The sequence below is a fragment of the Microbacterium sp. Soil_C_42 genome, from assembly GCF_057656735.1.
The window spans coordinates 1-57,671 of sequence record NZ_JBDGJU010000017.1; the positions used below are offsets into that span (position 1 = coordinate 1).

Consider the following 57,671-nt stretch of genomic DNA (forward strand, 5'->3'; position numbering starts at 1 on the left):
GGCGGCGGCTGCCGCGCCGACCGCGGCGGGGTCGACGCCGCGCACGGTGACGCCTGAGCGCAGCACCTCGAAGGGCACGTCGGCGGCCTTCAGCGCGGCGCCGAGCGCCGCCCGGTCGGGTGAGTCGACGACGGTGGCGTACTCGCGCGGGTCCGTCAGCTCGTCGACGCCGCCCTGGAAGACCAGGCGCCCGCGCGAGATGATCAGCAGCGCATCGACGGTCTGCTGCACCTCGGCGAGCAGGTGCGACGAGACGAGCACGGTCCGGCCCTCGCTCGCGAGCTGCCGGAGGAACCCGCGCATCCAGCGGATGCCCTCGGGGTCCAGTCCGTTCGCCGGCTCGTCGAGCACCAGAACGCCCGGGTCGCCGAGCAGCGCGTACGCGAGGCCGAGGCGCTGGCGCATGCCGAGCGAGTATCCGCCGACCTTGCGGTTCGCGGCATCCGTCAGTCCCACCAGGTCCAGCACCTCGCCGACACGCGACGTCGCGATGCCGGCGGCCTGCGCGTAGATCGTGAGGTGCGCGGTGGCGGTGCGGCCGGGATGGAAGCTGGATGCTTCGAGGACCGCGCCGACGCTCTGCAGCGGCTTGTCGAGCTCGGTGTAGCGCTTGCCGCCGATCGTGGCGTGGCCGTCCGTCGCCGTGACGAGCCCGAGGAGGATCCGCAGCGTGGTGGTCTTGCCTGCGCCGTTCGGGCCGAGGAATCCGGTGACCAGTCCGGGTTCGACCCGAGCTGTGAGGCCTGCGACCGCTGTGACGGCGCCGAAGCGCTTCGTGACACCTGAGAACTCCAGCGACTGGCCTTCGGGCATGCCGAACCCTCTCGTTGGTCGTGGGCGACACTCCGCGGGGCAAGGTACGGGGCCGCTCCATTGCGGACTCACAGCAGAACTCCGTCCCATCCTGGCGGAAATCCGGTCTCAGCGTGGGAGAAGTTCGCCGTGCCGGTAACGTTGCGCTCGTGACCGACCTCGCCGAAGCCGCCGCGGAGCCCACCGTCCTCGTGAGCACGAGCGGAGGGCTCGGGCGCCTCACCCTCAACCGGCCCCGCGCGATCAACGCGCTCGACCTGGGTATGGTCGAGCAGCTGCACGCGGCGCTCGACGCATGGGAGCACGACACCGAGGTCGACGTGGTGCTGCTCGACGGCGCCGGCGCGCGCGGGCTGTGCGCCGGCGGCGACGTGCGTGGTCTCGCCGAGCAGGTCACGAGCGGCCGCGCCGACGACGCGGCGGTGTTCTTCCGCGCCGAGTACGCGATCAACGCGCGCATCGCCGAGTACCCGAAGCCGTTCGTCGCCTTCGCCGACGGCATCACGATGGGAGGCGGCATCGGCGTCGCCGGTCACGCAGCGATCCGCATCGTGACCGAACGCTCGCAGCTGGCGATGCCCGAGACCCGCATCGGCTTCACCCCCGACGTCGGCGGTACGTGGCTGCTCGCCCACGCGCCGGGCCGCCTGGGCGAGTACCTCGGGCTGACGGGCGCGGTGATGGATGCCTCGGACGCCATCTACGCCGGATTCGCCGACCACTACGTGCCCCACGAGAACCTCGACGCGGTCCGCGACGCGCTGGAGACGCGGGCCGATCCCTCCAGCCCGACGGAGCTCGTCCTGCTGTTCGACGAGACCCCCGCGCCCTCGAAGCTCATCGCCGCGCGGGAGTGGATCGACGACGCGTTCGCGGCCGACACCGTCGCCGAGATCGTCGAGAGGCTGCGGGCGCGCCCCGAGCCCGAGGCATCCGCCACCGCCGACCTGCTCGGTGAACTGTCGCCGACCGGTCTCGCTGTGACGCTCGCCGCGGTCCGCCGCGCGCGGGAGCTGCCGGGGCTCAGGGACGCGCTCGACCAGGAGTACGGGCTGGTGATGTGGTTCGCGACGACCCAGCCCGACCTGCCGGAGGGCATCAGGGCGCAGGTGATCGACAAGGACCGCACGCCGAAGTGGCAGCCGGCGACCCTCGCCGACCTGCCCGACGATGTCGCCCAGACCGCCCTCGGCCACCGACCCGGCGTTCCGCTCTGGGACTGACGCGGGCGTCGGCGGCGAGGAGGGATCGTGAGCACCCGGCGGCGGAGGAGCTACTCGATCGGCGTCGCGATCGACTGGTTCTTCTTCGTCTTCGCGGGGCTCGCGGCCCTCTGGCTCGCGTATCTCAGCCTCACCGAGACGTTCCACGTCGGGTGGTGGGGCATCCCGTTCTTCCTCGCGTTCTGGGTGCTGCTCGCGTATCTGGTGCTGCCGCGGCTGCACCGCATCCTCACCACGATCTACGTGCCGGACTACTTCATCGGCCGCACCCGGACCAGTGACGGACTGCTCGGCGACCCCGTGAACCTCGCGTTCCACGGCACCGGTGACCAGATCCGCGCATCGCTCGAGGCCGCCGGCTGGACCGAGGCCGACCCGGTGACCCTCGGCTCGTCGTGGCGCATCATCACGTCGACGCTCACGCGCCGCAGCTACGACGAGGCGCCGGTGAGCCCGCTCTTCCTGTTCGGACGCCAGCAGGACTTCGCCTACCAGCAGGAGGTCGACGGCAATCCCGCCCAGCGCCACCATGTGCGGTTCTGGCGGTGCCCCGACGACTGGCTGCTGCCCGGCGGGCGCCGCGTCGACTGGCTCGCCGCCGGCACCTTCGACACCAGTGTCGGGCTGTCGCTGTTCACGCTGCAGGTCACGCACCGCATCGACGCCGACACCGACGTCGAGCGCGACCACATCGTGCAGACGGTGACGGATGCCGACTCCCGCGTCGCCGTGGACGTCATCCCCGACTTCGCCACCGGCTATCACGCCCGCAACGGCGGCGGCGACAGCATCCGCACCGACGGGGACCTCCCGATCGTGGACGTGCGCGCGGTCGAGCCGATCGTCGAGAGCGCGGGGGAGGTGCCGGCGTGAGCGCGGGGGAGGAGCCGGTCGCTGAGGGAGGAGCCGGCGCGGCGGGCGCACCGATGCCGGCGCCCCAGAAGCGCCCGGCCTACGAGCCGGCGAAGCGCCTGCTGAAGCCGCCGCGCTACGACCCTGGGATGAAACGGCCGATCTCGACGATCGCCGGAACCGGTCTCATCCTCCTTCGCGTGCTTGCGGGGGTGGTGGTGCTGGCGGGCATCGCCACCGGCTGGGACGCGCTCCTGTCCGACCCTGACTCGGTTCTCGAGGGCTTCGACCCTTCTCCCGCCGGCGCTCAGGCCGCGCTGTGGTTCGTGCTGGCGGCGGGCGCCGCGGTGCTCCTCATCGACCTCCTGTTCGCCGTGTTCGTCTACCGCGGCCACAACTGGGCGCGCGTGATCGTCATGATCATCGCGGTCGGCTCCATCAGCACCTCGTTCGTGGCCTGGTGGGCGCAGGGGCAGGAGATCACGCTCGACACGACCTACGTGTCGCTGAGTCTCGACATCCTCGTCCTGCTCGCGCTGTCCAGTCGCAGCGCCGCCGCCTACGCGCGCCGCAACGAGCACCGCTGACTCCGCTCCTCACTGCTCGCCTGTCACCAGGCGTCGCGAGGTCCGGCGCTTCGTGACGGGGGAGCGGTCGGGTCGAGGACGACTCCAGGTGACGTAACCTGAATCCCGCCGCAGGCAGCGGCGCGCAGCATCCGTCATCGCAGTCCCGGGGGAGGGCACGTGTTCGACAGTCCGCTCTCGGCGTCGGCGTACGAGGTGCTCGCGGTCGCCCCCGAGGTCGACGAGGAGACCCTCCGCAAGGCCTACCGACTGCGCCTGCGGCAGACGCACCCCGACACCGGCGGCGACGCGGCGGTGTTCATCCAGGTGCAGCGGGCATGGGAGCTCGTCGGCACGCCGGAGGCCCGTGCGGCGTACGACCGCGGGCACGGCTTCGGCGAGGCGGCGGCTCCGGAGTGGTCGGGCTGGCGCCCGCCCGCAGCGCGCACCGACACGCGTCCGCGCGCCCGCTCCTACGGGCATCCGGGCGGCTGGCGCCGCGAGCGCTACCTCACCCTGATCCGCGAGTGGGCCGGCCGCGGCGTCACGCTCGAGGACCCGTACGACCCGGCGCTCGTGCGCTCGGCCCCGGTGGCGCTGCGCCGCCTCTTGGCCGACGCGCTCGCCGAGGAGGCGACGGCCCGCATCGTCGCCGACCTCGGCATGGGGTACACGGTGTGGCACGACGTGGCGGCCGCGGGGCGCGACGCCGACCCCGACGCGAAGATCGACCACATCGTGCTCGGCCCGAGCGGCCTGTACGGCGTGCTGTCGGAGGACTTCGGGGGCCCGGCGCGCATCCGCCGCGGCGAGTTCGTCGGCGACGGCGTTCCCGGCGCCCCGCTCGCCGAGCTGCTCTCGCGCATGCGCGGGATCGCACGCGCCGCCGGGGTGCGCTTCAGCGGCGCGATCGTCGTGCTGCCCGACGAGGACGTGCTCACCCCGCTCGACGAGATCGGGCGCGTCCGCGGCGTGCGAATCGCGGTCGTCTCGCGCAGCGCCCTGGCCACGGTGCTGCGCCGCGGCATCTCGGGCGCCCGCGACATCGGCGGCAACGAGGTTTTCGACTACCGCACGCGCCTGCAGCAGACCGTGCGCTTCGCGTAGCCCGCCGGCGTGAAGCCGCGGCGGCGTCGCGGGTGTGCGCATCGTGTGCTCTCACCGAGTGCACGCGTTGTGCGCGTGCACAGCGTGTGCACTCGGTGAGATCGTGTGCAGTGGACGGATGCTGCGCCGGGGCGTCGCCGGACGGGCTCAGGCGTCGCGGGCCTGGCGCAGCCAGCGCTCGATGCCCGAGATGTGCACCTGGGCCACCGAAGTGGCGAGCTCGACATCGTGGTCGGCGATCGCGTCGAGGATCGCGCGATGCTCGGCGAGCGTCCGCTCGACCGCGCCCGCCTGGGTGAGCCCGCGCCACACGCGGGCCCGGACCGTCTGGCTGGTGAGGCTCTCGAGCAGGCTCGCCAGGTAGTCGTTGCCCGCGAGCCGTGCGATCGCGCTGTGGAAGCGCACGTCGTGCTCGACCAGGGTCTGGATGTCGGTGTCGGTCGCGACGCCGCGGATCTCGGCATCCAGTCCCGCCACGTCGTCATCGTCGGCACGCTGCGCCGCGAGCCCCGTCGCGTGGGACTCGAGGACGCGACGAACCGCGAAGATCTCGAGCAGCGAGTCGTCGTCGTGCAGGTCGACGACGAACGAGATCGCCTCGAGCAGCAGCTTCGGCTCGAGGCTCGTGACGTACGTGCCGTCGCCGCGCCGCACGTCGAGCACCCGGATGACCTCCAGTGCCTTGACGGCCTCGCGCATCGAGTTGCGCGAGAGGCCCAGGCGCTCGGCGAGGTCCTTCTCGGGAGGCAGGCGCGACCCCGGCACCAGCTCGCCGCGGACGATCATGTCCTTGATCTTCTCGATCGCTTCGTCGGTGACGGCCACCGGCCCATTTTAGACATCGGATGTCAGGGAACACGGGCCCCGCTCGCCCTCGCTCTCCGGGGGCGGGGGCCCCGCTGTGCCCACCGCGCGTCGGCGGCATGATGGTGGCATGCGAGTCGTGGACGGACACCTCCATCTCTGGGACCCCGAGGTCCTGACCTACGAGTGGCTGGAAGGGCCTCTGCTCCGATCTTTCGGACCCGACGAGCTCGATCTCGCCCTGCAGGACGCCCCCGACGCCGACTGCGGCTTCGTGTTCGTGCAGGCCGAGTGCGCACCGGAGCAGGCGGTCGCCGAGGTCGACTGGGTCGCCTCGCTGACCGACCGCGTGCCGGTGCGGGGGATCGTGGCGCGCGCGCCGCTGGAGGACCCCGCCGCCACCGAGCAGCACCTCGCGGCGTTCGCGGAGCGGCCGCTCGTCGTCGGGGCGCGACGGCTGCTGCAGTCCGAGCCCGAGGGCTTCTGCCTGCGGCCGGGCTTCCTGCGCGGGGCGGAGGCGATGGCCGCCGCCGGACTCTCGTTCGACGCCTGCGTGCGGTGGGAGCAGCTGCCGGACGTGGTCGCGCTCGCGGACGCGCTGCCCGACCTCGCCATCGTGCTCGACCACCTCGGCAAGCCCGAGGTGGGCTCGGCCGGCGACGCCGAACCCGCCGACGGCACGCCGTGGGCGCAGTCTCTGCGCGACCTGGCCCGGCGCCCGAACGTGGTGTGCAAGCTCTCGGGCCTGCCGGCGGAGTCTCCCGGCGAATGGACCGACGCCCAGATGCGGCCGTTCCTCGACGTGGCGCTCGACGCCTTCGGCCCCCGCCGGCTGCTGTTCGGCAGCGACTGGCCCGTCTCGGGTCCGTACGGGCGGTGGCTCGACACGGTGACGTCGTGGCTGGACGACCGCGTCGACGAGCGCCACCGGAAGGCGGTGCTCGCCGAGAACGCGGAGCGCTTCTACCGGCTCGGGTAGCGGCATCCGTCCCCGCCGGAAGCGTGGGGCCCCACGCGCGCCCGCGCCCGTCCGCCCGCCCGCGTGCGCGTTCGACCGCGTGCGCGTTCGACAGGTCAACCAGGGTCTTACAGGAGACCCGGCGGGCAATCGTCCTGTAGAACCTCGGTTGACCTGTGGGACGGATGCCGCGGCCGGGAGCGCGATCTACCGCCTGGCGCGATGAGTCAGGAGCCGGCAGGGCGGAGGCGGAGCGGCGACATCCCGCCGTCCACCTCGATGTAGGTGCCCGTCGTCGAACCCGACGACGGGCTCACCAGGTACAGCACCGCGCCGGCGACCTCGGCGGCCGACACCAGGCGGCCGTGGGGCTGGCGCGCCTCCAGCGCGGCGCGCTCGGCGACGGGGTCGGGGGCGCTTGCGAGCAGGCGGCCGATCCACGGGGTGTCGGCGGTGCCGGGATTGACGGCATTGACGCGGATGCCCTCCCGCAGGTGATCGGCGGCCATCGCGCGGGTGAGCGAGAGCACGGCGCCCTTCGAGGCGCTGTACAGCGCGCGCTGGGGCAGGCCGGCGGTCGCCGCGATCGACGACGTGTTGCAGATCGCCGCGGACGGCGAGTCCCGCAGCCACGGCAGTGCCGCCGCCGTGACGCGGGCGATGCCGGTGACGTTGATGGAGAGCACGCGCGCCCATTCGGCGTCGTCGTTCGCCGCGATGTCGCCCTGCGCGCCGATCCCCGCGTTGTTCACGAGGATGTCGATGCGCCCGAACCGCTCACCGACCGCGGCGATCGCCCGGTCGACCGCGGCGCGGTCCGACACGTCCGCGGCGAACGCGGCGAACCGCGGGTCGGCGCCGGACGGATCGAGGTCGAGCACCGCGACCTCGGCGCCCTCGTCCGCGAGTGCGGTCGCGATCGCGGCGCCGATTCCCGACGCGCCGCCGGTGACGACGGCGACGAGGCCGTCCAGCTGCCGGCCGCTCATCGCGAGGCCTCCCATGCCACGAACTCCTGGCGCTGCGCACCGAGACCGTCGATCTCGATGTCGACGATGTCGCCGGCCTTCAGGTACGGGAACCTGCCGCCGAACGCCACGCCCTGCGGCGTGCCGGTGAGGATCAGGTCGCCGGGCTCGAGGGTGACGAACTGCGAGAGGTGGTGCACGATGGCGCGCACGTCGAAGATCATGTCGCTGGTGTTCGAGTCCTGGCGGGGTTCGCCGTTGACGAAGCTCCTCAGGCCGAGGTTCTGGGCGTCGACCTCGTCGGCCGTGACCAGCCATGGGCCCGTCGGGTTGAAGCCGTGGGCGATCTTGCCCTTGGACCACTGCCCGCCCGAGATCTCCATCTGGAACGTGCGCTCCGAGACGTCGTTGGCTACGACGTAGCCGGCGATGTGCGCGCCGGCCTCGTCGGGGCTGTCGAGGTAGGCGGCGCGACGGCCGATCACGACGCCGAGCTCGACCTCCCAGTCGGTCTTCTCGCTGCCCCGGGGGATCGTCACCGCGTCGTTCGGCCCGACGACGGTGTTCGGCGTCTTGAGGAAGATGATCGGCACGGTCGGCGGCTCCGCACCGGACTCGCGCGCGTGCGCGGCATAGTTCTGGCCGATGCAGATGACGGCGCTCGGACGCGCGATCGGGGCGCCGATGCGCAGGTCGGCGGCTCCCTCGAGCTCCGGGAGGAGTCCCTCGGCGATCGCGGCAGAGGTGCGGCCGGTCGGGTCATCGGCGAGGAATCGGCCGTCGACATCGGATGTGAGGGGACGGAGATCCAGGTGACGGCTGCCGTCGATGACGACGGGGATCTCGCTGCCGGACTCGCCGAGGCGGGCGAACTTCATGGTTCTCCTGGTTTCTCGATGTGGGGCGGCGTCGGTGCCGTCGCCTCCTTCGGGCATGATTGACAGTATAGACATCGGATGTTTACACTTCGAGCGGTTCGACACCCCGAACCGCGAACCGCTGGAGAACGCCCCGTGAGCCGCATCGTCGCCTTCGAGACGACAGACATCCGATTCCCCACGTCACTGAGCCTCGACGGCTCCGACGCGATGAATCCCGACCCGGACTACTCCGCCGCCTATCTCCGCATCGTGACGGATGCCTCGGACCGAGTCTCGGGACACGCCTTCGTGTTCACGATCGGGCGCGGCAACGATGTGCAGGTCGCCGCGCTCGACGCGCTCGCCGCCCACCTCGTGGGTCGGGAGCTCGAGCCGCTCCTCGACGACATGGGCGCGACCAACCGCGAGCTCATCGGCGACTCGCAGCTGCGCTGGCTCGGTCCCGAGAAGGGCGTCATGCACATGGCCATCGGCGCCGTCGTCAACGCGCTGTGGGACATCAAGGCCAAGCGCGCCGGACTCCCGCTGTGGCAGCTGCTGTCGCGCATGAGCCCCGAGGAGCTCGTCGCGCTCGTCGACTTCCGCTACCTCACGAACGCCCTCACCCCCGAGGACGCGCTGCAGATCCTCCGCGACGCCGAGCCCGGTCGGGCCGAGCGCGAGCAGGAGCTCCTCGCCACCGGCTACCCCGCGTACACGACGAGCCCCGGCTGGCTGGGCTACTCCGACGAGAAGCTCGCGCGCCTGTGCCGGGAGGCGATCGCCGACGGCTTCGGCCAGATCAAGCTCAAGGTCGGCGCCGACCTCGATGACGACATCCGTCGCCTTCGCGTGGCGCGCGAGGTCTGCGGCGAAGGCTTCCCGATCGCGATCGACGCCAACCAGCGCTGGGAGGTGTCCGAGGCGATCGCGTGGGTGAACGCGCTCGCCGAGTTCGACCCCGCGTGGATCGAAGAGCCCACGAGCCCCGACGACGTGCTCGGTCACGCCGAGATCGCGCGTGGCGTCGCGCCGGTGCGGGTCGCGACGGGGGAGCACGCGCAGAACCGCGTCATCTTCAAGCAGCTGCTGCAGGCCGGGGCGATCTCGGTCATGCAGATCGACGCGGCGCGCGTCGGCGGCGTCAACGAGAACATCGCGAACCTGCTGCTGGCGGCCAAGTTCGGCATTCCGGTGTGCCCGCACGCGGGCGGCGTCGGTCTCTGCGAGGCCGTGCAGCACCTCTCGATGTTCGACTTCGTGGCCGTCACCGGCACCCGCGAAGGTCGCATGATCGAGTACGTCGACCACCTGCACGAGCACTTCGTCGTGCCGACCGAGGTCCGCGGAGGCGTGTACGTGGCACCGACGGCGCCCGGCACCGGCATGGAGATGAAGGCGGCCAGCCGGGCCGAGTACGAATTCGGGACGACGGATGCCGCGGCCTGAACTCCGTGCGCTCACGCGGCTCGGGTACGGCGCGGCGAACATCGGCAACCTCTTCCGCGAACTCAGCGACGACCAGGCCTGGGCCATCCTCGACGCGGCCTGGGAGAGCGGCATCCGCTACTACGACACCGCTCCCCACTACGGCCTGGGGCTGTCGGAGCGGCGCCTGGGCGCGTTCCTGCGGACCAAGCCGCGCGACGAGTTCGTGATCTCGACGAAGGTCGGGCGGCTGCTGCGCCCCAACCCCGATGACGACGGCGGTCTCGATCTCGCCGCCGACTTCCACGTCCCGACCGCGCTGCGCCGCGAGTGGGACTTCTCCGGGGCGGGCATCAGGGCGAGCCTCGAGGAGTCCCTCGAGCGCCTCGGCCTCGACCGCGTCGACGTGCTCTACCTGCACGATCCCGAGCGCCACGACCTCGACCTCGCGCTCCGCGAGGCGTTCCCCGCGCTCGAGCAGCTGCGCGCCGAAGGCGCGGCCCGCGCGATCGGCATCGGCTCCATGGTGAGCGAGGCGCTCGCCGCGGCCGTCGAGAGCGCCGATCTCGACCTCGTCATGATCGCGGGCCGCTACACGCTGCTCGAGCAGCCGGCCGCCGACGCCGTGCTGCCCGCCTGCCATGCGCGCGAGACCGGGGTGGTGGCAGCATCCGTCTTCAACTCCGGCCTGCTCGCCAAGGACGAGCCGGAGAGATCCGGCCGTTACGAGTACGGACGGATGCCGGAACCGCTGTGGGAGCATCTGCAGGCGATCCTCGCCGTATGCCGCGCGCACGACGTGCCGCTGCCCGCCGCGGCGGTGCAGTTCGCGCTGCGAGACACCGCGGTGCGCTCGGTCGTCGTGGGCGGGAGCAGGCCCGAGCACGTGCGCCGGAACTCCGAGCTCATGGCGATCGACATCCCCGCCGCGCTGTGGGACGATCTGGCCGCGGACGGCCTCATCCGCTGACGAAGGGATCCTCATGCTCGAGGGCATCAACCCCCTCCTGACCGGGGAGCTGTTGCTCCACCTGGACCGCATGGGCCACTCCGACGCGGTCGTGATCGCCGACGCGCACTTCCCGGCGTGGGCCATCGGTGCACGCGTCATCGATCTGCCGGGAACGACGACGCCCGAGGTGCTGGCGGCTGTGCGCAGTGTGGTGCCGCTCGACGACGCACCCGCGCTGGATCTCATGGCATCGGCCGACGGCGAGGTGCTCGACGTGCAGCGCGAGCTCGCCGCCGCGGCGGGCGTCGACGATCCGCGCTACGTCGACCGGTTCGAGTACTACGTGCTCGCGAAGACCGCGTACGTCATCGTGCGCACCGGCGAGACGCGCGCCTACGGCAACGCGCTGCTGCGCAAGGGCGTCGTGGGTCACCCGTCCGCCTGAGCGGGTCTCTCCCGCGGCTCAGCCGTTGAGACCGAAGAGGTCCAGCGGGTGCGTGAGGCGCCACCACGGCGACGGATCCGCGATCTCGGCCGCGAGCGTCAGATCGACGGTGGTGGCGTCGAGCGGTCCGGTCACGCTGAGCGAGCCGACGACATCGCCGGCGTCGCGGCTGTCACCGAGGTCGTAGCTGGTGGCGACGGTGCCGCTGCCGCCGTTCCAGAGGATCACCGAGGCGTCTGCGGACGTGACGATGTCGACCTTGTCGCCCCACAGCGTCTCGACCTGGCCGGCCACGGTGCTGGCCGCCACAGAGGGCTGGGGCTGCAGCTCCGCCTCCATCTGCGCGTACAGCGCGCGCGATGCGGCGAGGCGGGCCTCGTCGTTCGGCTGACCCAGCACCGACGCATAGAGGCGCACGGTCTGGTCGCCGATCGTGACGTCTTTCGCCGAGAGCAGGTTCCAGGCGTCCAGCGTGCCGGTCTTGATGCCGACCACGCCCGGATCGGCGAGGAGGCCGTTGGTGTTCTCGACGCGCCCGGCGCCGGGGAGGTCGACGGACTGCTTCGCGACGATCTCGGCGATGACCGGGTGGGCGAGCGCCTTCTGCGCGAGCGTCACGAGTGCCTCGGGGCTCGCGGCGTTGCGCGAGTCCATGCCGGTGGGTTCGCGGACGGTGATCCCGGGAACGCCGTGGGCGGTGAGCCAGGCGTTGGCGGCGGACGCGAAGACGGCGTCGGAGGGCCAGATGTCCTGCGCGAGCCGGTCCGCGTAGTTGTTCGCCGAGCCGATGAGCATGCCCTCGAGCATCTGGTACTGGGTGAGCGAGCCGCCGACGGGGACGTCGAGCGCCGACTCGCCGCCCGCGCGGTACTGCCAGTAGCGCGAGCGGTCGGCCGGTGTGAAGCGGTACTCCGGTCCCTGCTCGCCCACGGCGAGCGGCATCTCCTCGAGCACGACCAGCGCGGTCACGATCTTGGTGATGCTGGCGATCGCGTCGGGATCGGCCGTGGAGGCGAGCGTTCCCGTGATGCCGGCGACCGCTTCGGCCGCGCTGCCCTCAGCGGGCCACGCAGGCGCGGCGGCGGGCGCCGCGATCGGCTGCACCTCCATCGCGGTGACGGTGGGGGCGACAGCGTGCAGCGGCCACAGCAGGGTCGTCGCCGCGTACGCGCCGACGACCGCCGCGATCGCGAGCGTCGGCACCACGACGGCGGCGCGGAACGGGGAGCGGCGCGGGGCGTCGGAGAGGAGGTCCGCCTCGACCGCCACATACGGCGTCGCGGCCGCGGTGAGGTCGGCGGGGGCTGCGCCGTGCGCGACGACGGACTCGTCGACCCAGGCGAGTGCGGTGTGCCCGCCGGTGACCGCGGCGACGGTCGGGGTGCCGACGTCGGTCGGGAGCGCGAAGCCGGACGGCTCGACGGGCTCCGCGGGGTTCCACGTCGCGACCGACGGCGCCTCGGCGACGGGCACGGTGGCGATCGTCGGAGCGGCCGCGGTCACGTCCACCGCAGCGGTGCTCGACGGCGGGTAGACCGTATCGGTCTCACCCGTCTGGATCGTGAGGATGCCGCCGTCGGGCGCGTCTTCGGAACCCGCGACCGGGACGGCCCCGGTCTGCACGCGTCGCGCGCGACGCGTGGGTGCGGGGGTGTCGTCCGAAGTCACCCCCCCAAAATACCTGCTGAACCGGCGGTATACTCGTCGCCAACACCACGGGAGTCCGGTGAGCCGGGCTGAGAGGAAGCGATCCACGCTTCGACCGTCGAACCTGATCCGGATCATGCCGGCGCAGGGAGGAGCTCATATGCACGCGTCCACGTCCGCATCCACCCCCGTTGCGGCCCACTCGAAGGCCCCGCGGAGCCTGCGCTGGCGGGTCGTCGACATCGTCGTCGCCGCGGTTCTCGGCGTCGCGATCGGCCTGGTCTTCTGGGCCTGGAACACCGTCGGCTACGCCTGGTTCACCACGATGGACGCCCTCACGCCGGGCCTGGGCGGCATCGCCGTCGGCATCTGGCTCATCGGCGGCGTCATCGGCGGTCTCGTCATCCGCAAGCCCGGGGCGGCCCTCCTGGTCGAGGTGATCGCCGCGATCGTCTCGATGCTCATCGGCAACATGTGGGGCGTCTCGACCCTGCTGTCGGGACTGGTCCAGGGTCTGGGCGCCGAGCTCGTGTTCGCGATCTTCCTCTACCGCCGCTTCACGCTGCCCGTCGCGATGCTCGCCGGTGTCGGCGCCGCGGTCGGCGCATGGGTGTTCGAGCTGTTCTACGGCAGCTCGCCCAACATCCTGAAGACCCTCGAGTTCAACGTCATCTACCTGGTGTCGCTGGCGGCCTCGGGCGCGCTGCTCGCGGGCCTCGTCGGCTGGTTCGCCGTGCGCGGGCTCGCCGCGACCGGTGCCCTCAACCGCTTCGCCGTCGGACGCGAAGCGCGCCGCGAGGTCTGACGTGACGGCGACCCGCCCCGGCCGCATCACGGCGGCGGGCTGGGGGTGGCGCTACGGCGGACGCCGGGCCGCCGCCGTCCACGACGTCTCGTTCACGATCGAGCCCGGGGAGCGCGTGCTTCTGCTCGGCGCATCCGGCGCGGGCAAGTCGACGCTGCTCGCCGGCATGGCAGGTCTCCTCGGCGGCGCCGACGAGGGTGACGAGACCGGCGCGCTCCTCATCGACGGTGGACGCGCCGAGGCTCACCGCGGTCGCGTCGGGCTCGTGCTGCAGGACCCTGACGCCGGGGTCGTGCTGTCGAAGGTGGGGGACGACGTCGCCTTCGGCTGCGAGAACCTCGGTGTTCCGGCCGCCCGGATCCCGGCTCGGGTCGCAGAGGCGCTCGACGCCGTCGGGCTCGACGTTCCGCTGACCCGGCCCACCAAGGCGCTCTCCGGGGGGCAGAAGCAGCGCCTCGCCCTCGCCGGGGTGCTGGCGATGCGGCCGGGGGTGCTCCTGCTCGACGAGCCCACCGCCAACCTCGATCCGGACGGAGTCCGCGAGGTGCGCGACGCCGTCGAGCGTGCGGTGCGTGAGACGGGCGCGACGCTCGTCGTGATCGAGCACCGCACCGCGGTGTGGGCCGATCTCATGGACCGCGTCATCGTGGTCGGGGCCGACGGCGGCCTCCTCGCCGACGGGACGCCCGCCGAGGTGTTCGCGCGCCACGGCGCCACGCTCGCGGCGGCCGGCGTGTGGGTGCCGGACCACCCGGTCGACCTGCCCGTCCTCGCTTCCGCCCGGGCCGACGCGCCGGCGGCGGTGGCGGCATCCGCTCTCTCGATCTCCCGTGACGGCCGCACGATCGTGCGCGCGGGGCTCGACCTCGCCGTGCCGCGCGGGGCCGCGACCGTGATCACCGGGCCGAACGGCGCCGGCAAGTCCACGCTCGCCCTGACGCTCGCGGGGCTGCTGCCCGAGGCGGCGGGTCGCGTCGAGTCCGCGCCGGAACTCGCGGGCCGCTCCGGCCGGCGCCCGTCGAAGTGGACGTCGCGCGAGCTGCTCACGCGCATCGGCACGGTGTTCCAGGAGCCCGAGCACCAGTTCCTCGCCGCGACCGTGCGCGACGAGCTCGCCATCGGGCCGCGTTCGCGCGGCGTCGACCCGGCCGCCGTCGACCAGATCGTCGACGAACTGCTCGAGCGTCTGCACCTGGCACCGCTCGCCGCCGCGAACCCGTTCACCCTCTCGGGCGGGCAGCAGCGCAGGCTCTCGGTCGCGACCGTGCTGGCCGACGCGCCCCCGGTGATCGTGCTCGACGAACCGACCTTCGGTCAGGACCGCCGCGGCTGGATCGAGCTCGTGCAGCTGCTGCAGTCCGAGATCGCCGCCGGCACGACGGTCGTCGCCGTCACCCACGACGAGGACGTGCTGCGCCATCTCGGCGGCCACCGCATCGAGCTCGGCACTCCCGTTCCGGCGGGGGTGGGATCGTGACCGCCGTCGACGCGCGCACCGCCGAGGTCGACGCCGCGCCCCGCGCCTGGCTCGACGGGGTGAACCCGGTCACGAAGATCGTGCTCGCGCTGCTGCTGTCGGTGCCCCTCTTCGCGTCCATCGACGCCACGAGCGCCCTGGTGGCCATCGTGCTCCAGCTCGCCTGCATCCCGCTGACAGGCCTCGCCGCCCTGACGGTGCTGAAACGGATGCTGCCCATCCTGGTCTTCGCGCCGGTCGCGGGCCTCAGCATGCTGCTGTACGCGGAGCCCGGCGGCACCGTCTACTGGTCGTTCTGGTACGCGACGATCAGCGATGACTCCATCGCCCTGGCGATCGCGGTGTGCCTGCGCGTGCTCGCGCTCGCCCTGCCGACGATCCTGCTGTTCGGCCGCACCGACCCGACCGAGCTCGCCGACGCGCTCGCCCAGGTCGCGAAGCTGCCGTCCCGGTTCGTGCTCGGCGTACTCGCCGGCACCCGCACGCTCGGGCTCTTCCTCGACGACTGGCGCAGCATGGGGCTCGCGCGCCGGGCGCGGGGCGTCGGCGACAGCGGCGCCGTGCGCCGGTTCTTCTCGATGGCCTTCGTGCTGCTCGTGTTCGCGGTGCGCCGCGGCACCAAGCTCGCGATGGCGATGGAGGCGCGCGGCTTCGGCTCGGGCATTCCGCGCACGTGGGCGCGGCCGTCGCGGCTGCACCCGCGCGACGCCGTGGCGCTGCTGGGCGGCACCGTGATCATGGCCCTCGCGATCGGTGCGGCGGTCGCGGCGGGCACGTTCCGGTTCGTCTGGTCCTGAGCGCGGCGCCGGTTCGACGACGTTTCGTCTGCGGGCGCCAGTGCCCTTCGCTCAACGACTGGTGCTTCGACCCCGGTTCAGCCTCCGGCGACCAGCCGCTCGTAGCCGGGCTGCAGCGCGGGGAAGTAGTCGTCCCAGTTCACGGTGCCGACGTCCACGCCCGCCTGGGCCGCGACCAGGCGGTCGAGGTAGTACTCCCACCCCGGTCCGATCGAGCCGACCTCGTCCTCGGGGCCCAGGCGCTGACCGAACGTGAGCACGGTGTCGCCGTGCTCGTCCGGGGCGAGCTCGAACCACAGGTGCCACGCACCCGATCCGGCCGAGGTGTCGCCGGCGAAGCGCCGCGGGCGGTCGCACTCGAGGATCGTGTACTCCTCACCCGAGGCATCCGGATCCTCCGCCGTCATGAAGAACGTGACGTGCCCGGTCGCGGGATCGCCCTCCCAGCGGCCGATCCACCGCTCGAGCCGCGCGGACTCGGTGAGCTCGCGCCACACGTCGTCGGCGGTCGCGCGGAAGCGGCGGAGGATCACGAGGGTCGGCTTGCCGTCGATGTCACATACGTTCCCGGTGATCTCGGTCATGTCGCGTTCCACAGCTCCCGGTAGTACGACAGGCGCTCGCGATCGGGCTCGATCCCGTACGCCTCGATGAGGGCGTCCTCCCATCCCTCGCCATAGTTCCACGCCGTCGACATCGACGCCACGGCGATGTCGGCCCACCGGTCCGCGACGCCCAGCGCGCCGAGGTCGACGTGCCCGCTCCATCGGCCGTCGTCGCCGATCAGCGTGTTCGGGCAGCAGGCGTCGCCGTGGCACACGACCAGCCGGTCGATCGGCGGGGCGTCCCGGAGCTCATCGGGAACACGGATGCCGCGCCCCCGGGCGTTCGCGATGCGCCCGGGCACGCCCCAGTCGAACGGGCAGCCGTCGACCGGCAGCGCGTCGTGGAGCGCGCGCAGACCCTCGCCGACCGCGCGGACGGCGGTGCCGGCATCCCGGATCCATCGCGGGTCCACCGCCGACAGGCCCGGAAGCGCGGCCGTCACCAGCCATTCGTGGGTGTCGTCGCCTCCGGCCTCGAGCACCTGCGGCACGACGGTGTACTGCGCCGCCCACCGCAGCCGTTCCGCCTCGCCCGCGAACGATGTCTCGGCGTTGCGCGGGCCGTACTTGAGGTACCTGCCGTCGTCGGTGCGGAACGTGGTGCCGCCGAGCCCGTTGAGCCAGACGGGGGTGAGCCCGGCGCCGCGCGCGAGCGCGCTCACGCGTTCGGGGACGGCGACGTCGGCGACGGGGATCGACACGAGTTCCATCCTCCCGCGCGCGGGCCCGCCCTGCGAAGTCCGGACTTCGCGGGTTCTGGACTCCGGAGTGATGCGTTTCCTGGACGGTCTCCTCCAGATCCGGGGCGCGCCGACGCTCGAAGTCCGGACTTCGCAGGTCCCGGACACCGAATCGATGCTTTTCCCGGACGGCACCGCGGGGAGAGGACCGGCACGACTCAGGCCTCGAGCGCCTCGCGGAGGATCACGGCGTGGTTGTGGGTGTCGTCGTGCACCGCATGAACGAGCATCACGGCGAGCGCAGCGCACCCACCGCGCCGGCCGTGGGTGCGGCGAGCTGGGCCCGGTACGCCGCCTCGAACTCCGACCACGACAGGTCGTCGTGGTGGAAGGCCTTGCGCAGCTCGGTCGAGGGCGCGACCTCCTTCGCCCACAGGTCGAGCGCCGCGCTCCTTCGATAGGCCACGCGGCCGGAGACGGTCGCCCCGGACGGGGAAGCCGTCGCCCGGGGGGCGGGTCGTCGCAGACGCGCTTCAGCCGGATCTCCATCCGCCCATGCAACCCGCCTGCCTGGGGGTGCGCCACCGGCATGGTGGGATGGGGGCATGCCCACCACGCGCGCGACCCGCCGCCGAGGACCACTCACGGCGCTCGAGGGCGCGGAGCCCGCGGTCGCGATCGGGGACACCACGGCGCGGCACGTGCGGCTGTCGCCCGACGGGCTCTCGCGCCACATCGGCGATCCGCGGTCGCAGTTCGTGCCGTGGTCCCAGGTGCATACGGTCACGGTGGATCCGCCGGCGACCTGGTGGCCGTACCCCGCGATGTCCGACATGGCGGCGGCGCTGCTCGGCGGCGTGGCCGGCGGGCTCGAGGCCGGCGAGGCGGCCGAGACCCCCACCTTCCTCGTCGTGATCACGACGCTCGACGGGGAGCGGCTGGAATGGCGCGCTACTCAGCACTACCTCTCGGGCTACCGTCGCGGGGACGCGCAGGCGACGACGCGGCTCGTGGAGTACCTGACCGCGCGGGGCGAGGCGCGGCTGCTGCTGGCGCGGCCCGCCGAGCTGATCGATCGCATCTCGGCCCTCACGCGCATCGGCCCGCAGATCGGACCGTGACGGTCTCCACGACCGCCCGTTAGCCTGGTCCCGTCGCGTCGCCGGCGGATGAGCGATGGGACTGAGTCCCGCGTATGCTGATACGCGGTTCCGCAGAATCCGGACTTCGAAGGAGAATCCATGGACCTCACGGGCACCGCCGCACTCGTCACCGGTGGCGCGAGCGGACTCGGCCTCGCCACGGCCCGGCGTCTCACCGCCGCGGGCGCGACCGTCACGATCGTCGACCTGCCGACCTCGGCGGGCGCCGACATCGCCGCAGAGCTCGGAGGATCGTTCGCGCCGGCCGACGTCACGAGCCCGGAACAGGTGGCGGCCGCTGTCGCCACGGCCGCAGCATCCGGTCCCCTCCGCGTCGTCGTGAACTGCGCCGGGATCGCGCCGCCCGCCAAGGTGCTCGATCGCGAGGGCAACCCGTCGCCGCTGGACGGGTTCGAGCGGATCATCCGCGTGAACCTCATCGGCACGTACAACGTCATCTCGCAGGCTTCCGCCGTCATCGCGAAGACCGAGCCCACGGCCGACGGCGAGAGGGGCGTCATCGTCAACACGGCCAGCGTCGCCGCGTTCGACGGCCAGATCGGCCAGCCCGCGTACTCGGCATCGAAGGGCGGCGTGCACGCCATGACCCTGCCGATCGCGCGCGAGCTCGCGCGCTACGGCATCCGCGTCGTGACGATCGCGCCCGGCATCATGGAGACCCCCATGCTGATGGGCCTGCCGCAGGCGGCGCAGGACTCCCTCGGCGAGCAGGTGCCGTACCCGCAGCGCCTCGGCAAGCCCGACGAGTACGCGCGCCTGGTGATGTCGATCGTCGACAACGGCTACCTCAACGCAGAGACCATCCGCCTCGACGGCGCCATCCGCATGGCCCCGAAGTAAGGAGACCGCATGAGCGACTCGATCCTCGTCACACGCGACGGCGCCCTCGCGCGCGTGACCTTCAACCGGCCGGCGTTCCTCAACGCGATGGGCTTCGAGATGGGCGCCCGCTGGCGCGACGTCGCGCACGAGCTCACCTCCGACGCGTCGGTGGGGGCCATCATCCTGGATGCTGCGGGCCCGGCCTTCTGCGCCGGCGGCGACGTCCTCGAGATGGCGACGTCGGGGGCCTCCGGCGCCGACGTGACCGGTGCGGCCCACACGATCCACGACGGCATCCGCACGTTCGTCGAGTCCGACAAGCCCATCGTCGCGGCCGTCCAGGGCGCGGTCGCGGGCGGCGGACTGGGGCTGATGCTCGCCGCCGACTACATCGTCGCGTCGGAGCACGCGAAGTTCGTGAGCAAGTACGCCAACATCGGGCTCACCCCCGACCTCGGCGTCTCGACGCTGCTGCCCGCCGCGGTCGGGCAGCGGCGAGCGCTGCAGCTCCTGCTGCAGGACCTCACCATCGACGCCCCGACCGCCCTCGACTGGGGCCTCGTGACCGAGGTCGTCCCGGCCGCCGATGTCGCTTCGCGCGCCGAGGCGGTGGCCCGGTTCTGGCTCGACAACGCCACCGGTGCCTTCGGGCAGGCCAAGCGCCTCGTCCGCACCGGAGCCGGGCGCTCGTTCGCCGAGAACCTCGACGACGAAGCCCGATCCATCGGCGCCCGCTTCGACACCGGCGAGGCCAAGGCGCGGGTCGCGGCCTTCGCCGCAGCATCCGCCAAATCCCGTTCCTGACTTCCTGACCGAGGAGATCCTGAGATGAGCGACAAGCCCCTCGCCGGCAAGACGATCCTGATGTCGGGCGGCAGCCGCGGCATCGGCCTCGCGATCGCGCTGCGCGCGGCGCGCGACGGTGCCAACATCGCCCTGCTGGCCAAGACCGACACGCCCCACCCCAAGCTCGAAGGCACCGTGCACTCGGCCGCGGAAGAGATCCGCGCGGCCGGCGGCAACGCACTGCCGATCGTCGGCGACGTGCGCAACGACGACGACGTGACCGAGGCCGTGCTCAAGACGCAGGGCGAGTTCGGCGGCATCGACATCGTCGTGAACAACGCCTCGGTCATCGACCTGTCGCGCTCGCTCGACCTCGACGCCAAGAAGTACGACCTCATGCAGGACGTCAACGTGCGCGGCACGTTCATGCTCTCGCGGGCAGCGGTGCCGATTCTGAAGGATGCCGCGAACCCGCACATCCTCTCGCTCTCGCCGCCGCTCAACCTGTCGCCGAAGTGGCTCGGCGGGCACACCGGATACACCCTGGCGAAGTACGGCATGACGATGGTCACGCTGGGGATGGCCGCGGAGTTCGCCGAGGCGGGGATCGCCGCGAACACGCTGTGGCCGCGCACGACGATCGCGACCGCCGCGGTGCAGTTCGCGCTGGGCGGCGACCGCATGATGAAGGTCAGCCGCACCCCCGAGATCTACGCCGACGCGGCGTACGAGGTGTTCACCCGGCCCTCGCGCGCGTACACCGGGCAGACGCTCATCGTCGAGGACGTGCTCGAGGCCTCCGGCGTCACCGACTTCTCCGGGTACGCCGCGGTTCCCGGCACCCCCGACGAGGCGCTGTTCCCCGACATCTTCCTGAACTGACGTCGCCGGCTCCTGAGCTGACGTCGCCGGCGGATCCGAGGTCTCGCCGAGGCCGAGGATTCGCCGCGAGGCCGGGGCCGTCGTCGTCGGTCTCGGCGGGGATCCCCTGTCTCGCGCGATCGCGGCGGCGTAGCGTGGGGCCATGGCGGTGCGGAGCCTGTTCCCGATCCTGCTGGCACGCGAGCTCCCCGAGCTCGTGAGCTTCTACGAGCGCGCGCTCGGCGGGGTCGTCGACTACCGGTTCGCCGACGAGAACGGCGCCGACGCGTACGTGTCGCTGAAGATCGACGGGGTCCCGCTCGGGATCGGCCGCGACGAGGACGCTCTGCCGCCCGGCGGCGGCGAGAGGGTCGCACTGTGGTTCTACGTCGACGACGTCGACCGCGCATTCAGGGCGTGGGTGCGCGCCGGCGGTCACCCGATCCAGCCGCCGGAGGACATGCCGTGGGGCGAGCGCGTCGCGCAGGTGCGCGACCCCGCCGGCAACCTCGTCAACCTCGGCGCAGAGGCCCCCGCGGCCGAGGGCTGAGGCACGCCGCGCGCGGCCGCGACGCCGGCGCCGCAGCATCCGCCCCCCTCCGCGCCTTCCGCACGCACGCCGAAGGCGCCGTCGGCGACCTTGCGCGACGGCGTTGGCGAGGATGATTCTCAAAAAGTAAAAATCCGCTGAAACACTGGCGTGGTGACGTTACCAGTGTTAGCTTTCGTTCGGAATCAGAGGACGGCCTGCTCACCGGAGAGCACAACGATGCGACGCCGCATCGCCGCGGTACTTCCGGATGTGTCTCTGTTCGTTCCGACGCGCGTTCCGACGCGCCGACGACTGATCCGCCCCACGCTCTGCACGGCACCATGTGCAGCGCGTCTCGCCGCCGGGGCACCGCTTCGGCGTCACGGAATCCATGGAAGGATCTGCAATCCCATGAAGCGCTTCACCAAGCTGACCGCGGGAGCCCTCGTGCTCGCCGTTCCCCTCGCTCTGACCCTGACCTCCTGCAGCGGGGGGTCGGGCGGCGGCTCCGGCGAGGGAGACGGGGACGAGACGCTCACCGTCTGGACCTGGGACCCCGCCTTCAACATCTACGCGATGGAGGAGGCCGAGAAGGTCTACCAGAAGGATCACCCCGACTTCGCACTCGACATCGTCGAGGTGCCGTGGGACGACCTCCAGACCAAGCTCACGACGATCGCGCAGTCGCAGGCGTTCGACGAGCTGCCCGACATCTTCCTGATGCAGAACAACGCGTTCCAGAAGAACGGGATCAACTACCCCGACCTGTTCTCGGACTTCAGCGACTCCGACATCGACTTCTCGGAGTTCCCGCAGTCGGTCGTCGACTACTCCACGATCGATGACATCAACTACGGCGTGCCCTTCGACGCCGGCACCGCGATCACGGCGCTGCGCACCGACGTGCTCCAGGAGGCGGGCTACACCGTCGACGACTTCACCGACATCACGTGGGACGAGTACCTCACGATCGGCAAGGACGTGCTCGCCAAGACGGGGCAGCCGCTGCTGTCGGGCCAGGCCGGCTCCGCCGACATCCCGATGATGATGCTGCAGTCCGCCGGCGCCAGCCTGTTCGACGACGAGGGCAACCCCACCATCGTCGACAACGCCGCGCTCGAAGCGGCCATCGACACGTACACGCAGCTCGTCGAGGCGGGCGTGCTCGTCGAGGTCAACTCGTGGGACGAGTACATCGGCACGCTCGTGAACGGAACCGTCGGCGGCACGATCAACGGCGTGTGGATCGTCGGCTCGATCCAGACCGCCGAGGACCAGGACGGCAAGTGGGGCGTCACGAACCTCCCCAAGCTCGACTCGGTGTCGGGGGCGACGAACTACTCCGCGAACGGCGGATCGTCCTGGGCGATCTCGTCGACGGCCGACGTCGAGCTCGCGTCGGACTTCCTCGGCGCGACCTTCGCCGGCTCGACCGACCTGTACGACACGATCCTGCCGAAGGCCGGCGCGGTCGCGAACTGGATCCCGGCCGGTGACAGCGACGTCTACAACGAGCCGATCGCGTTCTTCGGCGGTCAGCCGATCTTCGCCGACGTCGTGAAGTTCGGCCCGGAGGTCCCGTCGAACAACACGGGTGCGTACTACTACGAGGCACGCGACGCGGTGAGCACGGCCATGACGCAGATCATGGGCGGCACCGACATGACGACCGCGCTCGAAGAGGCGCAGGCCAACGTCGAGTTCGCGATGGAGTAACCACGCGAGACGGTCCGGCGGGGCGGCGAACCCCGCCCCGCCGGACCGGAACCGTGGCCCTGACCGCCCAAGGAAAAGAGACGACGCCGTGGCCTCCGACGTGAAGACGCGCACCAAGAATGCGAGCAGGCGCAATCAGCCGCCGCCGCTGAACAACTACATCGGCGACCGCAAGCCGTGGCTCAACAACGCCCGCCGCCGCAGCCTCACCGGATGGGGGTTCCTGCTCCCCGCCGCCCTGCTCATCCTCTTCATGAGCTTCATCCCGATGGCGCAGGCCTTCGTCCTGTCGCTGCAGACCGGACGCGGCACGCGCCTCGAGTTCGCCGACCCGCTCTGGTACAACTACGAGCGCCTGCTGAACGACGACGTCTTCCGCCTCACGCTGACGAACACGTTCATCTACCTGATCATCCAGGTGCCCATCATGCTGGCGCTGGCACTGGTGCTGGCGAACCTGCTCAACAACCCCAAGCTCCGGTTCAAGGCGGTGTGGCGGACCGCGATCTTCCTGCCCTGCGCCGTGTCGCTGGTGTCGTACTCGCTGGTGTTCCGCACGCTCTTCGCCAATGACGGCTTCGTCAACGACCTGCTCATGTCGATCGGCGCCATCGGCGGCCCGATCAACTGGCTCGGCCAGCCCGAGACCGCCCGGTTCGTCATCATCCTGGGCCTGCTCTGGCGCTGGACCGGCTACAACATGGTCTTCTACCTCGCAGCCCTGCAGAACATCGACCAGTCCAGCATCGAGGCTGCCCGCATGGACGGGGCGAACGCGTTCCAGACGTTCTGGTACGTCACCGTGCCGCAGCTCAAGCCCATGATCGTGCTCACGGCGATCCTGTCGATCAACGGCACCCTGCAGATGTTCGACGAGTCATGGGCGCTGACCCAGGGCGGCCCCGCCCACCAGACCATGTCGATGGCGCACTACCTCTACGAGGTGTCGTTCCAGAAGAACCCCAACTTCGGCTATGCCGCGGCGATCTCGTACGTGATCCTCATGCTCGTCGCCATCCTCTCGTTCATCCAGATGAAGGTCGGTGACAAGCGTGATTAACAAGCTCCGCAGTCTTCCCGGATACGCCCTGCTGGCGATCTGGGCCCTGTTCTCGGTCTTCCCGCTCTACTTCATGGCCGTCTCTGCCACGAACACCAGCAAGGACGTGCTGTCGTCACGGATGCTGCCGGGCACCGCCCTCTTCGAGAACATCGCGGCCCTCTTCTCGACGCAGGACGTCGTAGGCGCGATGACGAACTCGTTCCTCATCGCGGTGGGCACGACGATCCTCGCGCTGACGGTGTGCTCCATCGCCGGCTACGGCTTCGAGGTCTATCACTCCAAGGGCAAGGACGTCGTCATGGCGATCCTGCTGCTCGCGATGATGATCCCGTTCGCCGCGACGATGATCCCGCTCTTCCAGCTGTTCGCGCGCGTCGGGATGGTCAACTCGCTGTGGGCCGTCGTCATCCCCATGATCTCGACGCCGTTCCTCATCCTGCTGTTCCGGCAGGCGTCCCGGTCGTTCCCGCACGAGATCATCGAGGCGGCGCGCATCGACGGGCTGAGCGAGCTGTCGATCTTCGCGCGGATCTACGTCCCCACGATGAAGTCGACCTTCGCGGCCGCCGCCGTCATCACGTTCATGATGGCGTGGAACAACTTCCTGTGGCCGAAGGTGATCCTCGTCAACAACAGCGTGCTGACGATGCCGATGCTCACCGCGAACATCAGCGCCGGGTACGTCACCGACTACGGCGTGCTGATGCTCGCCGTGCTGCTGTCGTCGCTGCCGACGATGATCGTGTTCCTCCTGCTGCAGCGGCAGTTCGCGCAGGGCATCACGGGGGCGGTCAAGTGACCCTCGACTCCATCGGCATCCGCATCGAGAGCACGGAAGAGGAGGGCGTGATGTTCGACGCCACGCGGATCGCGGATCCCCGGTTCGTCCAGGAGAATCGCCGCCCCGCCCACTCGGACCACCGCTGGTTCCGGTCGGCGGCCGAGGCGGCGGACGGCGACAGCGGCTACGAGCAGTCGCTCAGCGGCCGCTGGAAGATCCACTACGCGAAGAACCCCGCCGCCGCCCCGGCCGGCTTCTTCCACCCGGAGCACGACTGCGAGAGCTGGGACGACATCCCGGTCCCCGCGCACATCCAGCTGCACGGCTACGACCGCCCGCAGTACGTCAACGTCCAGTACCCCTGGGACGGCGTCGAGCAGATCGACCCGGGCGAGGTGCCCGAGCGCTACAACCCCGTCGCCTCCTACGTGCGGAGCTTCGTGCTCGACCGGCCCGTCGAGGACGGCGAGACCGTGAGCATCAGCTTCCTGGGTGCCGAGAGCGCGATCGCGGTCTGGCTCAACGGGCGCTACCTCGGATACGCCACCGACAGCTTCACGCCGTCGGAGTTCGACGTGACCGACGCGCTGGTCGAGGGGGAGAACAAGCTCGCCGCGCAGGTGTTCAAGTTCTCCAGCGGCTCGTGGCTCGAGGACCAGGACTTCTTCCGGTTCTCCGGCCTGTTCCGCGACGTCGTCCTGTATCGGCGTCCCCGTGCGCACGTCGAAGACCTCCGGATCGACGTCGACCTCGCCCCCGACGCCGGGTCCGCCGACATCGCCCTGCGCGTCGATCTGCGCGGCGAGGGGAGCGTCGCGGCCCGCCTGGCCGGGGTCGGACCACTCGAGGCCCACGGCGACGGCGGCTTCGGCATCCGTCTCGAGGATCCTCGGCTGTGGAGCCCCGAGGACCCGTGGCTGTACGAGGCCGAGATCGAGGTGCGAGACGCCGCGGGCGAGGTGACCGAGGTCATCGTGCAGCGCGTCGGCGTGCGGCGCTTCGCGATCGAGGACGGGCTGCTGAAGCTCAACGGGCGGCGTGTGGTCTTCTTCGGGGTGAACCGGCACGAGTTCGGTCTCGCCGGGCGCGTGCAGACCGCGGGCGAGATCGAGGCCGACCTCCTCGCCCTCAAGGCCGTCGGCGTGAACGCCGTGCGCACCAGCCACTATCCGAACAGCACGGTGTTCTACGAGCTCGCGGACCGGCACGGGCTCATGGTCATCGACGAGATGAACCTCGAGAGCCACGGCGTCTGGGACCGCATCCGCAAGCTCGGCGCGCCGGTCGAAGACGCCGTCCCCGGCGATCGCCCCGAGTGGCGGCCGGCGCTGATGGATCGCGCGGCGAGCATGTTCGAGCGCGACAAGAACCACCCGAGCGTCGTGATGTGGTCGTGCGGGAACGAGTCGTTCGGCGGCACGAACCTGCGCGACGTCGCCGCGTGGTTCCGCGAGGTCGACAGCCGCCCGGTGCACTACGAGGGCGTGTTCTGGGACCCGCGCTACGAGGAGACGACCGACGTCGCGAGCCAGATGTACACCCCCGCCGCGGAGGTGGAGGAGTACCTGCGTCACCGCAGGGACAAGCCGTTCATCCTGTGCGAGTACGCCCACGCCATGGGCAACTCGTTCGGCGCCGTCGACGAGTACATCGAGCTGGCCTACCGCGAGCCGCTGTTCCAGGGCGGGTTCATCTGGGACTTCGCCGACCAGGCGATCGCCCTGACCGACCGGTACGGCAGGGAGTACTACGGCTACGGCGGCGACTTCGGCGACTCCCCGAACGACGCCGAGTTCTGCGGCAACGGCATCTTCTTCACCGACCACTCGCCGACGCCGAAGCTCCAGGAGGTCGCGTACCTCTACCAGGGCTTCAAGATCCGCATCGACGACGACGGCTTCACGGTGCACAACCGTCTGCTCTCGACGTCCAGCGCCGCGTACCGCTGCGTCGTGACGCTCTCGCGCGAGGGACGGATGCTGCGCCGCGAAGACGTCGAGACCGACATCGCCGCCGGCGACACCGGTCGCGTCGCCCTCCCCATCGCGGTCCCCGCCGCGCCCGGGGAGTACGCGATCGACGTGTCGTTCCGCCTGCGGGCGGCGACGGCGTGGGCCACGGAAGGACACGAGGTCGCGTACGAGCAGCGGGTCGTCCAGGTCGGCGAGCCGCCTGCGCGGGTCGCCGCGCCGGCGCCCGAGCTCATCCGCGGCGCGCACAACATCGGGGTGCGCGGTGCCGGCTTCAGCACCCTGTTCTCGACGCTGTACGGCGGGCTCACCTCCTATCGGTTCGGCATGACGTCGGACGGCGGGCGGGAGCTGCTCAAGGGGATGCCGCGGCCGCACTTCTGGCACGCGCCGACCTCGAACGAGCGCGGGTGGGAGGCGCCCTTCGAGGACGGCCAGTGGCTGCTCGCCAGCCGCTACGGGCGCGTGCGCGACCCGCTGACCCGCACGCGGGTCGAGCAGGACGCCGCCGCGGTGACGGTGACGTACGAATACGAGCTGCCGACGCGGCCGGCCACGACGTGCGACGTGACATACCGCGTCGACGGTTCTGGCCGCGTCGAGGTGACGCAGACGCTGCACCTGGTCGAGGGCCTGCCGAGCCTGCCCGAGTTCGGGATGCTGCTCGCCACGCTGCCGGAGTTCCGCCGGCTGCGGTGGTACGGCGACGGGCCCGAGGAGTGCTACGTCGACCGCCGCGGCGGGGCACGCCTGGGCGTGTACGATCGCGACGTGACGACGGAGCTCACCCCCTATCTGCGTCCGCAGGAGGCGGGAAGCCGCACCGGCGTGCGGTGGGCCGAGGTCACCGACGGCAGGGGAGCGGGTCTGCGCGTCGAGTCCGCCGGGGGCATGGAGTTCTCGGCGCTGCCGTGGACGCCGGACGAAGTGGAGAACGCCCTGCACCAGACCGAGCTGCCGCCGATCCACCGCACCGTGCTGCGGCCGGCGCTCATGCGGCGCGGCGTGGGCGGCGATGACACGTGGGGTGCGCGCACGCTCGCGAAGTACCACCTGCCGACCAGCGGAGCCCTCGTGTTCGACTTCGCCTTCCAAGGGGTCTGAGAGTGCAGGAGCGCCGCACCTCGCTGCGTGACGTGGCGCAGGCCGTCGGCGTATCCGTGCAGACGGTCTCCCGCGTCGCGAACGGCGAGCCGAACGTGGCGCCCGAGAAGCGCGAGCTCGTCCTCGCCAAGATGCGTGAGCTGGGCTACCGCCCCAATGCGGCGGCCCGCGCCATCCGGCGCGGGTCGTTCCGCACGGTCGGTGTCGTGTACCACAGCCTGCATTCCGTGGGCACCCACCGCTCGCTCGAGGAGATCTCCGAGCGGGCCGCCGAGAGCGGCTACGCGACGACGCTCATGCCGTTGGCCGCGTCCTCCGGGCAGGCGGCCAACGGGGCCTTCACGCGACTGGGGGAGATGGCCGTCGACGTGCTGATCGTCATCCTCCCCGCCCCGTTCGGCATCGACGAGGCGCTCCAGCTTCCGGAGGGGGTGCCGGCGGTGATCCTCGGCCCGCCGCTCGTCGACGGCGTCGCCACCGTCGACTTCGATCAGGACGTCGGCGCGCGCCAGGCGGTGGGGTACCTGCTCGATCTCGGCCACCAGACGGTGCACCACATCACCGGCCCGCCCGGCTCGTTCTCCGCGGCGTCGCGGCTCGACGCCTGGCGCGCCGTGCTCGCCGAGCGCGGTCGTGTGCTTCCGGCGGCCAGGCCCGGGGACTGGAGCCCCGGATCGGGTTACCGCGCGATGCGGCAGCTGCTCGCCGAGGAGCGACCCACCGCCGTCTTCGCGGCGAACGACCAGATGGCGCTGGGCGCCTACCGTGCGATCATCGAGGCCGGCCTGCGGATTCCGCAGGACGTGTCGGTCCTCGGATTCGACGACATCGACGAGGCCGAGATGTTCGCCCCGCCACTCACGACCGTGCGTCAGGACTGGGGTCTGCTCGGCCGCGAGTCGCTTCGCGTCGCGCTCGAGATGGAGCGCGGCGCGCCGCCTGAGCAGGTGCAGCTGGCGACGCAGCTGGTGCTGCGCGCATCGACCGCCGCACCCGCGGGCTGAGGGGCCCGGGGCTCAGATCAGGCCGAGGCGGCGGAACGCGTTCGCGATCCCGTCGTCGAGCACGTCGGTCGTGACGAAGTCGGCGAGCTCCTTGAGCTCGGGCTGGGCGTTGCCCATCGCCACCGCGACGCCGCACACCTGGAACATCTCGATGTCGTTCCAGCTGTCGCCCACCGCGATCGCGTCGGTGGCGTCCATGCCCAGGTGCGCCAGCAGCAGCTCGATCGCCGATCCCTTGGTCGTGTCGCGCTCGCTGATCTCGCCGTTCGAGCCGCCCGGCAGCGGCATGCTCCCCGGCACGATCAGGAATTCGTCGCCGAGGTCCTCCCGCAGCTCGTCGAGACCTTCGGGGTGGTCGCTCACGAAGACGGCCTTGTCGATGCGGGTGAGGTCCGCTTCATCGACGCCGGGGAACGTGCGCTGCGCGAGACCGACCAGGGAGTCCTCGGGCCGCACCTGCCGACCCGCCGCCTCACGCGCCTCGAGCGCCGCAGCGTAGTCCCGCATCAGCTCGGCCATGTCGTCCGACGCGTAGACCGCATCGCGGGTCTGCAGGAAGTAGCGGATGCCTCGACTCCGCAGCGCCGTGAGCATGCGGTCCGTCGCGGCGGGCGACAGCGGGCGGTCGACCACCACGTCTCCGCCCGACACGACCAGCGCGCCCGAGTTGGTGACCGCGCCGTCGAAGCCGATCGCGGCGACATCCGGATGGATGTCGGAGGCCGACCGGCCGGTGCTCAGGTACACCAGGTGCCCGGCCTCGCGCACCGCGCGGATGGCCGGGCCGGTCGACGGCGACACGTGCGAGCCGTGCTCGAGGAGGGTTCCGTCGACATCGAGGAAGATGATCCGCCGGCAGTCGGCAGGGGGCGGGGTCGCAGCTGGGCCCACGCGCCCGGAGGCTCCGGGCGACGCGCCAGCGGCGTCTGGAGGGGGCGTGGGGACCGTCGTCATGTCAGTGCTTGTTCCCGCTGAAGAGGAGGATGCCGCCGAGGCCGATCATGAGGCCGCCTCCGGTGGCCGACAGGGTGGAGATGCGCTTCGGGGAGCGCCCGAACCATTCGCGCGCACCGGCAGCGATGAGCGCCCAGATGCCGTCGGAGATGAGGGCGATGACGAAGAACACGAGTCCGAGCTCGATCATCTGGAGCGGAACCATGCCGGCGTTCAGATCGACGAACTGGGGGAGCACCGCGACGAAGAACGCGATCGTCTTGGGGTTGGTGATGCCGACGACGAACCCCTCGCCGAGCTGGCGCCAGGCCGAGCGCGGCGGTGCGCCGCCGTTCGCCTCCGCGGCGGCGCGATGACGGTGGCGGATCGCCTGCACGCCGAGGTACATGAGGTAGAGCGCGCCGGCGACCTTGACGATCGTGAAGAGCACGACCGACTGCGCGACGATGCCGCCGACGCCGATCGCGACGAGGCCGATGATCGGCAGCAGGCCGAGTGCGTTGCCGAGCACGCTGAGCAGCCCGCCGATGCGGCCGAGGGCGAGCGCGCGCCCGATCGTGAAGAGCACGCTCGGGCCTGGGATCACGATCAGGACGAGGGCGGCGAGCGTGAAGGCGAGAAGGTTCGGGGCGGGCACCACAGGCCGAGCCTAGTCCGGGCGCGGGGATCGGCCACCGTCCAGGCGTGTCCGCGTACCCTGGACGCATGACCGAATCCCCTGTGCGCACGACAAAACCGAGGCAGGTGCGTCCGGCGACCGAGGGATGGACGCAGAAGAAGGATGCCGAGGGCCGGCCCCTCCTGCAGTTCGCGAGTCCGAAGCGCGGCAAGCCGCCCGTGCACATGGCCGACTTCACCCCAGAGCAGCGCGTCGAGAAGGTCAAGGAGCTCGGACTCCCCGGCTTCCGGGCGAAGCAGCTCGAGAAGCACTACTTCCAGCACTGGACCCACAATCCCGCCGACATGACGGACCTCCCCGCCGAGGGCCGCGAGGAGTTCGTGCACGGCATGCTGCCGGCTCTCCTCACCGAGGTGCGCAGGCTCGAGACCGACCGCGGCGACACGATCAAGTTCCTGTGGAAGCTGCACGACGGCGCGCTCGTCGAGTCCGTGCTCATGCGCTACCCCGGCCGCATCACGCTGTGCGTCTCTTCGCAGGCCGGCTGCGGCATGAACTGCCCGTTCTGCGCGACCGGCCAGGCCGGCCTCACGCGCAACATGTCGGCGGCCGAGATCGTCGAGCAGGTCGTGCGCGCCAACCGCCTCATCGCCGACGGCGGCCTCGGCGGCAAGAAGAAGGACGACCACTCCGCCGACCGGGTGTCGAACATCGTCTTCATGGGCATGGGTGAGCCGCTCGCGAACTACGCCCGCGTGATGCAGGCCGTCCGCGTCATGACCGACAAGCAGCACGGCCTCGGCATGAGCGCTCGCGGCATCACCGTCTCGACGGTCGGCCTCGTGCCCGCGATCACGAAGCTCGCCGCCGAGGACATCCCCGTGACGTTCGCCCTCTCGCTGCACGCGCCCGACGACAAGCTGCGCGACGAGCTCATCCCGGTGAACTCACGCTGGAAGGTCGACGAGGCGCTCGACGCCGCGCGCGCCTATTTCGACAAGACGGGCCGCCGCGTCTCGATCGAGTACGCGCTCATCAAGGACATGAACGACCACGGCTGGCGCGCCGACCTGCTGGCGAAGAAGCTCAACGACCGTGGCCGCGGCTGGGTGCACGTGAACCCCATCCCGCTGAACCCGACGCCCGGCTCGATCTGGACCGCGTCCGACGTCGACGTGCAGAACGAGTTCGTCCGCCGCCTCAACGACGCCGGCATCCCGACGACCCTGCGCGACACCCGCGGCAAGGAGATCGACGGCGCGTGCGGCCAGCTCGTCGCCACCGAAGAGGACGAGGCGGTCGCCGCGGTGACCCCGCTCGAGGACTGACCCGTCCGGAGAACGCACCCGACCGGCCTTCGGAAACCTGCGAAGTCCGGACTTCGCGCGCCGGGGCACGGTGCCCGTCCGGGGCGGTCCGGGGCGGTCCGGGAAACGCACCCGACCGGCCTTCGGAGACCTGCGAAGTCCGGACTTCGCGCGCCGAGGTAGGGTGCCCGTCCAGGGGCGGTCCAGGAAACGCACCTGACCGGCCTTCAGTACCTGCGAAGTCCGGACTTCGCGCGCCGGGGTAGGGCCCCCGTCCGGGGGCGGTCCAGGAAACGCACCTGACCGGCCTTCAGTACCTGCGAAGTCCGGACTTCGCGCGCCGGGGCACGGTGCCCGTCCGGGGACGGTCCGGGAAGCGCTGCGTCCCGACCTCCAGATCCTGCGAAGTCCGGACTTCGCGCTCGGCGAGGACGGGATGACGGATGCCGCGACCCGGGGGATCCGGGATCTCACGCTTCTCTAATACACCTGGTCCACAGGTTGCCCGCTCTATGGTGTGCGGATGTCTTCTTACTCCGCACACCGGCCGGGCCGGTTCGGCTCCGACGGCCGGATCGAGTTCGAGACGGACGGCGAGCAGGCCGAGGATCTGTACCTCGACGACGTGCGCGCCCAGCAGGCGGCCGGTGAGCCCGGGGCCGACCAGCGCCCCGGCGACGACGGTCCCGAGGACCCGTTCCCGGTGACGAAGGACCTCCTCGAGGACGCCCTTGCGATGAACCCGACGCAGCCGATCGCCGTGGCCGAGCCGGTCGTGGCGAAGCAGACGACGACCATCGGCGAGTGGGGCGCCGTCGACGAGCCGCGTGAGGATGAGCCCGTCGCCGAGGAAGCCTCGCGCGATGAGGAGCCGGAGGCGGCAGCATCCGTTCCTCCCGTCCGCGCGAAGCGTGCGAAGCGCCCGCGTCGAGAGCGGACCTCGGGCTGGCGCAAACTCGCGATCCTCGGCGGCGCCGACGGATCGGTGCTCGACGAGGTGCCGACCGAGACGCCGCGCTTCGTGCAGATGTTCTTCGTGATCGCGGGCACCGCCCTGATCTCGGCGATCTCGATGTACTTCGCGCTCACTACGGGAGTGCGGATCGTGGCCTGGGGCGCGCTGCCCCTCGCGATCGTGTGGGCGCTCATCATCTTCAATCTCGACCGCTTCCTCACCTCGACGATGCGCTCGTCGCAGAGCATCGGGCGGCTGATCGCCCTCGCGATCCCCCGCGTCATCATGGCCGCCGTCATCGGCATCGTCGTGGCCGAGCCGCTCGTGCTGCAGATCTTCCACAACGACATCGCACGCGAGGTGAACGCGACGAACATCACCCAGGCGCAGTCGGATCAGGACGCCGTCACCTCCGGACCCGAGAAGCAGGCGCTGGATGCCGCGAGCGAACGTGTCGCGGCGCTCGAGAGCCAGGCGGCCAGCGGTGTCGTGGCGGGCGCCGACACCACGTCGGCGTCGACGGCATCGGCACAGCAGACCGTGGACGACCTCACCGCGAAGCTCGCCGCGCAGCAGCAGGTCATCGACCAGGCACGCGCGATCTACCAGTGCGAACTGACCGGACAGGGTGCCGGCGAGGTGCAGGGATGCAGCGGCGTGGCCGGCGAAGGCGCGAGCTCGGATGCCGCCGAGGCGCAGCTCGCAGCCGCCCAGGCGGCGTATGACGACCTGAACTCCCAGCTGACGGCGGCCCAGGCGGACCTCGCCGCCGCGCAGGCCGCGGGCACGGCGGACGCCGGCGCATCGGAGGCGACGAACAAGCAGCAGGCCAGGGACGAGCTGCCCGGCGCGCGCGAGCAGTACCAGGCCGCGCTCGCCGCGTACGACGCCCGTGCCGCCGAGATCGCGAGCGGCAACTCCGGCGCGGTGGGCCTGCTGAGCCAGATCGGCGGGCTGGAGCGACTGTCGGCCCGTGAGCCGATCCTCGCGTGGGCGCACTGGCTCATCGCCGGGCTGTTCTTCATGATCGAGCTGCTCCCGGTGCTCGTGAAGGTGCTCACGAGCTGGGGCGAACCCTCGCTCTACGAGAAGGCCGACGCGCTGCGCCGCCAGGTGGCGCTCGACCGCGTCACGGCGCGCAGCTGGCGCGAGCGCGCCGACATCGCGCAGGGCGCGGAGGCGTAGCCGCCGCATCCACCGTCCCTGCCGGCGCTGCGCGGCCGCGGGATGGGAGCGGTCTCGTGTGTCGCGATATATCGTGTTAGAGTGACCGGCGGGTCGCCGATGGGAGGCGGCCACGCCCCCGTTCCGCCATCAGTGAACGAGACTGCCGCGATGTCGGCGGCCCGTGCGAAGGTGGGTCGGCACCCTCAGATCCGCAGAGGCGGAGCCCTGCCATGGCTCCGCCGCGTCCGGGAGAACTCTCGTGCTGGCAAAGATCCTCGTCCGATATCTCAAACCGTATGGCTGGCTGCTGCTCGGTGTGCTGCTGTTCCAGTCGGCCTCCGCCATCGCCTCGCTGTATCTGCCCAGCTTGAACGCCGACATCATCGACAACGGTGTCTCCAAAGGCGACACCGACTACATCTGGCGCACCGGCATCGTCATGCTGACCGTGTCTCTGGGCCAGATCGTCGCGTCGATCATCGCGACCTTCTTCGCGGCGCGCGCCGCGATGAGGCTCGGCCGCGACATCCGCGACGACATCTTCGAGCGCGTCTCGGGCTTCTCCGAGCGCGAGGTCACCGGCTTCGGCGCCGGCTCGCTCATCACCCGCAACACGAACGACGTGCAGCAGGTGCAGATGCTCGCGATGATGGGCGCGACGTTCCTCGTCACGGCGCCGCTGCTCGCGATCGGCGGCATCGTGCTCGCGATCGAGCAGGCCGCCAGCCTCGCATGGATCATCGCGGTCGCCGTGCCGGTGCTCCTCGTCGTCGCGGGCGTCGTGATCGCCCGCATGGTGCCGCTGTTCCGCAGCTATCAGGGCAAGCTCGACGGCGTGAACCGTGTGATGCGCGAGCAGCTCACCGGCATCCGCGTCATCCGCGCCTTCGTCCGCGAACCCATCGAAGAGGAGCGCTTCCGCGAGGCCAACACCGACATCATGGTCGTCGGCCGCAAGGTCGGGTCGCTGTTCGTAGTGCTGTTCCCCGCGGTCATGCTGATCCTGAACGTCACCGTCATCGGCGTGATCTGGTTCGGCGGCATGCAGGTCGACAGCGGCGAGATCCAGATCGGCACGCTCTTCGCCTTCATGCAGTACGCCATGATCATCCTCTCCGGCGTCATGATGGCGAGCTTCATGACCCTGATGATCCCGCGCGCCGCGGTGTCGGCCGAGCGCGTGGGCGAGGTGCTCGACACGCACTCGTCGCTCGAGCGTCCGTCCGACGCCGTCGGCCGGTTCCCGGCTCCCGGCACCGTCGAATTCCGCGACGTCGCCTTCACGTACCCGGGCGCCGAGCACCCGATCCTGTCGGGCATCAGCTTCCGCGCCGACGCGGGCGAGACCGTCGCCATCGTCGGCTCGACGGGCGCAGGCAAGACCACCCTGATCTCTCTCATCCCACGGCTCTTCGACGCCACCGCCGGCGTCGTCGAGGTCGGCGGGGTCGACGTGCGGCGGGCAGACCTCGACGCCCTGTGGAGCACGATCGGGCTCGTTCCCCAGCGCCCGTTCCTGTTCTCGGGCACCATCGCGTCGAACCTGCGGTTCGGCCGCGAGGACGCGACCGACGCCGAGCTCTGGCGTGCGCTCGAGATCGCCCAGGCGAGCGATTTCGTGAGCCAGATGGAGGCCGGACTCGACTCCCCGATCTCCCAGGGCGGCACGAACGTCTCGGGCGGGCAGCGGCAGCGGCTCGCGATCGCGCGGGCGATCGTTCACCAGCCGCGCGTCCTCGTGTTCGACGACTCGTTCTCGGCGCTCGACCTCACCACCGATGCGCGGCTGAGGCAGGCGCTGTGGCGCGAGCTTCCCGATGTCACCAAGATCGTCGTCGCCCAGCGCGTCTCGACGATCACCGACGCCGATCGCATCGTCGTACTCGACGACGGCGGCATCGTGGGCATCGGCACGCACGAGCAGCTGCTCGAGACGAGCCAGACGTACCGCGAGATCGTGGAATCCCAGCTCGGAGCGGAGGTCGCGCGATGAGCGACGAGAAGGACACCGAGAAGACCCGTCGGCGCGTGCGCCAGGCGGTGGCCGAACTGAGCGCCGAGGAGAAGGCCGAGATCGAGCTCGGCGAGCAGGCGCGCATCGCGGCCGACGACTGGAGCGGCGCGGTCGCCCCGGGCAAGGCCGCGCACTTCTGGCCGGCGTTCCGCCGCCTGATCGGGCTGCTGCGCCCGAACGCCTGGGCGTTCGTGTTCGTGTCGATCCTCGGCTCGATCGGCGTCGTGCTCGCGGTGCTCTCGCCGAAGGTGCTCGGCGAGGCGACCAACATCCTCTTCGAAGGCGTCGTCTCGTCGATGGCGCCCGCCGGCACCACGAAGGAGCAGGTGGTCGCCGGCCTCGAGGCGCAGGGCGAGCAGGACCTCGCCAACATGGTCTCGGCGATGGAGCACTTCGTGCCCGGCGCCGGCGTCGACTTCATGGCGCTCAGTCGCGTGCTGCTGATCGTGCTCGCGCTGTACTTCGCGTCGTCGCTGCTGATGTGGCTGCAGGGCTACGTCATCAACGTGATCATGGTGCGCGTCATGTGGCGCCTGCGCGAAGACGTCGAGGCGAAGATCAACCGCCTGCCGCTGCGCTACTTCGACCGCGTCCAGCGTGGCGAGCTGATCTCCCGAGTCACCAACGACATCGACAACATCACGCAGATGATGCAGCAGTCGCTGTCGCAGGCCCTCACGAGCGTGCTGACCGTGATCGGCGTGCTCATCATGATGCTGACGATCTCGTGGCAGCTGACGCTCGTGGTGCTGGTGAGCTTCCCGCTCATGGGCATCCTGTTCGGCGTCATCGGGCCGCGCTCGCAGAAGGCGTTCGGCATCCAGTGGCGCAAGGTCGGCCGGCTCAACGCGCGTGTCGAGGAGTCGTTCTCGGGCCACGCCCTGGTCAAGGTGTTCGGCCGCGAGCAGGCGTCGCGCGAGGCGTTCCGCGAGGAGAACGAGGAGCTGTACCAGGCCTCGTTCAAGGCGCAGTTCCTCTCGAACATCATGATGCCGGCGATGATGTTCATCGGGAACCTCACCTACGTGGGCATCGCGGTCTTCGGCGCGCTCATGGTGGCCGGGGGGCAGCTGCGCCTCGGCGACGTGCAGGCGTTCATCCAGTACTCGCAGCAGTTCACGCAGCCGCTGGCGGAGCTCGGCGGCATGGCGGCGGTCGTGCAGTCGGGCACGGCCTCGGCCGAGCGCGTGTTCGAACTGCTCGACGAGCCGGAGCAGGAGCCCGACGCCGACGACGCCCCCGCACTCGTCGAGGGTGACGGCACGATCGAGTTCCAGGACGTCGCCTTCTCCTACTCGCCTGACCGACCGCTCATCCACGATCTGTCGTTCCGGGTGGAGCCGGGCCAGACGGTCGCGATCGTGGGTCCGACCGGCGCAGGCAAGACGACGCTCGTCAACCTGCTGATGCGCTTCTACGAGCTCGACGGCGGTCGCATCCTCCTCAACGGGCAGAACATCGCCGACCTCACGCGCCGCGACATCCGCGCCGAGACCGGCATGGTGCTGCAGGACCCGTGGCTGTTCGCCGGCACGATCCGCGAGAACATCCGCTACGGCCGGGCCGACGCCACCGACGACGAGATCCTCGCTGCCGCGCGGGCGACCTACGTCGACCGGTTCGTGCACTCGCTGCCCGACGGGTACGACACGCTCCTCGACGAGGACGCGTCGAACATCTCGGCGGGTGAGAAGCAGCTCATCACGATCGCGCGCGCGTTCGTGGCGCAGCCCTCGGTGCTCATCCTCGACGAGGCGACGAGCTCCGTCGACACCCGCACCGAGCTGCTGCTGCAGCACGCGATGGCAGCCCTCCGCGAGGGACGCACCTCGTTCGTGATCGCGCACCGCCTGTCGACGATCCGGGACGCCGATCTCATCCTCGTGATGGAGAACGGCGGCATCGTCGAGAAGGGCACGCACGACCAGCTCATCGCGGCGAAGGGCGCGTACTTCCGCCTGTACAACTCGCAGTTCGAGCAAGCCGCGGCCGATCTCGACGAGGAGGCCCGCGCCCTGTCCATCGACGCGGAGTCCGGCGAGCGCACCGAGCACGCTGAGGACGACGCCATCGAGGACGAGACCGCCCCGGTCGTCTGATCCATTCGACGCTGCCCGTCCCGATGCACCCATCGGGGCGGGTAGCGTTTTCTCATGGTCAATTACCGGTACCTCGGAAACAGCGGTCTCAAGGTCAGCGAGATCACCTACGGCAACTGGGTCACCCACGGCTCGCAGGTCGACGACTCGGCCGCCATCGCTACGGTTCACGCGGCGCTCGACGCCGGCATCACCACGTTCGACACGGCGGACGTCTATGCGAACACCGCCGCCGAAGAGGTCCTCGGCAAGGCGCTCTCGGGGCAGCGCCGCGAATCCCTCGAGATCTTCACGAAGGTCTACTTCCCGACCGGCCCACAGGGCCCGAACGACACCGGCCTCAGCCGCAAGCACATCTTCGAGTCCATCAACGGGTCGCTGAAGCGCCTCTGCACCGATTACGTCGACCTCTACCAGGCGCACCGCTTCGACTACGAGACGCCGCTCGAGGAGACGTTCCAGGCGTTCGCCGACGTCGTGCGTCAGGGCAAGGCGCTCTACATCGGCGTCTCGGAATGGACCGCCGAGCAGCTGCGCGAGGGCCACGCACTCGCCAAGAGCTACGGCGTGCAGCTCATCTCGAACCAGCCGCAGTACTCGGCGCTGTGGCGCGTCATCGAGGGCAAGGTCGTGCCGGCGTCCGAGGACCTCGGCATCTCGCAGATCGTGTGGTCGCCGATGGCCCAGGGTGTGCTGTCGGGCAAGTACCTGCCGGGGCAGCCGGTGCCCGAGGGCTCGCGCGCGACCGACGACAAGAGCGGCGCCCGCTTCATCCAGGGCTTCCTCCGTGAGGAAGTGCTCGAAGCGGTCCAGCGACTGAAGCCCGTCGCCGAGCAGGCGGGCCTGTCGATGCCGCAGCTCGCGATCGCGTGGGTGCTGCAGAACAAGAACGTCGCGTCCGCGCTGGTGGGGGCATCCCGTCCCGAGCAGCTCGCCGAGACCGTCAAGGCCTCGGGCGTCGTGCTCGACGCCGACACGCTCGCGGCGATCGACACCGCCCTCGGCGACGTCGTGTTCCGCGACCCCGAAGACACCTACACGGTCTCGCCCAAGACCCGTATCGTCTGAGCCGTGATCACCAGCGCCGGCATCCTGCTCTACCGGATCGCGCCCGAACCCGAGGTGCTCATCGCGCACATGGGCGGGCCGTTCTGGGCGAGCAAGGATGCCGGGGCCTGGTCGCTCCCCAAAGGCGAGTTCGCCGAGGCGGAGGAGAGCGCGCTGGATGCTGCGCGCCGCGAGTTCCGCGAAGAGCTCGGCATCGACCCGCCTGAACCGCCCTACGCCGAGCTCGGCACGTTCGCGTACTCGTCGGGCAAGCGCGTGACGGTGTTCGTCGCCGACGGCACCGGGTTCTCGCTCGACGGCCTCGAGTTCGGCGAGTTCGAGCTGGAGTGGCCGCCGCGCTCCGGCAAGACGGCACGGTTCCCCGAGGTCGACCGTGTGGAGTGGACGGATCTGGCCGGTGCCCGTGACCGCCTGGTGAAGGGCCAGCGTCCGGCGATCGACGCGCTCGAGCGCCATCTCGCCGACGCCGCGTCCGCCGGCTGACCCGTCCCGAGCCTCCTCCCCGGGCCCCCTGTCCCGCGAGAGTGCTGCTGGTCGCCGAGAGGGTGGGTGCTTCCCCACCTCTCGTCCACCAGCTGTACTCTCGCGGTCTCTTGCGGGGCGGGGGAGCGCGGCGGAGACTGGCCGGGTTCGACCCGAACGAGAGAGGAACCCCATGGCTCACGGCGACATCACGCACATCGACATCCCGGTCAGCGACTTCGGCAAGGCGACCGCGTTCTACTCCGACCTCTTCGGCTGGCAGATCGCCGAGGTCCCCGGGTTCGAGGGGTACCCGATGTGGCAGGCGCCCAACAAGATCTCGGGCGGCGGCCTCGCCCCGCGCGAGGACGGCTTCACCCAGCCCCGCTCCTACGTCGAAGTCGACTCGATCGACGATGCCGTCGCGAAGGCGAAGGCCGCCGGTGGCGAGCTGCTGCGCGAGAAGAGCGAGATCACGCCGACCAGCTGGTGGGCCGTCATCAGCGACCCTGACGGCAATGTGGTCGGCCTGTTCGAAGGCTCGACGGAGGGCTGAGCCCGCCCCGGATCGACATCCTCATTCGAGGACGAGAGCCGAGATGAGGGGCCGCGAGCCGCATCGACTCCGCATCCCGGCCCGCGTCCTCAGTTGAGGACCGCGGCCGCAGGCAGCGACTGCCCCGGGCTACCGCCCGGCCCGCGTCCTCAGTTGAGGGCCGCGGCCGCAGCCGGCGACCGCCCCGGGCTACCGCCCGCCCCGGGTTACCGCCCGTTCTTCGGGCGGGACGAGACGTCGATCCGGTCCTGCGCGCCGAGCGACGACCAGGCGCTCGCCGTGCCCTTCGCCGCGTGCTCGGAGGCGCGCACGGCGCGCTCGTCGGCCCACGCGTTGAGCACGTGACCGGAGTGGCCCCGCACGTGCTCGAGCTCGACATCGGGGAGGCCGGCCGCCCGACGGGCGTCGCGCGCGGCGATCAGCTGCTCGAGGATGTCGACGTTCTTCGTGGGTGCCCCCGTCGAGGTCTTCCAGCCGCGGCGGCGGTGGCCGTCCATCCACTTCGTGTACGTGTCGATCGCATACTTGGAGTCGGCCTGGATCACGAGGTTCGCGACGTCGCTGTGGTCCTCGATGGCCTTCAGCAGACCCATCAGCTCGCCGACGTTGTTGGTGCCCGAGGGGATCGCGCCGGCCGCCCAGTGCCCGTCCTCGCCGACCCATGCCCACCCCGTCGGTCCGGGGTTGCCCTTGCAGGCTCCGTCGGTGGCAACGATGTAGCGGGTCGCGTCGGTCACTCGGGCAAGGCTACCCGGCCGCGGTCGCTTCCCCGGCCGCGTCGCGGCCTGCGCGCCACTCGGCCGAGAGCTGCGGCATCCGTTCCGCGAGGTACCGGAGGAAGTCCGCGATCTCGTGCGCCCGCGCGGCCGACGCGGGAGCCCCGGGGTTCTCGTCGGCGATGCGGTCGAGCGACGCCGCCAGGGTGGCGTACAGCGGCGCGTTCGCCGTGATCATGCCCGACCACGAGTCCTCGGCGAGGTCGTACCGGTCGCGACGGTCGCCGGGGCGCGAGAGCCGGTGGATGAGCCGCATCGAGACGAGGTAGCGCACCGCCCCCGACACGGCCGCCGCCGACACGCCGAGGCGGTCGGCGAGGTCGGCGGCCGTGTACCCCTCGTCGGGCGAGCCGGCGAGGGCCATCATGACCCGCGCCGGCATGCGCGGCATGCCCACGGCGGTGAGCATCGCCGCGGCCTGCTCCGCCGCCTCGGCGCCGGGGTGCTCGTTCGCCACCACGGTCGCCTACCCGGCCGAGGCCAGCTCGCGCCGCCGCATGAGGGTGAGGGATGCTGCCGCTCCGACTGCGACCGCGAGCACGAGCCACCACATCCCACGCAGATCCACCTCGCTGCCGCTCGGCACCGGGGCGACCGAGAACGGCGACAGGTTCGTCACCCACTCCGGGAGGCCGAGGAGCGGGCCGAAGAGGCCGAAGACGATCGCGGCGGTGACAAGGGTCCAGCCGAGCGGGATCGTCCACCGCGGCGCGATCGTGAAGACGAGAGCGGTCAGGACGAGGAACACGGATGCGGCGATGACCTGCCCCCACGCCGCGACGAACGCGTCGCCGGTCAGGGCGACGCCGTTGTCGAGGCCCGCGGCGCCGGCCCACGCTCCGACGAACGCCGCGGCACATGTCAGGACGATGGCGATGAATCCGACGACGACGAAGTCCGCGAGCCACCGCACGCGCTGCACCGGGGCGGCGAGGACCGGCTCGGCGGTGCCGTGCGCCTCTTCCTGCCTGGCGCGAGCGACGGTCTGCACGCCCGCGCACGCGGCGAGCAGCCCCACCATGGTGAAGAAGACGACGATGACCGCTTGCTCGAGGTCGGCCTCGGCCGAGAGCGCCTTGAGCATGTCGGCGACGGCCGGGTTGTCCGACCCCATCTCGTTCACGACCGCGCCGAGCGAGGTCGAGAGGGCCCCGGCGAAGAAGGCGCCCGCCATCCAGCCGATCGTCGATCCGGTGGCGAGGCGCGTGACCAGCGCCGTCGGCGTCGACAGGGTCGCGCTCGCGGCGGCGCGCCCGCGTCGCTCGGGCACGATGCCCGCGCCGAGGTCGCGCACGGTCTGGAGCGCCAGTCCCACCGCCGCCAGCACGACGAACGCAGCGAGGCAGAGGAGCGCGGGCCACCACAGGTTCTCGTCGAACGCGCGGGTGTTCTCGGCCCATCCGAAGGGTGAGAGCCACGTCAGCCACGAGCTGCGCATGTGGGTGAGGTCGTCGCTCGGCGTGCCGAGGGCGTTCCCGATCCCGGCGATGAAGTAGGTGACCACGAGCACCCACACCGCGAACGAGTTCGCGCCCCGCGAGGTCCGCATGAGCTGTGCCGCCAGGAGCGCGACGCCGAGGTACGTCAGGCCGCCGCACGCCGCCGTGAACCCGGCGAGCCACGACCCCTCGGCAGGCGAGCCGACGGCGAGGAAGGCGGCGGCCACGAGGACGCCCAGAACGACGTTGGCGAGCACGCCGTGGACGATCGTCGCGACCGTCGGCACGGTCCTGCCCGCCGTCGTTGCCGCGACGATTTCGAGGCGCCCCGCCTCCTCGTCGCCGCGCGTGTGGCGCACCGCGAGGAAGGTGCTCATGAACGCCGCCATCATCACGAGGAAGGGCATCAGCAGGAAGACGATGAACGCCTGCTCGCCCGGCCCCGACGGCAGCCCGCGGAACAACAGGATCACCGGGTTGGCCATCACGGTGGCGAGCAGCGCCGTGCGCTCCTCGACCGTGCCGTAGGTCTGAGCGGCGCCGGAGAGGCCGGCCAGCGCGAGCGCCACGGTGCCGGCGATCCACAGCGTCAGCTGCAGCCAGTCCCGCCGCAGCCGGTGCCCGAGCAGCGTCGACAGTCGGCTCATCGGCCGTTCCTCTCCAGCACGGCGAGGTCGTCGCCGTAGTGGCGCAGGAACAGCTCCTCGAGCGAGGGCGGCGCCACGCGCAGTCCCGCCACCCCGAGGCGCGAGAGCTCGGGCAGCATGCCCGAGATCTGATCGCTGTCGACGGTGAAGCGCACGCGGCCGTCTTCGACCAGCGTGTCATGGGCCGCCGCGAGCGCGGCCACGGGCGCAGCATCCGTCCCCTCGAACGAGACCTCCGTGCGCGTGAGGTGACGCATGTCGGCGAGGGTGCCCGATTCGACCACGCGCCCGGCGCGGATGATCGAGACGCGATCGCACAGCTGCTCGACCTCGGAGAGGATGTGGCTCGACAGCAGCACGGTCGCCCCCGCGGCGTGGACGCGCGCGATCTCGCGGCGGAACATCACGTCCATCAGCGGGTCCAGGCCGCTGGTCGGCTCGTCGAGGATGTACAGGTCGGCGGGCACGGCGAAGGCGGCGATGAGCGCGACCTTCTGCCGGTTGCCCTTCGAGTAGGCGCGACCCTTCTTGCGCGGGTCGAACTGGAACGCCTCCATGAGACGCGCCTTCTCGTCGCCGTACGCCTTGTCGTGGCGCGCGGCGCCGCGCAGGCGCGCGAGGAGGTCGATCGCCTCGCCGCCCGACAGATTCGGCCACACGCTCACATCGCCGGGGATGTAGGCGACCCGCCGGTGGATCTTGACGGCGTCGCGCCACGGCTGGAGACCGAACACGGATGCCTCGCCGCCGGTCTTGCGCGCGAGCCCCAGCAGGATCCGGATCGTGGTGGACTTGCCCGCCCCGTTGGGTCCGAGGAACCCGTGCACCTGTCCCTCGTCGACCGCGAGGTCGAGTCCGTCCAGGGCGTGGACGCGGCCGTAGTGCTTGGTGAGGCCGCTCGTGCGGATGACGGTGGTCATGGCGCTGACGGTACGCCGGATTCACAAATTCCTGAATACTCCTCACGCTTTCCTCACGGCCGGCGTGGGGGGAGGGGTTCAGGGCGCCGGCGGCGTCGTGAACTCGATGAGGTCGTCGCGCTCCGCGATGCCAGCGGGATCGCCACAGGAGATCCTTGCCCCGTGTTGAGACGAGGAGTACCTTGTCGCGGGGGATGCGTCACAAGGGAGTGTCGTTATGGGGATAAGTCTGGGGTTTGTCGTGCCGGTTCTCGCGGCGATCAGCGTGTTCGCGCTGCCCGGCTCGCCGCCGGTGGTGGTCGATACGCTGAACGGCCCGCTCGAAGTCGCGAACGGCGATGGGTGGGGGCGTCATCCCGACTCGACGGACGCGGCGGTGGTCGAGCTCGTCGAGGGGCCGGGCACGCCACCTCTCGGTCGAGGTAGCCTCGTGCTCTGGGCGCCAGAGTCGACCGACCGCGCACTGGCGTTCGCGGTGCCGACGGGTGCGCCAGGGCAGCCGCTGCCGACACCGGTCGCGTGGTCCGGGCTGAGCGCCTCCTATGCGACCTACGTGCCGGACGAGGGCGTGGATCCCGTCGGTCGCGTCCCCACACTGCGCATCGTCGGCTACCACTCGCTGACGCCCGAGCTGGCGGGATTCACGACATTGTCGTTCCAGCCCGAGTTCAACGGCACGCTGGAGGTCGATGTCTGGCAGACGTGGGACATCGGACCCGATTCGATCGTTTTCCAGTCGAACTCGTCCGATGCGGGCTTCTGCGTGCAGGCAGATCCGTGCACGCTGGCCGAGTTCGCGGCTCGGTATCCGAACGGCGGCTGGGGTCAAGTTCAGGTGGGCCTCGGCTCGGGCGCGCCGGCCGACTCCCTCTCATTCGCCGACGCCGTCATCGTGCGCGACGGCACGACGGCTGAGTACTCCTACGACTTCGAGATCCCCGCAGAGGCGGCTTCGACGGCATCCGTCGTCGCGGGTGCGGCCACGTCGACGGGCGGTTCGGCGACGGTGACGCTCGCCGCTTCGGAGCTGTCGGCGATGACGACCGTGCCGTTCACCATCATGATGACGCTGCCCGATGGGAGTGTGCAGACGCAGGTGGTCGAGGTCGAGGCGGGCGCGACCCAGGAGGTGTCGGTGCCCGTCCCGTTCGGCACCACCCACGTCGCAGCTTCGGCGCAGAGCGTCGTGCTCGCGGAGGGCGACGTGACGTTCACCGCGCCCACGGCGCCAGTGACACCGCCAGGCGCGGCCGGCGGCGAGCTGCCGCCGACCGGGTTCGATCCGGTCGCTGCTGTGTGGGGCGGTGCGCTGCTGGCCGCCGGGCTCGCCATGGTGACAGTCGCTCGCGTCCGCATCCGTGGCGTGCGGGTGCGGAGCAGCAGTCGCCACAGCTGAGGTTCCGTGGTGAGTTGAGGGCATCGGGCGCGATCGCGCCCCATGCCCTCAGCCTGCGGGCTCCGATCCGATCGGTTGCGCAGTCCGCCTCCGCGCAGATGTATACCTAAAGCCGCGATTTTCCTCGCGGGCAACACCTCAGTAGCATTTATGTATACACTGGCCGAGGTGTCGAACGAGGAGGTGATGCGGATGCGGGCCAGCGACCGCGCCTACGCGACCCTCCTCGACGAGATCCAGTCCGGCATCCTGCGGCCCGGGGCCGTGCTCGGCGAGGTCGAGCAGGCCGCTCGTCTCGGCGTCAGCCGCACGCCCCTGCGCGAAGCGCTGGGCCGGCTCGCGGCCGACGGGCTCGTCGCGCAGCAGTCGCCGCGCGTCACCGTGGTCACCGCGATCGACGCCGACGACATCCGCGAGATCTTCGAGGTGCGCCGCGCCCTCGAGGAGTCCGCCGCGCGGCTCGCCGCAGAGCGCGGGGATGCCGCGGCCTTCGCACAGCTCGCCCACGAGTTCGCCCGGGTCGATCTCGACGGCCACGATGCCGGCGCGGACGGACGCGACGCCTACTACTCGCTCATCGCAGACTTCGACCTGGCCCTCGACGGCGCCGTCGCGAACGACTACCTCACCGCGGCCCTGCGCACGGTGCGCACGCATCTCGTCCGGGTGCGACGGCTCGCACGCGACAACCCCGCCCGGCTCGCAGCATCCGTCGCCGAGCACCGGCTGATCGCCGCCGCGATCTCCGCGCGCGACGCCGATCTCGCCGCCCACGCGACGCACGTCCACCTGCACAACGCGCTGCACAGCATCCTCGAATCCCTCATCGCTTCGACAGGCTCAGCGACCGGAGCACCCGCTGCCGCGCTCGCCGAGCCTGTCGAAGCGCGCCCCCGACTCTGAAAGGCCGGTCATGACCGTCATCCACCACCTCCGCGTCCACCGCAGCGACGAGCACCTCGCGCGTGAGGGGCAGCTCGCGTGGCACATCGCCGAAGTCGCCGCCGATCCCGTCGAGGTCGACGAGGACGTCATCGACATGATCATCAACCGCGTCATCGACAACGCGGCGGTGGCGGCGGCATCCCTCACCCGTGCTCCGGTCAGCGCCGCACGCCAGCAGGCTCTCGACCACGCGGTGTCGGTCGGCGGCTCGGGAGCCACGGTGTTCGGCTGCGCGCTCGACCGCAAGACGAGCCCGGAGTGGGCGGCGTGGGCGAACGGCGTCGCCGTGCGTGAGCTCGACTACCACGACACGTTCCTCGCGGCCGACTATTCGCACCCGGGCGACAACATCCCGCCGATCGTCGCGGTCGCCCAGCACGTCGGCGCCGACGGCGCCGCGCTCGTGCGCGGGCTCGCGACGGGCTACGAGATCCAGATCGACCTCGTGCGCGCCATCAGCCTGCACAAGCACAAGATCGACCACGTCGCACACCTCGGCCCGTCGGCCGCGGCCGGCATCGGCACGCTGCTGGGCCTTCCCGTCGAGACGATCTACCAGGCCGTGGGCCAGGCGCTGCACACCACGACCGCCACGCGCCAGTCCCGCAAGGGCGAGATCTCGACGTGGAAGGCGCACGCCCCTGCGTTCGCGGGCAAGATGGCGGTCGAGGCCGTCGATCGTGCGATGCGCGGCGAGACCTCGCCGAGCCCGATCTACGAGGGCGAGGACGGCGTCATCGCCTGGCTGCTGGACGGACCGGATGCCTCGTACGAGGTGCCGCTGCCGGGTCAGGGCGAGCCGAAGCGCGCGATCCTCGACTCGTACACGAAGGAGCACTCGGCCGAGTACCAGGCGCAGGCGTGGATCGACCTGGCGCGCAAGCTCCACGGCGAGCACCCCGAGCTCGCGGACCCGGCGAACGTGGAGTCGATCGTGCTGCACACGTCGCACCACACGCACTACGTGATCGGCTCGGGCGCGAACGACCCGCAGAAGTACGACCCCACGGCATCCCGCGAGACGCTCGATCACTCGATCCCGTACATCTTCGCGGTCGCGCTGCAGGACGGCGGCTGGCACCACGTCGACTCGTACCTGCCGTCGCGGGCGGGGCGCGAAGACACGGTCGCGCTGTGGCACAAGATCACGACGGCCGAAGACGAGGAGTGGACCCGCCGGTACCACTCGGAGGACCCGGACGAGAAGGCGTTCGGCGGTCGCGTCGAGATCCGCCTGACCGACGGCGAGACCATCGAGGACGAGATCGCCGTCGCCGACGCGCACCCCCTCGGCGCCCGGCCGTTCGCGCGCGAGGACTACGTGCGCAAGTTCCGGCTGCTCGCCGAGCCCGTGCTCGCGCCCGAGGAGATCGAGCGCTTCCTCGACCTCGCTCAGCGCCTGCCCGAGCTCACCGCCGAAGAGGTGCAGCAGCTCACGATCGTCGCCGCCTTCGGCGTGCTCGCAGGTGCTCCGGCTCCGAAGGGCCTCTTCTGATGCCTGTGCCCATGCTCCGCGATCCGGAGATCGGAGAACCGCACGTTTTCCGGATGCCGCGGGCCGCAGCATCCGAAGACGGCACGAAAGTCCGAATTCCGGATCCGCGAAAGCGGGAGGGGAGCCGCTGATGCTGTACTCCACCGTCCCCGCGCACGAGAAGCGGCGGCTGTTCCGCGAGCGGCTCGCGTCGGGCGAGCTGCTGCGGTTCCCCGGGGCGTTCAATCCGCTGAGCGCCCGGCTCATCGAGCGCAAGGGGTTCGAGGGCGTGTACATCTCGGGCGCGGTGCTCAGCGCCGACCTGGGCCTTCCCGACATCGGCCTGACGACGCTCACCGAGGTGGCGGCACGCGGCCAGCAGATCGCGCGCATGACCGACCTGCCGGCGATCATCGACGCCGACACCGGCTTCGGCGAGCCGATGAATGTGGCCCGCACGATCCAGACCCTCGAGGACGCGGGACTCGCGGGCACCCACATCGAGGACCAGATCAACCCGAAGCGGTGCGGTCACCTCGACGGCAAGGCCGTGGTCGACGAGGACACCGCGATCAAGCGCATCCGGGCGGCGGCCGATGCGCGCCGCGACCCGAACTTCCTGATCATGGCGCGCACCGACATCCGCGCCGTGGAGGGGATGGATGCCGCGACCCGGCGCGCGAAGGCGCTCGTGGACGCGGGGGCCGATGCGATCTTCCCCGAGGCGATGCGCACGCTCGACGAGTTCGCCGCGATCCGAGCCGCCGTGGACGTGCCGATACTGGCCAACATGACCGAGTTCGGGAAGTCGGAGCTCTTTTCGGTCGACCAGCTGCAGAGCGTCGGCGTCAACATCGTGATCTGGCCGGTCTCGCTCCTGCGGATCGCGATGGGCGCGGCATCCCGCGCTCTCGATACGCTCATCGACGACGGGCACCTCACCTCCAAGCTCGGCGAGATGCAGCACCGTGCCGATCTCTACGACCTCATCGACTACGAGCACTACAACCACTTCGACCAGGACGTCTTCAACTTCCAGATCGACGCTCCTGGTCGTTGAGCGACGAGCGCAGCGACGAGACGAAACGCGTTCGACTCGCTACGCTCGCTCAACGACCGGGCCAAGCAAAGGAGCAAGGCTATGACCGACCCCGACATCAAGAAGGGCCTCGCGGGCGTCGTCGTGGACTACACGGCGGTCTCGAAGGTCAATCCCGAGACGAACTCCCTGCTGTACCGCGGCTACCCGGTGCAGGAGCTCGCCGCGACGCAGCCGTTCGAGGCGGTCGCCTACCTCCTGTGGCACGGCGACCTCCCGACCGACGTGCAGCTCGCGCAGCTGCGCGCGACCGAGCGCGCCTACCGGCACCTGCCCGCCGACGTGCGTGCCGCGATCGACCTCGTGCCGATCGACGCGCACCCCATGGATGAGGTGCGCACGGCCCTGAGCCTCATCGGTGCGAAGGATCTCGCCGGCACCGGATCGGTGCTCGATGCGAGCGGGAGCGTCGAGGAGAACCTGGCGCGCAGCGTGCGTCTGTTCGCCGTGCTCCCCGCCATCGTCGCCTACGGTCAGCGCCGCCGCCGCGGTCTTCAGCCCGTCGCGCCGCGCGACGACCTCGACTACGCCGCCAACTTCCTGTGGATGACGTTCGACGAGACCGCCGATGAGGTCGTGGTCGACGCGTTCAACCGGTCGATGATCCTGTACGCCGAGCACTCGTTCAACGCCTCGACGTTCACGGCTCGCGTCGTGACGTCGACGCTCAGCGACCTCTACTCGGCCGTCGTCGCAGCCGTCGGGGCGCTGAAGGGCCCGCTGCACGGCGGTGCGAACGAGGCCGTGCTCCACATCTTCGACGAGATCGGCACGGCCGAGAACGTCGACGCCTGGCTCGACCAGGCCCTCGCCTCCAAGCGCAAGATCATGGGATTCGGCCACCGCGTGTACAAGAAGGGCGACTCGCGCGTGCCGACCATGAAGGCGGCGCTCGACACCCTCGTCGAGCACTACGACCGCCCCGACCTGGCCGCGCTCTACGACACCCTCGAGAGCGAGTTCGTGAGCCGCAAGGGCATCTACCCGAACCTCGACTACCCGTCGGGTCCGGCGTACAACCTGATGGGTTTCGACACCGAGACGTTCACGCCGCTGTTCGTGGCGGCCCGCGTCACCGGCTGGACCGCCCACATCATGGAGCAGCTGGCCTCGAACGCGCTCATCCGCCCGCTGTCGGAGTACAACGGCCCCGACGAGCGTCACATCGAGGGCTATGTGGCGGATGCTGCGCACCAGGCCGCCGCCGACCGTGAAGAGGAAGCCGCGGGGTGAGGCCGTGAGCCTCTGGTTCGGCGACATCGCCGCGGTCGACCTGTCGGCGATGGCGCCGGGCACGCTCATCGAGAACCTCGGCATCGAGATCGTCGCGATCCGCGACGATGCGCTGGTCGGACGGATGCCGGTGGACCACCGCTCCGTGCAGCCCGCGGGTGTGCTCCACGGCGGCGCATCGGTCGCGCTCGCCGAGACGCTCGCGTCGTGGGCCGGCTACCTCGCCGTGGACCGTGAGCGGTTCCACGTCGTGGGCATGGAGATCAACGCCAACCACCTGCGCCCGATCTCATCCGGCTGGGTCATCGGCACGGTCACGGCCATCAACGTGGGGCGTCGCGTGCACGTGTGGGAGATCCGCATCGCCGACGAGGCCGGCCGCCTCGTGTGCGTCTCGCGCTGCACACTCGCTGTCATCGAGCAGCGCAGCACCTACGCGACTCCCGACGCGCGCGCCTGACTGCGGTGCTCAGAACGGCGGGTCCGTGTAGAGCGACGTGGAGCAGCCGACCTCGCCCGGCTCGAGCGAGATCCGCCGGAAGCCCGGGTACGTGATGGCGCCGGCCGCATCGCGGAACACGAGGACGCAGTCGCGCTCGGCCGGGATGCCGACGGCCGCGACGACACCGCCGTCGGCCGCGGTCGCCTGGATGCGGATGTAGTCCTGCGGATACGCGTCTCGCAGGGCCCGATCGACCTCTTCGGCCGTCGCGGCGCCGGCGACGATCGCGGCGATCCTTTCGCTGTCCGCCGGGGTGAGCTCCGGGCGCGGCGCCGGAGTCGGTCGCGCCGGCGCCGGCTCGTCCGGGCACGGGATGTCGGATCGCCGCGCCTCTTCGTGCTGCGACCACTCCAGCCGGAAGCACCGCGTCGCGGAGCCCGGACCCCAGGACTCGGCGAACAGCTGTGTCGAGGACGACGCATCCACCTCGACGGCGACCTTGATGTCGATCGTGGCCTGGCTTCCCGCCGACTCGCCGGACCACGCCAGCGGCTCCACGACCGCCGTCCCCGAGTCGACGAACACCTGATCCTCGGGCACCCACCATGCCACCATCTCGGCCAGTGTGATGTCGGGGGCGTTGGCGGAGTGCGATCCGATCTCGGCGGCGACGCCTTCGGCCGCGGCGGCGGCGCGTGCGTCGCCGTCGCTCAGGGGCCCTGCCGTACAGCCGGCGAGCACGAGCGACAGCCCGACCGCCAGGACGGCGGATGCCCGCGCCCGCTGCGGAACCGCCATCGCGGCCGACGCGCCGGGGGTACTCGTGCCGCGATCGATCATCGGCCGATTCTGTCGTGCCCGCGACCGACGCTCGCAGATTGTTGTCGGGTGTCGACAATCGAGCCCTCGACGATGAGCACGTCCGCGTCGGCGTCGTGGACGATGTCGGCGCTCTCCGGCGGCGTGACCCGGAGCCGAGGTCGGCAACCCGCATAGGCTCGACGCAGGAGGTCTCCCATGCCCCACGCCGTCATCGTCGATGTGGTCCGCACCCCGTCCGGGCGCGGCAAGCCCGGGGGAGCGCTGAGCACGGTGCACCCCGTCGATCTCGTCGCGGGCGTGCTCACCGCGCTGCTCGAGCGCAGCGGCCTCGAGTCGCGGCAGATCGACGACGTGCTGATGGGATGCGTCAGCCAGGTCGCCGATCAGTCCCTCAACATCGCGCGGCACGCGGTCCTCGCGGCCGGGTTCGACGAGACCGTGCCGGCCGTCACCATCGATCGCCAGTGCGGCTCGAGCCAGCAGGCCGCGCACTTCGCCGCGCAGGGCGTGATCGCCGGCGCGTATGACATCGTGATCGCCGCCGGCGTCGAGTCGATGAGTCGCGTGCCGCTCGGGTCCAACGCGCACGGCGGCACGGTGTCGCAGGGCGTCGCCCACCGGTACCCCGAGGGCCTCGTGAACCAGGGCGTCTCGGCCGAGCTCATCGCGCAGAAGTGGGGCTTCAGCCGCGAGGAGCTCGACGCGTACTCCGCCGAGTCGCATCGACGGGCGGCGGATGCCTGGACCCGCGGCGCGTTCGACTCCCAGGTCGTGCCGGTCTGGGGCGGCGGCCCCGAGGCCGTCGCGTTCGACGAGACGGTGCGGGCCGGCACGACCGTGGAATCGCTCGCCGGGCTGAAGCCGGCCTTCCGCACCGATGCGCTCGCCGCCCGGTTCCCCGACCTCGATTGGCGCATCACGGCGGGCAACTCATCGCCGCTCACGGATGCGGCATCCGCTGCTCTCATCATGAGCGAGGAGAAGGCCGCCGAACTCGGCCTCACGCCCCGGGCGCGCTTCCACTCGTTCGCCGTGGTCGGCGACGACCCGATGATGATGCTGACCGGGCCGATCCCCGCAACGCGGCGCATCCTCGAGCGCAGCGGCCTGTCGATCGGCGACCTCGACGCGTACGAGGTGAACGAGGCGTTCGCGTCGGTGCCGCTCGCGTGGCAGCGCGACCTCGCCGCCGACCCCGAGAAGCTGAACCCGTGGGGCGGTGCGATCGCGCTCGGCCACGCCGTCGGTGCATCCGGCACACGCCTGCTCGGGACGCTGGTCGCGCACCTCGAGGCGACCGGCGGCCGCTACGGCCTGCAGACGATGTGCGAGGGCGGCGGCATGGCGAACGCGACGATCATCGAGCGCCTCTAGGGCGCACTCGCCGACCGCCCCCACCGGAGGCTGACGCTCAGGGCGTCTGAAGCCGGGCCTGCCACCGATGGTGCTCGCGCACCATGAGCAGGGCGAGGATGCTCCAGACGCCGAGGTCGTCGGTGAATCCGAGCGGCCCGAGCACGAGCTCGGGGATCAGGTCGATCGGCGAGACCGCATAGACGACCGCAGCGGTCGCGGCGATCCACGTCGTCGGCGCGACGCGGTGCTCACCGCCCTTGAGTGCCTTGAGGAAGCTCCACCACATGCATCGAGTGTGCGCCGCGATCGACCGATAGAGGCCCGGTGAGATCAACTCGTGATGCTGAGAAGTCGCTGATCGCCGCTGCAAGCGATTGCGTGAACGGGAGGAGAACCGATGCTTCGGCTCGCAGCATCCGCTCCATGAAAGCCTTCTCATGATGTAAGCGCTTGCAATTCTCGCGATGCCGCTGTTAGTGTCGGCCGCACAACTGCACCGCGGGCACGTCGGCGTGCCCACCGCCCCACCCCAGGAGCTCCCGTGTCGAAGTCGACCTCAGGACGTGCCCGCATCCTCACCGCCAGCCTTGCCGCGGCGGCGCTCATCGTGACGGGGGGAGTGGTCGCGATCGCACCGGCCGCCGCCGCCGAGCGCACGTTCGCGCTCGTCGGCAGCCTGCAATCCGAGCTCGGCTGCGCCGACGACTGGAAGCCCGACTGCGCGGTGACCGAGCTCGCCGCCACCGACACCCCCGGCGTCTACGCGGCCGACTTCACCGTGCCGGCGGGCTCCTACGAGTACAAGGTCGCCGTCAACGACGCGTGGGACGAGGCGTACGGGCTGAACGGCGGCGGTGGCAACATCCCGCTGACGGTCGGCGGCCCGGCGGAACTGCGGTTCGTGTTCGACGACAACACCCATCGTGTCGGCGTCGAAGCGAGGAGCCTGCGCGCCGGATACACCGCCGACGACGACGCCCTCGTGGCGGCGCCGGTGCGCCAGCCCGGCAGCCAGGAGCAGTTCTACTTCGTGATGACCGATCGCTTCGCGAACGGCGACACCTCGAACGACCTGGGCGGGCTCGCCGGCGACCGTCTCACCACCGGGTTCGACCCGACCGACAAGGGCTTCTACAACGGCGGCGACATCGCGGGCCTGCGCGAGCAGCTCGACTACATCGATGGCCTCGGCACGACCGCGATCTGGCTGACGCCGAGCTTCAAGAACAACCCCGTGCAGGGCGAGGGCGCGAACGCGAGCGCCGGCTACCACGGGTACTGGATCACGGACTTCACGCAGATCGACCCGCACCTCGGCACCAACGCCGAGCTCGAGGCGCTCATCGCCGAGGCGCACGCCAAGGGCATCAAGGTCTACTTCGACATCATCACGAACCACACGGCCGACCTGATCTCGAACACGCAGGGGCAGTACTCGTACATCGACCAGGCGACGGCTCCCTACAAGGATGCGTCGGGGGCGGCCTTCGACCCGGCCGACTACGCGGGCACCGACAGCTTCCCGGAGCTCGACCCGGCGACCTCGTTCCCGTACACCCCCGTCGTGAACGACACGACCGCCAAGGTGCCGGCGTGGCTCAACGACCCGACGCTCTACCACAACCGCGGCGACTCGACCTGGTCGGGCGAGTCGGTCACGTACGGCGACTTCTCGGGCCTCGACGACCTGATGACCGAGCACCCGACCGTCGTGAACGGCTTCGTCGACGTCTACCAGGACTGGATCGACCTCGGCATCGACGGTTTCCGCATCGACACGGCGAAGCACGTGAACTTCGAGTTCTGGGAGACCTGGACCACCGAGGTGCTCGACTACGCGCACTCGCTCGGCAAGGACGACTTCTTCATGTTCGGCGAGGTCTACGACGCCGACCCGGTGAAGCTGTCGCCGTACGTCCGCGACACCGACATGAACTCGGTGCTCGACTTCACGTTCCAGTCCTCGGCCGTCAGCTACGCCGCGGGCAACAGCGCGAAGGGCCTGCAGTCCCTGTACGCGGGCGACGACTGGTACACGACCACCGACACGTCGGCCACGGCGCTGCCGACCTTCCTCGGCAACCACGACATGGGCCGTGTCGGCTACATGCTGCAGTCCACGCCGAACGCGCTCGAGCGCGACCTGCTCGCGCACGACCTGATGTTCCTCGGGCGCGGTCAGCCCGTCGTGTACTACGGCGATGAGCAGGGCTTCGCGGGCACCGGCGGCGACAAGGACGCGCGTCAGACGCTCTTCGCGACCCAGGTCGCCGAGTACCAGAACCAGAAGCTGATCGACGGCACCACTGCCGGATCGGTCGACCGCTACAGCACGAGCGCGCCGGTCTACCAGCGCATCGCCGACCTCGCCGCGCTGCGGGAGGCTCACCCGGCCCTGGTCACCGGCGCGCAGATCGAGCGCTACGCCGACAACGGCGCCGGCGTCTACGCCTTCTCGCGGGTCGACCGCGACGAGAAGGTCGAGTACCTGGTCGCGCTCAACAACACGACGGCAGCCAAGACCGTGAACGTCTCGACGCTCACCGCGAGCGCCTCGTTCGCCCCGGTGTACGGGACCGACGCGGGCGTGTCGACGGATGCCTCGGCAGAGACTCCCGTCACCGTCCCGGCCCTGTCGGCCGTCGTCTACCGCGCCGGGACCACGGTGTCGGCGCCGGAGTCGCCGCTCCCGATCACGGTGAGCGCCCCCGCCGCCGGTGCGGGCCTCACCGGCTCGGTCGCGATCAGCGCCGACGTCGACGACGCCACCTGGCAGGAGACGAGCTTCGCCTGGCGCGTCGCCGGCTCCGACGAGTGGCATGCGCTCGGCACCGCCGAAGACACCGACCCGCGCGTCTTCCACACGGTGGAGGGCCTCGCGGACGGCACGCTCGTCGAGTACCGCGCGGTCACGACCGACGCCGCCGGGCGCCACGCCGCCGCCTCGACCTACGCGTCGGTCGGCAACGCCGTGTCGCTCGTCGTGGAAGAGGAGCCCGAGTCGCCGATCGACATGGTGACCGTGCCCGGAAGCCTCAACTCCGAGATGGGCTGCGCCGGCGACTGGACCCCCGGCTGCGAGGCCGCGAAGCTCACGCTCCGTGCCGACGGCATCTGGGCCGGCACGTTCGACCTGCCCGCGGGCGACTACGAGTACAAGGTCGCGATCAACGGGACGTGGGACCTCAACTACGGCGCGAACGGCGTGCCGGGCGGCGGGAACATCACGATCGACCACGCCGGAGGCCCGGTCACGTTCTACTTCGACCCGCGCTCGAACATCGTGCAGTCGACGGCGGAGGGCCCCATCGTCACCCTGCCGGGTTCGGCGCAGAACGAGCTGGGCTGCGCCGGCGACTGGGCGCCCGAATGCCTCGCGACTCTCATGGCCGACGGCGATAAGGACGGCGTCTACGAGTTCTCGACCGACAAGATCCCCGCGGGCGCCTACGAGATCAAGGTGGCGCACGGACTGAGCTGGAACGAGAACTACGGCGTCGGCGGAGCCCCGGGCGGCGCGAACTACTCGTTCAGCGCGAGCGACGGCAAGCTGATCGTCTTCCGCTACACCCTCGCCACCCACGTGCTGGAGATCGAGGTCACCGACCCGCCGCTGGCCGGCGTGGGGGAGCAGCGCGCGCACTGGATCGACGCCCGCACGATCGCGTGGCCGGCGGACCTCGGCGCCGTGCCCGCCGAGGCGTCGTGGCAGCTCCACGCCTCGGCGGACGCCGGCATCGCCCTCGGCGACGGCGAGGTCACCGGTGGTGACGCGATCGATCTCACCGTGGTCGACGGCGGACTGACCGCCGAGCAGAAGGCCGGCTTCCCTGCTCTCGCCGAGTTCGTCGCGCTCCGCGTGCCGGAGGGGACGGATGCCTCGGGCCTCGTCCGCGGACAGCTCATGGTGTCGCAGCGCGACGCCGAGGGCGCGCTCTCGGGCTTCACCGGGGTGCAGATCCCGGGACTGCTCGACGATCTCTACGCGGATGCCGTGGCCGACGCCGACCTCGGCGTGACGTTCCAGGGCAAGAAGCCCACGTTCCGCCTGTGGGCGCCGACCGCGCAGAGCGCGACGCTGCTCACGTGGGAGGCGGGCGCCGACGGCGACCCCGTGCACCACGAGGCGACGTGGGACGCGTCATCCGGGATCTGGACCGTCGCGGGTGCGAAGTCGCTGAAGGGCGACGAGTACCTGTGGGAGGTCGTCGTCTACGCGCCGACCACCGGGGCGATCGAGACCAACCAGGTCACCGACCCCTACTCGGTGGCGCTCACCACGAACTCCGAGCGCTCCGTCGCCGTCGACCTCGCCGACAAGCAGTGGCGCCCGAAGGGCTGGGAGAAGACGAAGGCGCCCGTGATCGACCGCCCGGTCGACCGCGCGATCTACGAGCTGCACGTGCGCGACTTCTCAATCACCGACGAGTCGGTGCCCGAGGCCGAGCGCGGCACCTATCGTGCCTTCACCCGTGACAGCGCGGGCACGAAGCAGCTGCGCCAGCTCGCCGGCGCCGGCATCAACACGGTGCACCTGCTGCCGACCTTCGACATCGCCACGATCGAGGAGGACCGCTCGAAGCAGGCCGTGCCGGACTGCGACCTCGCGTCGTACGCGGCCGACAGCACCGAGCAGCAGACGTGCATCGAGAAGATCGTCGACGCCGACGGCTTCAACTGGGGCTACGACCCGTTCCACTACACGACGCCCGAAGGCTCGTACGCGGTCGATCCCGAGGGCGGGGCGCGCGTGGGCGAGTTCCGCGAGATGGTCGGCGCGCTGCACGGCATGGGCCTGCAGGTCGTGCACGACCAGGTGTTCAACCACACCTCGGCGTCGGGACAGGCGCCGACGTCGGTGCTCGACCAGGTCGTGCCCGGCTACTACCAGCGCCTCAACCTCGCCGGTGGTGTCGAGACCTCGACGTGCTGCCAGAACGTGGCCACCGAGCACGAGGTCGCGCAGAAGCTGATGGTCGACTCGGTCGTGACGTGGGCCCGCGACTACAAGGTCGACGGCTTCCGCTTCGACCTGATGGGCCACCACTCGAAGGAGAACATGCTCGCGATCCGTGCGGCGCTCGACGAGCTCACGCTCAAGAACGACGGCGTGGACGGCACGGCGATCTACC

52 protein-coding genes and 1 riboswitch (1 of these 53 running past the window's edge) are annotated in these 57,671 nt (G+C 70.8%); of the genes, 36 read left to right on the forward strand and 16 right to left on the reverse strand.

The features are described from left to right. Positions 1-813 (reverse strand): ABC transporter ATP-binding protein (locus tag AC3A46_RS11605; RefSeq protein WP_487665315.1); only part of this gene is annotated, 813 nt, incomplete at its 3' end. Between the two features lie 149 nt (positions 814-962). Here AC3A46_RS11605 and AC3A46_RS11610 point away from each other — a divergent pair. From AC3A46_RS11610 to AC3A46_RS11625, 4 genes are all read left to right on the forward strand, one after another. Then, the gene (locus AC3A46_RS11610; protein WP_487665316.1) at positions 963-2,036 is read left to right on the forward strand and encodes an enoyl-CoA hydratase/isomerase family protein; all 1,074 of its coding nucleotides are present in this window, start codon (positions 963-965) and stop codon (positions 2,034-2,036) included. Positions 2,037-2,063: 27 nt separating this feature from the next. Then, positions 2,064-2,909, forward strand: coding sequence for an LssY C-terminal domain-containing protein (locus tag AC3A46_RS11615; protein WP_487665317.1), 846 nt, complete (start codon positions 2,064-2,066; stop codon positions 2,907-2,909). Next, a complete protein-coding gene (locus AC3A46_RS11620) occupies positions 2,906-3,475 on the forward strand; it encodes a hypothetical protein (protein WP_487665318.1) in 570 nt (189 codons plus the stop codon). The genes AC3A46_RS11615 and AC3A46_RS11620 overlap by 4 nt, the downstream gene beginning before the upstream one ends. A gap of 159 nt (positions 3,476-3,634) precedes the next feature. Next, positions 3,635-4,561: a J domain-containing protein gene (locus AC3A46_RS11625; RefSeq protein ID WP_487665319.1), complete on the forward strand. Its 927-nt coding sequence runs from the start codon at positions 3,635-3,637 to the stop codon at positions 4,559-4,561. Between the two features lie 147 nt (positions 4,562-4,708). Here the strand turns inward: AC3A46_RS11625 and AC3A46_RS11630 are convergent, their stop codons facing one another. Next, positions 4,709-5,386 (reverse strand): FadR/GntR family transcriptional regulator, encoded by a 678-nt coding sequence (locus AC3A46_RS11630; protein ID WP_487665320.1) that lies wholly within the window; start codon positions 5,384-5,386, stop codon positions 4,709-4,711. A 109-nt stretch (positions 5,387-5,495) separates the two neighbouring features. Between AC3A46_RS11630 and AC3A46_RS11635 the strand changes: the two genes are divergently transcribed. After that, positions 5,496-6,344: an amidohydrolase family protein gene (locus AC3A46_RS11635; RefSeq protein ID WP_487665321.1), complete on the forward strand. Its 849-nt coding sequence runs from the start codon at positions 5,496-5,498 to the stop codon at positions 6,342-6,344. A 206-nt stretch (positions 6,345-6,550) separates the two neighbouring features. Here AC3A46_RS11635 and AC3A46_RS11640 read toward each other — a convergent pair whose 3' ends face one another. Both AC3A46_RS11640 and AC3A46_RS11645 read right to left on the reverse strand, forming a co-directional pair. Further along, positions 6,551-7,327 (reverse strand): SDR family NAD(P)-dependent oxidoreductase, encoded by a 777-nt coding sequence (locus tag AC3A46_RS11640; protein ID WP_487665322.1) that lies wholly within the window; start codon positions 7,325-7,327, stop codon positions 6,551-6,553. Then, positions 7,309-8,169, reverse strand: coding sequence for a fumarylacetoacetate hydrolase family protein (locus tag AC3A46_RS11645; protein WP_487665323.1), 861 nt, complete (start codon positions 8,167-8,169; stop codon positions 7,309-7,311). The genes AC3A46_RS11640 and AC3A46_RS11645 overlap by 19 nt, the downstream gene beginning before the upstream one ends. 135 nt (positions 8,170-8,304) lie before the next feature. On the opposite strand from AC3A46_RS11645, the gene AC3A46_RS11650 reads away from it, so the two are divergent. From AC3A46_RS11650 to AC3A46_RS11660, 3 genes are read left to right on the forward strand one after another with little or no spacing between them, the layout of a single operon-like run. Further along, the gene (locus AC3A46_RS11650; RefSeq protein ID WP_487665324.1) at positions 8,305-9,600 is read left to right on the forward strand and encodes an enolase C-terminal domain-like protein; all 1,296 of its coding nucleotides are present in this window, start codon (positions 8,305-8,307) and stop codon (positions 9,598-9,600) included. Further along, positions 9,587-10,549: an aldo/keto reductase gene (locus AC3A46_RS11655; protein WP_487665325.1), complete on the forward strand. Its 963-nt coding sequence runs from the start codon at positions 9,587-9,589 to the stop codon at positions 10,547-10,549. Before AC3A46_RS11650 ends, AC3A46_RS11655 begins: the two co-directional genes overlap by 14 nt. Positions 10,550-10,562: 13 nt before the next feature. Next, a complete protein-coding gene (locus AC3A46_RS11660; protein ID WP_487665326.1) occupies positions 10,563-10,976 on the forward strand; it encodes an RbsD/FucU family protein in 414 nt (137 codons plus the stop codon). 18 nt (positions 10,977-10,994) lie between these two features. On the opposite strand, the gene AC3A46_RS11665 is transcribed toward AC3A46_RS11660, so the two are convergent. Beyond that, positions 10,995-12,644, reverse strand: a complete 1,650-nt coding sequence (locus AC3A46_RS11665) for a D-alanyl-D-alanine carboxypeptidase family protein (RefSeq protein WP_487665327.1) — start codon at positions 12,642-12,644, stop codon at positions 10,995-10,997. A gap of 37 nt (positions 12,645-12,681) precedes the next feature. Next, positions 12,682-12,791, forward strand: a riboswitch (TPP riboswitch). On the opposite strand from AC3A46_RS11665, the gene AC3A46_RS11670 reads away from it, so the two are divergent. From AC3A46_RS11670 to AC3A46_RS11680, 3 genes are all read left to right on the forward strand, one after another. Beyond that, on the forward strand, positions 12,784-13,428 hold the full coding sequence (locus AC3A46_RS11670) for an ECF transporter S component (protein WP_487665328.1): 645 nt from the start codon (positions 12,784-12,786) through the stop codon (positions 13,426-13,428). Its footprint overlaps the riboswitch before it by 8 nt. Before the next feature lies 1 nt (position 13,429). Then, complete coding sequence (locus AC3A46_RS11675) at positions 13,430-14,905, forward strand: ABC transporter ATP-binding protein (RefSeq protein WP_487665329.1); 1,476 nt, start codon at positions 13,430-13,432, stop codon at positions 14,903-14,905. Beyond that, on the forward strand, positions 14,902-15,702 hold the full coding sequence (locus AC3A46_RS11680; protein WP_487665330.1) for an energy-coupling factor transporter transmembrane component T family protein: 801 nt from the start codon (positions 14,902-14,904) through the stop codon (positions 15,700-15,702). The genes AC3A46_RS11675 and AC3A46_RS11680 overlap by 4 nt, the downstream gene beginning before the upstream one ends. 77 nt (positions 15,703-15,779) lie before the next feature. Here AC3A46_RS11680 and AC3A46_RS11685 read toward each other — a convergent pair whose 3' ends face one another. From AC3A46_RS11685 to AC3A46_RS11695, 3 genes are all read right to left on the reverse strand, one after another. Beyond that, positions 15,780-16,286: an SRPBCC domain-containing protein gene (locus AC3A46_RS11685; protein ID WP_487665331.1), complete on the reverse strand. Its 507-nt coding sequence runs from the start codon at positions 16,284-16,286 to the stop codon at positions 15,780-15,782. Next, positions 16,283-17,008 (reverse strand): phosphotransferase, encoded by a 726-nt coding sequence (locus tag AC3A46_RS11690; RefSeq protein ID WP_487665332.1) that lies wholly within the window; start codon positions 17,006-17,008, stop codon positions 16,283-16,285. The genes AC3A46_RS11685 and AC3A46_RS11690 overlap by 4 nt, the downstream gene beginning before the upstream one ends. A 268-nt stretch (positions 17,009-17,276) precedes the next feature. Then, complete coding sequence (locus AC3A46_RS11695; RefSeq protein WP_487665333.1) at positions 17,277-17,453, reverse strand: DUF488 domain-containing protein; 177 nt, start codon at positions 17,451-17,453, stop codon at positions 17,277-17,279. A 139-nt stretch (positions 17,454-17,592) separates the two neighbouring features. Here AC3A46_RS11695 and AC3A46_RS11700 point away from each other — a divergent pair, with 139 nt between their 5' ends. The 10 genes from AC3A46_RS11700 (at position 17,593) to AC3A46_RS11745 (ending at position 28,789) form a co-directional block, all read left to right on the forward strand. Continuing rightward, positions 17,593-18,108: a hypothetical protein gene (locus tag AC3A46_RS11700; RefSeq protein WP_487665334.1), complete on the forward strand. Its 516-nt coding sequence runs from the start codon at positions 17,593-17,595 to the stop codon at positions 18,106-18,108. Between the two features lie 120 nt (positions 18,109-18,228). Next, entirely contained in the window at positions 18,229-18,990 is a 762-nt protein-coding gene (locus AC3A46_RS11705; protein ID WP_487665335.1) for an SDR family NAD(P)-dependent oxidoreductase, read from the forward strand. 9 nt (positions 18,991-18,999) lie between these two features. Beyond that, positions 19,000-19,776, forward strand: coding sequence for an enoyl-CoA hydratase/isomerase family protein (locus AC3A46_RS11710; protein WP_487665336.1), 777 nt, complete (start codon positions 19,000-19,002; stop codon positions 19,774-19,776). A gap of 24 nt (positions 19,777-19,800) precedes the next feature. After that, positions 19,801-20,640, forward strand: coding sequence for an SDR family oxidoreductase (locus tag AC3A46_RS11715; protein WP_487665337.1), 840 nt, complete (start codon positions 19,801-19,803; stop codon positions 20,638-20,640). A gap of 142 nt (positions 20,641-20,782) precedes the next feature. Then, a complete protein-coding gene (locus AC3A46_RS11720; protein ID WP_487665338.1) occupies positions 20,783-21,169 on the forward strand; it encodes a VOC family protein in 387 nt (128 codons plus the stop codon). Positions 21,170-21,562: 393 nt separating this feature from the next. After that, entirely contained in the window at positions 21,563-22,867 is a 1,305-nt protein-coding gene (locus AC3A46_RS11725; protein WP_487665339.1) for an ABC transporter substrate-binding protein, read from the forward strand. Positions 22,868-22,955: 88 nt separating this feature from the next. Then, the gene (locus AC3A46_RS11730; protein ID WP_487665340.1) at positions 22,956-23,927 is read left to right on the forward strand and encodes a carbohydrate ABC transporter permease; all 972 of its coding nucleotides are present in this window, start codon (positions 22,956-22,958) and stop codon (positions 23,925-23,927) included. Continuing rightward, positions 23,920-24,729, forward strand: a complete 810-nt coding sequence (locus AC3A46_RS11735) for a carbohydrate ABC transporter permease (RefSeq protein WP_487665341.1) — start codon at positions 23,920-23,922, stop codon at positions 24,727-24,729. Before AC3A46_RS11730 ends, AC3A46_RS11735 begins: the two co-directional genes overlap by 8 nt. Then, complete coding sequence (lacZ, locus tag AC3A46_RS11740) at positions 24,726-27,785, forward strand: beta-galactosidase, LacZ type (protein WP_487665342.1); 3,060 nt, start codon at positions 24,726-24,728, stop codon at positions 27,783-27,785. Before AC3A46_RS11735 ends, lacZ begins: the two co-directional genes overlap by 4 nt. 2 nt (positions 27,786-27,787) lie before the next feature. Next, positions 27,788-28,789, forward strand: coding sequence for a LacI family DNA-binding transcriptional regulator (locus AC3A46_RS11745; RefSeq protein ID WP_487665343.1), 1,002 nt, complete (start codon positions 27,788-27,790; stop codon positions 28,787-28,789). Positions 28,790-28,801: 12 nt separating this feature from the next. Here the strand turns inward: AC3A46_RS11745 and AC3A46_RS11750 are convergent, their stop codons facing one another. After that, the gene (locus tag AC3A46_RS11750) at positions 28,802-29,743 is read right to left on the reverse strand and encodes an HAD family hydrolase (RefSeq protein ID WP_487665344.1); all 942 of its coding nucleotides are present in this window, start codon (positions 29,741-29,743) and stop codon (positions 28,802-28,804) included. Position 29,744: 1 nt separating this feature from the next. Beyond that, on the reverse strand, positions 29,745-30,383 hold the full coding sequence (locus AC3A46_RS11755) for a LysE family translocator (RefSeq protein ID WP_487665345.1): 639 nt from the start codon (positions 30,381-30,383) through the stop codon (positions 29,745-29,747). Between the two features lie 65 nt (positions 30,384-30,448). On the opposite strand from AC3A46_RS11755, the gene rlmN reads away from it, so the two are divergent. The 7 genes from rlmN (at position 30,449) to AC3A46_RS11790 (ending at position 39,990) form a co-directional block, all read left to right on the forward strand. Then, the gene (gene rlmN, locus AC3A46_RS11760) at positions 30,449-31,690 is read left to right on the forward strand and encodes a dual-specificity RNA methyltransferase RlmN (RefSeq protein ID WP_487665346.1); all 1,242 of its coding nucleotides are present in this window, start codon (positions 30,449-30,451) and stop codon (positions 31,688-31,690) included. A 502-nt stretch (positions 31,691-32,192) separates the two neighbouring features. Then, positions 32,193-33,809, forward strand: coding sequence for a DUF4407 domain-containing protein (locus AC3A46_RS11765; protein ID WP_487665347.1), 1,617 nt, complete (start codon positions 32,193-32,195; stop codon positions 33,807-33,809). Between the two features lie 241 nt (positions 33,810-34,050). After that, entirely contained in the window at positions 34,051-35,784 is a 1,734-nt protein-coding gene (locus AC3A46_RS11770; protein WP_487665348.1) for an ABC transporter ATP-binding protein, read from the forward strand. Next, complete coding sequence (locus AC3A46_RS11775; RefSeq protein WP_487665349.1) at positions 35,781-37,904, forward strand: ABC transporter ATP-binding protein; 2,124 nt, start codon at positions 35,781-35,783, stop codon at positions 37,902-37,904. The genes AC3A46_RS11770 and AC3A46_RS11775 overlap by 4 nt, the downstream gene beginning before the upstream one ends. 54 nt (positions 37,905-37,958) lie before the next feature. Further along, a complete protein-coding gene (locus tag AC3A46_RS11780) occupies positions 37,959-38,972 on the forward strand; it encodes an aldo/keto reductase family protein (RefSeq protein ID WP_487665350.1) in 1,014 nt (337 codons plus the stop codon). Positions 38,973-38,975: 3 nt separating this feature from the next. Next, positions 38,976-39,455: an NUDIX hydrolase gene (locus AC3A46_RS11785; protein ID WP_487665351.1), complete on the forward strand. Its 480-nt coding sequence runs from the start codon at positions 38,976-38,978 to the stop codon at positions 39,453-39,455. Between the two features lie 172 nt (positions 39,456-39,627). Then, positions 39,628-39,990 carry a VOC family protein gene (locus AC3A46_RS11790; RefSeq protein WP_487665352.1) on the forward strand — a complete coding sequence of 121 codons (363 nt, stop codon included), beginning with the start codon at positions 39,628-39,630 and terminating at the stop codon, positions 39,988-39,990. Between the two features lie 206 nt (positions 39,991-40,196). On the opposite strand, the gene AC3A46_RS11795 is transcribed toward AC3A46_RS11790, so the two are convergent. The 4 genes from AC3A46_RS11795 to AC3A46_RS11810 are packed head-to-tail and all read right to left on the reverse strand — an operon-like array spanning position 40,197 to position 43,772. Then, positions 40,197-40,727, reverse strand: a complete 531-nt coding sequence (locus AC3A46_RS11795) for a ribonuclease H family protein (protein ID WP_487665353.1) — start codon at positions 40,725-40,727, stop codon at positions 40,197-40,199. Positions 40,728-40,737: 10 nt separating this feature from the next. After that, on the reverse strand, positions 40,738-41,223 hold the full coding sequence (locus AC3A46_RS11800; RefSeq protein ID WP_487665354.1) for a GbsR/MarR family transcriptional regulator: 486 nt from the start codon (positions 41,221-41,223) through the stop codon (positions 40,738-40,740). A gap of 9 nt (positions 41,224-41,232) precedes the next feature. Next, positions 41,233-42,852, reverse strand: coding sequence for an ABC transporter permease (locus AC3A46_RS11805; RefSeq protein ID WP_487665355.1), 1,620 nt, complete (start codon positions 42,850-42,852; stop codon positions 41,233-41,235). Continuing rightward, a complete protein-coding gene (locus AC3A46_RS11810) occupies positions 42,849-43,772 on the reverse strand; it encodes an ABC transporter ATP-binding protein (RefSeq protein ID WP_487665356.1) in 924 nt (307 codons plus the stop codon). Before AC3A46_RS11810 ends, AC3A46_RS11805 begins: the two co-directional genes overlap by 4 nt. Before the next feature lie 241 nt (positions 43,773-44,013). Here AC3A46_RS11810 and AC3A46_RS11815 point away from each other — a divergent pair, with 241 nt between their 5' ends. From AC3A46_RS11815 to AC3A46_RS11840, 6 genes are all read left to right on the forward strand, one after another. Then, positions 44,014-45,168, forward strand: coding sequence for a hypothetical protein (locus AC3A46_RS11815; RefSeq protein WP_487665357.1), 1,155 nt, complete (start codon positions 44,014-44,016; stop codon positions 45,166-45,168). A gap of 192 nt (positions 45,169-45,360) precedes the next feature. Beyond that, positions 45,361-46,071 carry a GntR family transcriptional regulator gene (locus tag AC3A46_RS11820; RefSeq protein WP_487665385.1) on the forward strand — a complete coding sequence of 237 codons (711 nt, stop codon included), beginning with the start codon at positions 45,361-45,363 and terminating at the stop codon, positions 46,069-46,071. Positions 46,072-46,081: 10 nt separating this feature from the next. Next, positions 46,082-47,608 (forward strand): MmgE/PrpD family protein, encoded by a 1,527-nt coding sequence (locus AC3A46_RS11825; protein ID WP_487665358.1) that lies wholly within the window; start codon positions 46,082-46,084, stop codon positions 47,606-47,608. A gap of 130 nt (positions 47,609-47,738) precedes the next feature. Beyond that, positions 47,739-48,647, forward strand: coding sequence for a methylisocitrate lyase (prpB, locus tag AC3A46_RS11830; protein WP_310249300.1), 909 nt, complete (start codon positions 47,739-47,741; stop codon positions 48,645-48,647). A gap of 81 nt (positions 48,648-48,728) precedes the next feature. Beyond that, positions 48,729-49,919, forward strand: a complete 1,191-nt coding sequence (locus tag AC3A46_RS11835; protein ID WP_487665359.1) for a bifunctional 2-methylcitrate synthase/citrate synthase — start codon at positions 48,729-48,731, stop codon at positions 49,917-49,919. 4 nt (positions 49,920-49,923) lie between these two features. Next, on the forward strand, positions 49,924-50,379 hold the full coding sequence (locus AC3A46_RS11840; protein WP_487665360.1) for a hotdog fold thioesterase: 456 nt from the start codon (positions 49,924-49,926) through the stop codon (positions 50,377-50,379). Positions 50,380-50,388: 9 nt separating this feature from the next. Here the strand turns inward: AC3A46_RS11840 and AC3A46_RS11845 are convergent, their stop codons facing one another. Beyond that, positions 50,389-51,201 (reverse strand): hypothetical protein, encoded by an 813-nt coding sequence (locus AC3A46_RS11845; RefSeq protein WP_487665361.1) that lies wholly within the window; start codon positions 51,199-51,201, stop codon positions 50,389-50,391. 177 nt (positions 51,202-51,378) lie between these two features. On the opposite strand from AC3A46_RS11845, the gene AC3A46_RS11850 reads away from it, so the two are divergent. Continuing rightward, entirely contained in the window at positions 51,379-52,557 is a 1,179-nt protein-coding gene (locus AC3A46_RS11850; protein ID WP_487665362.1) for a thiolase family protein, read from the forward strand. Between the two features lie 37 nt (positions 52,558-52,594). On the opposite strand, the gene AC3A46_RS11855 is transcribed toward AC3A46_RS11850, so the two are convergent. Next, the gene (locus AC3A46_RS11855) at positions 52,595-52,825 is read right to left on the reverse strand and encodes a DUF1232 domain-containing protein (RefSeq protein WP_487665363.1); all 231 of its coding nucleotides are present in this window, start codon (positions 52,823-52,825) and stop codon (positions 52,595-52,597) included. 255 nt (positions 52,826-53,080) lie between these two features. On the opposite strand from AC3A46_RS11855, the gene pulA reads away from it, so the two are divergent. Continuing rightward, positions 53,081-57,671: the 5' portion of a pullulanase-type alpha-1,6-glucosidase gene (pulA, locus tag AC3A46_RS11860; protein WP_487665364.1), read on the forward strand. The gene runs 1,424 nt beyond the window's last position; 4,591 of the gene's 6,015 nt are visible here — the first part of the coding sequence; it begins with the start codon at positions 53,081-53,083; its stop codon lies off the right edge, out of view.

Bases quoted from the DNA above. Each gene is read 5' to 3' on its own strand.
- AC3A46_RS11635 (WP_487665321.1), top strand. From the start codon at position 5,496: ATGCGAGTCGTGGACGGACACCTCCATCTCTGGGACCCCGAGGTCCTG.
- AC3A46_RS11640 (WP_487665322.1), bottom strand. From the start codon at position 7,327: ATGGGAGGCCTCGCGATGAGCGGCCGGCAGCTGGACGGCCTCGTCGCC.
- AC3A46_RS11645 (WP_487665323.1), bottom strand. From the start codon at position 8,169: ATGAAGTTCGCCCGCCTCGGCGAGTCCGGCAGCGAGATCCCCGTCGTC.
- AC3A46_RS11655 (WP_487665325.1), top strand. From the start codon at position 9,587: ATGCCGCGGCCTGAACTCCGTGCGCTCACGCGGCTCGGGTACGGCGCG.
- AC3A46_RS11660 (WP_487665326.1), top strand. From the start codon at position 10,563: ATGCTCGAGGGCATCAACCCCCTCCTGACCGGGGAGCTGTTGCTCCAC.
- AC3A46_RS11670 (WP_487665328.1), top strand. From the start codon at position 12,784: ATGCACGCGTCCACGTCCGCATCCACCCCCGTTGCGGCCCACTCGAAG.
- AC3A46_RS11685 (WP_487665331.1), bottom strand. From the start codon at position 16,286: ATGACCGAGATCACCGGGAACGTATGTGACATCGACGGCAAGCCGACC.
- AC3A46_RS11700 (WP_487665334.1), top strand. From the start codon at position 17,593: ATGCCCACCACGCGCGCGACCCGCCGCCGAGGACCACTCACGGCGCTC.
- AC3A46_RS11705 (WP_487665335.1), top strand. From the start codon at position 18,229: ATGGACCTCACGGGCACCGCCGCACTCGTCACCGGTGGCGCGAGCGGA.
- AC3A46_RS11710 (WP_487665336.1), top strand. From the start codon at position 19,000: ATGAGCGACTCGATCCTCGTCACACGCGACGGCGCCCTCGCGCGCGTG.
- AC3A46_RS11715 (WP_487665337.1), top strand. From the start codon at position 19,801: ATGAGCGACAAGCCCCTCGCCGGCAAGACGATCCTGATGTCGGGCGGC.
- AC3A46_RS11720 (WP_487665338.1), top strand. From the start codon at position 20,783: ATGGCGGTGCGGAGCCTGTTCCCGATCCTGCTGGCACGCGAGCTCCCC.
- AC3A46_RS11725 (WP_487665339.1), top strand. From the start codon at position 21,563: ATGAAGCGCTTCACCAAGCTGACCGCGGGAGCCCTCGTGCTCGCCGTT.
- AC3A46_RS11750 (WP_487665344.1), bottom strand. From the start codon at position 29,743: ATGACGACGGTCCCCACGCCCCCTCCAGACGCCGCTGGCGCGTCGCCC.
- rlmN (WP_487665346.1), top strand. From the start codon at position 30,449: ATGACCGAATCCCCTGTGCGCACGACAAAACCGAGGCAGGTGCGTCCG.
- AC3A46_RS11765 (WP_487665347.1), top strand. From the start codon at position 32,193: ATGTCTTCTTACTCCGCACACCGGCCGGGCCGGTTCGGCTCCGACGGC.
- AC3A46_RS11775 (WP_487665349.1), top strand. From the start codon at position 35,781: ATGAGCGACGAGAAGGACACCGAGAAGACCCGTCGGCGCGTGCGCCAG.
- AC3A46_RS11780 (WP_487665350.1), top strand. From the start codon at position 37,959: ATGGTCAATTACCGGTACCTCGGAAACAGCGGTCTCAAGGTCAGCGAG.
- AC3A46_RS11790 (WP_487665352.1), top strand. From the start codon at position 39,628: ATGGCTCACGGCGACATCACGCACATCGACATCCCGGTCAGCGACTTC.
- AC3A46_RS11805 (WP_487665355.1), bottom strand. From the start codon at position 42,852: ATGAGCCGACTGTCGACGCTGCTCGGGCACCGGCTGCGGCGGGACTGG.
- AC3A46_RS11810 (WP_487665356.1), bottom strand. From the start codon at position 43,772: ATGACCACCGTCATCCGCACGAGCGGCCTCACCAAGCACTACGGCCGC.
- AC3A46_RS11820 (WP_487665385.1), top strand. From the start codon at position 45,361: ATGCGGGCCAGCGACCGCGCCTACGCGACCCTCCTCGACGAGATCCAG.
- AC3A46_RS11825 (WP_487665358.1), top strand. From the start codon at position 46,082: ATGACCGTCATCCACCACCTCCGCGTCCACCGCAGCGACGAGCACCTC.
- prpB (WP_310249300.1), top strand. From the start codon at position 47,739: ATGCTGTACTCCACCGTCCCCGCGCACGAGAAGCGGCGGCTGTTCCGC.
- AC3A46_RS11835 (WP_487665359.1), top strand. From the start codon at position 48,729: ATGACCGACCCCGACATCAAGAAGGGCCTCGCGGGCGTCGTCGTGGAC.
- AC3A46_RS11845 (WP_487665361.1), bottom strand. From the start codon at position 51,201: ATGATCGATCGCGGCACGAGTACCCCCGGCGCGTCGGCCGCGATGGCG.
- AC3A46_RS11850 (WP_487665362.1), top strand. From the start codon at position 51,379: ATGCCCCACGCCGTCATCGTCGATGTGGTCCGCACCCCGTCCGGGCGC.
- AC3A46_RS11855 (WP_487665363.1), bottom strand. From the start codon at position 52,825: ATGTGGTGGAGCTTCCTCAAGGCACTCAAGGGCGGTGAGCACCGCGTC.